The 47,110-nt window shown below is 67.8% G+C and carries 43 protein-coding genes; 23 read left to right on the forward strand and 20 right to left on the reverse strand.

Annotation, left to right across the window (positions count from 1 at the left end):
- The 3 genes from TVH25_RS05720 to TVH25_RS05730 form a co-directional block, all read left to right on the forward strand.
- On the forward strand, nt 1-568 hold a 568-nt coding region (locus TVH25_RS05720; protein WP_422423552.1), incomplete at its 5' end, for a dienelactone hydrolase family protein.
- A gap of 138 nt (nt 569-706) precedes the next feature.
- A complete protein-coding gene (locus TVH25_RS05725; RefSeq protein ID WP_422423553.1) occupies nt 707-2,614 on the forward strand; it encodes a 2-oxoacid:acceptor oxidoreductase subunit alpha in 1,908 nt (635 codons plus the stop codon).
- 29 nt (nt 2,615-2,643) lie between these two features.
- Nucleotides 2,644-3,735: a 2-oxoacid:ferredoxin oxidoreductase subunit beta gene (locus TVH25_RS05730; protein ID WP_422423554.1), complete on the forward strand. Its 1,092-nt coding sequence runs from the start codon at nt 2,644-2,646 to the stop codon at nt 3,733-3,735.
- A 30-nt stretch (nt 3,736-3,765) separates the two neighbouring features.
- Here TVH25_RS05730 and TVH25_RS05735 read toward each other — a convergent pair whose 3' ends face one another.
- Entirely contained in the window at nt 3,766-5,157 is a 1,392-nt protein-coding gene (locus TVH25_RS05735; RefSeq protein WP_422423555.1) for an amidohydrolase family protein, read from the reverse strand.
- The gene (locus tag TVH25_RS05740; protein WP_422423556.1) at nt 5,154-6,377 is read right to left on the reverse strand and encodes a CoA transferase; all 1,224 of its coding nucleotides are present in this window, start codon (nt 6,375-6,377) and stop codon (nt 5,154-5,156) included. The genes TVH25_RS05735 and TVH25_RS05740 overlap by 4 nt, the downstream gene beginning before the upstream one ends.
- Before the next feature lie 58 nt (nt 6,378-6,435).
- On the opposite strand from TVH25_RS05740, the gene TVH25_RS05745 reads away from it, so the two are divergent.
- Entirely contained in the window at nt 6,436-7,500 is a 1,065-nt protein-coding gene (locus tag TVH25_RS05745; RefSeq protein ID WP_169622195.1) for an enoyl-CoA hydratase/isomerase family protein, read from the forward strand.
- A gap of 15 nt (nt 7,501-7,515) precedes the next feature.
- Here TVH25_RS05745 and TVH25_RS05750 read toward each other — a convergent pair whose 3' ends face one another.
- A complete protein-coding gene (locus tag TVH25_RS05750) occupies nt 7,516-8,517 on the reverse strand; it encodes a MaoC family dehydratase (RefSeq protein ID WP_169622104.1) in 1,002 nt (333 codons plus the stop codon).
- A 295-nt stretch (nt 8,518-8,812) separates the two neighbouring features.
- On the opposite strand from TVH25_RS05750, the gene TVH25_RS05755 reads away from it, so the two are divergent.
- The 3 genes from TVH25_RS05755 to TVH25_RS05765 are packed head-to-tail and all read left to right on the forward strand — an operon-like array spanning nt 8,813 to nt 11,217.
- The gene (locus TVH25_RS05755; RefSeq protein WP_169622105.1) at nt 8,813-9,964 is read left to right on the forward strand and encodes an acyl-CoA dehydrogenase family protein; all 1,152 of its coding nucleotides are present in this window, start codon (nt 8,813-8,815) and stop codon (nt 9,962-9,964) included.
- Between the two features lie 24 nt (nt 9,965-9,988).
- Nucleotides 9,989-10,735 (forward strand): GntR family transcriptional regulator, encoded by a 747-nt coding sequence (locus tag TVH25_RS05760; protein WP_296550727.1) that lies wholly within the window; start codon nt 9,989-9,991, stop codon nt 10,733-10,735.
- A 29-nt stretch (nt 10,736-10,764) separates the two neighbouring features.
- The gene (locus tag TVH25_RS05765) at nt 10,765-11,217 is read left to right on the forward strand and encodes a MaoC family dehydratase (protein ID WP_422423557.1); all 453 of its coding nucleotides are present in this window, start codon (nt 10,765-10,767) and stop codon (nt 11,215-11,217) included.
- Nucleotides 11,218-11,223: 6 nt separating this feature from the next.
- Here the strand turns inward: TVH25_RS05765 and TVH25_RS05770 are convergent, their stop codons facing one another.
- Genes TVH25_RS05770 through TVH25_RS05785 form a run of 4 tightly spaced genes read right to left on the reverse strand, consistent with a single transcriptional unit; the run spans nt 11,224 to nt 14,363 of the window.
- Entirely contained in the window at nt 11,224-12,336 is a 1,113-nt protein-coding gene (locus TVH25_RS05770; protein ID WP_422423558.1) for a PQQ-dependent sugar dehydrogenase, read from the reverse strand.
- Between the two features lie 38 nt (nt 12,337-12,374).
- Nucleotides 12,375-12,812 carry a MaoC/PaaZ C-terminal domain-containing protein gene (locus TVH25_RS05775; RefSeq protein ID WP_169651492.1) on the reverse strand — a complete coding sequence of 146 codons (438 nt, stop codon included), beginning with the start codon at nt 12,810-12,812 and terminating at the stop codon, nt 12,375-12,377.
- Nucleotides 12,809-13,258 carry an FAS1-like dehydratase domain-containing protein gene (locus TVH25_RS05780; RefSeq protein WP_296550730.1) on the reverse strand — a complete coding sequence of 150 codons (450 nt, stop codon included), beginning with the start codon at nt 13,256-13,258 and terminating at the stop codon, nt 12,809-12,811. The genes TVH25_RS05775 and TVH25_RS05780 overlap by 4 nt, the downstream gene beginning before the upstream one ends.
- 31 nt (nt 13,259-13,289) lie before the next feature.
- Entirely contained in the window at nt 13,290-14,363 is a 1,074-nt protein-coding gene (locus TVH25_RS05785) for an alanine racemase (protein WP_422423560.1), read from the reverse strand.
- Nucleotides 14,364-14,455: 92 nt separating this feature from the next.
- Here TVH25_RS05785 and TVH25_RS05790 point away from each other — a divergent pair, with 92 nt between their 5' ends.
- Genes TVH25_RS05790 through TVH25_RS05805 form a run of 4 tightly spaced genes read left to right on the forward strand, consistent with a single transcriptional unit; the run spans nt 14,456 to nt 18,284 of the window.
- Entirely contained in the window at nt 14,456-16,273 is a 1,818-nt protein-coding gene (locus TVH25_RS05790) for an N-acyl-D-amino-acid deacylase family protein (RefSeq protein ID WP_169622112.1), read from the forward strand.
- A 2-nt stretch (nt 16,274-16,275) separates the two neighbouring features.
- Nucleotides 16,276-16,944 (forward strand): TetR/AcrR family transcriptional regulator, encoded by a 669-nt coding sequence (locus TVH25_RS05795; RefSeq protein ID WP_296550731.1) that lies wholly within the window; start codon nt 16,276-16,278, stop codon nt 16,942-16,944.
- Nucleotides 16,934-17,806: an alpha/beta fold hydrolase gene (locus tag TVH25_RS05800; protein ID WP_378528201.1), complete on the forward strand. Its 873-nt coding sequence runs from the start codon at nt 16,934-16,936 to the stop codon at nt 17,804-17,806. Before TVH25_RS05795 ends, TVH25_RS05800 begins: the two co-directional genes overlap by 11 nt.
- Before the next feature lie 4 nt (nt 17,807-17,810).
- Nucleotides 17,811-18,284: a nitroreductase family deazaflavin-dependent oxidoreductase gene (locus TVH25_RS05805; protein ID WP_422423561.1), complete on the forward strand. Its 474-nt coding sequence runs from the start codon at nt 17,811-17,813 to the stop codon at nt 18,282-18,284.
- A gap of 10 nt (nt 18,285-18,294) precedes the next feature.
- Here the strand turns inward: TVH25_RS05805 and TVH25_RS05810 are convergent, their stop codons facing one another.
- Nucleotides 18,295-19,311, reverse strand: a complete 1,017-nt coding sequence (locus TVH25_RS05810; RefSeq protein WP_422423562.1) for an energy-coupling factor ABC transporter permease — start codon at nt 19,309-19,311, stop codon at nt 18,295-18,297.
- 153 nt (nt 19,312-19,464) lie between these two features.
- On the opposite strand from TVH25_RS05810, the gene TVH25_RS05815 reads away from it, so the two are divergent.
- Both TVH25_RS05815 and TVH25_RS05820 read left to right on the forward strand, forming a co-directional pair.
- Nucleotides 19,465-20,688, forward strand: coding sequence for an acyl-CoA dehydrogenase family protein (locus TVH25_RS05815; RefSeq protein WP_169622116.1), 1,224 nt, complete (start codon nt 19,465-19,467; stop codon nt 20,686-20,688).
- 138 nt (nt 20,689-20,826) lie between these two features.
- Nucleotides 20,827-21,480 (forward strand): TetR/AcrR family transcriptional regulator, encoded by a 654-nt coding sequence (locus tag TVH25_RS05820; protein ID WP_422423564.1) that lies wholly within the window; start codon nt 20,827-20,829, stop codon nt 21,478-21,480.
- A gap of 13 nt (nt 21,481-21,493) precedes the next feature.
- On the opposite strand, the gene TVH25_RS05825 is transcribed toward TVH25_RS05820, so the two are convergent.
- The gene (locus TVH25_RS05825) at nt 21,494-22,303 is read right to left on the reverse strand and encodes an alpha/beta fold hydrolase (protein WP_422423565.1); all 810 of its coding nucleotides are present in this window, start codon (nt 22,301-22,303) and stop codon (nt 21,494-21,496) included.
- A complete protein-coding gene (locus TVH25_RS05830; protein ID WP_422423566.1) occupies nt 22,300-23,838 on the reverse strand; it encodes an ABC-F family ATP-binding cassette domain-containing protein in 1,539 nt (512 codons plus the stop codon). The genes TVH25_RS05825 and TVH25_RS05830 overlap by 4 nt, the downstream gene beginning before the upstream one ends.
- Nucleotides 23,839-24,041: 203 nt before the next feature.
- On the opposite strand from TVH25_RS05830, the gene TVH25_RS05835 reads away from it, so the two are divergent.
- The 3 genes from TVH25_RS05835 (at nt 24,042) to TVH25_RS05845 (ending at nt 28,389) form a co-directional block, all read left to right on the forward strand.
- Nucleotides 24,042-25,814 (forward strand): penicillin-binding transpeptidase domain-containing protein, encoded by a 1,773-nt coding sequence (locus TVH25_RS05835; protein WP_422423567.1) that lies wholly within the window; start codon nt 24,042-24,044, stop codon nt 25,812-25,814.
- 114 nt (nt 25,815-25,928) lie between these two features.
- The gene (locus TVH25_RS05840) at nt 25,929-27,578 is read left to right on the forward strand and encodes an NTF2-like N-terminal transpeptidase domain-containing protein (RefSeq protein WP_422423575.1); all 1,650 of its coding nucleotides are present in this window, start codon (nt 25,929-25,931) and stop codon (nt 27,576-27,578) included.
- A gap of 73 nt (nt 27,579-27,651) precedes the next feature.
- Entirely contained in the window at nt 27,652-28,389 is a 738-nt protein-coding gene (locus TVH25_RS05845) for a sulfite exporter TauE/SafE family protein (protein WP_296550737.1), read from the forward strand.
- A gap of 40 nt (nt 28,390-28,429) precedes the next feature.
- Here the strand turns inward: TVH25_RS05845 and TVH25_RS05850 are convergent, their stop codons facing one another.
- The 5 genes from TVH25_RS05850 to TVH25_RS05870 form a co-directional block, all read right to left on the reverse strand.
- A complete protein-coding gene (locus TVH25_RS05850; RefSeq protein WP_169651483.1) occupies nt 28,430-29,896 on the reverse strand; it encodes a peptide MFS transporter in 1,467 nt (488 codons plus the stop codon).
- Between the two features lie 68 nt (nt 29,897-29,964).
- Entirely contained in the window at nt 29,965-30,345 is a 381-nt protein-coding gene (locus tag TVH25_RS05855; protein WP_169622122.1) for a DUF3054 family protein, read from the reverse strand.
- Nucleotides 30,346-30,448: 103 nt separating this feature from the next.
- Nucleotides 30,449-31,003 carry a YceI family protein gene (locus TVH25_RS05860; RefSeq protein ID WP_169622123.1) on the reverse strand — a complete coding sequence of 185 codons (555 nt, stop codon included), beginning with the start codon at nt 31,001-31,003 and terminating at the stop codon, nt 30,449-30,451.
- A gap of 92 nt (nt 31,004-31,095) precedes the next feature.
- On the reverse strand, nt 31,096-32,229 hold the full coding sequence (locus TVH25_RS05865) for a lysylphosphatidylglycerol synthase transmembrane domain-containing protein (RefSeq protein WP_378528207.1): 1,134 nt from the start codon (nt 32,227-32,229) through the stop codon (nt 31,096-31,098).
- Nucleotides 32,230-32,300: 71 nt separating this feature from the next.
- Entirely contained in the window at nt 32,301-33,797 is a 1,497-nt protein-coding gene (locus TVH25_RS05870; RefSeq protein WP_169622199.1) for an adenylate/guanylate cyclase domain-containing protein, read from the reverse strand.
- Between the two features lie 228 nt (nt 33,798-34,025).
- Between TVH25_RS05870 and TVH25_RS05875 the strand changes: the two genes are divergently transcribed.
- The gene (locus tag TVH25_RS05875) at nt 34,026-34,676 is read left to right on the forward strand and encodes a DUF1707 SHOCT-like domain-containing protein (protein ID WP_169622125.1); all 651 of its coding nucleotides are present in this window, start codon (nt 34,026-34,028) and stop codon (nt 34,674-34,676) included.
- A 34-nt stretch (nt 34,677-34,710) separates the two neighbouring features.
- On the opposite strand, the gene TVH25_RS05880 is transcribed toward TVH25_RS05875, so the two are convergent.
- The 3 genes from TVH25_RS05880 to trmB are packed head-to-tail and all read right to left on the reverse strand — an operon-like array spanning nt 34,711 to nt 39,631.
- Nucleotides 34,711-38,136, reverse strand: a complete 3,426-nt coding sequence (locus TVH25_RS05880; protein WP_422423569.1) for an MMPL family transporter — start codon at nt 38,134-38,136, stop codon at nt 34,711-34,713.
- An 8-nt stretch (nt 38,137-38,144) separates the two neighbouring features.
- Nucleotides 38,145-38,852: an NYN domain-containing protein gene (locus TVH25_RS05885; RefSeq protein WP_296550741.1), complete on the reverse strand. Its 708-nt coding sequence runs from the start codon at nt 38,850-38,852 to the stop codon at nt 38,145-38,147.
- Nucleotides 38,849-39,631 carry a tRNA (guanosine(46)-N7)-methyltransferase TrmB gene (gene trmB, locus TVH25_RS05890; RefSeq protein WP_206037209.1) on the reverse strand — a complete coding sequence of 261 codons (783 nt, stop codon included), beginning with the start codon at nt 39,629-39,631 and terminating at the stop codon, nt 38,849-38,851. The genes TVH25_RS05885 and trmB overlap by 4 nt, the downstream gene beginning before the upstream one ends.
- Before the next feature lie 207 nt (nt 39,632-39,838).
- Here trmB and TVH25_RS05895 point away from each other — a divergent pair, with 207 nt between their 5' ends.
- From TVH25_RS05895 to TVH25_RS05910, 4 genes are all read left to right on the forward strand, one after another.
- Nucleotides 39,839-40,435 carry a hypothetical protein gene (locus tag TVH25_RS05895; RefSeq protein WP_422423570.1) on the forward strand — a complete coding sequence of 199 codons (597 nt, stop codon included), beginning with the start codon at nt 39,839-39,841 and terminating at the stop codon, nt 40,433-40,435.
- A complete protein-coding gene (locus tag TVH25_RS05900; protein WP_422423571.1) occupies nt 40,432-41,880 on the forward strand; it encodes a hypothetical protein in 1,449 nt (482 codons plus the stop codon). The genes TVH25_RS05895 and TVH25_RS05900 overlap by 4 nt, the downstream gene beginning before the upstream one ends.
- A 28-nt stretch (nt 41,881-41,908) precedes the next feature.
- On the forward strand, nt 41,909-42,223 hold the full coding sequence (locus TVH25_RS05905) for a DUF6802 family protein (protein ID WP_422423573.1): 315 nt from the start codon (nt 41,909-41,911) through the stop codon (nt 42,221-42,223).
- Nucleotides 42,224-42,498: 275 nt separating this feature from the next.
- Entirely contained in the window at nt 42,499-44,331 is a 1,833-nt protein-coding gene (locus TVH25_RS05910) for a phosphoenolpyruvate carboxykinase (GTP) (protein WP_296550743.1), read from the forward strand.
- Between the two features lie 89 nt (nt 44,332-44,420).
- On the opposite strand, the gene TVH25_RS05915 is transcribed toward TVH25_RS05910, so the two are convergent.
- Nucleotides 44,421-44,897: a VOC family protein gene (locus tag TVH25_RS05915; protein ID WP_169622132.1), complete on the reverse strand. Its 477-nt coding sequence runs from the start codon at nt 44,895-44,897 to the stop codon at nt 44,421-44,423.
- 78 nt (nt 44,898-44,975) lie between these two features.
- Nucleotides 44,976-45,308 carry a hypothetical protein gene (locus TVH25_RS05920; RefSeq protein ID WP_169622133.1) on the reverse strand — a complete coding sequence of 111 codons (333 nt, stop codon included), beginning with the start codon at nt 45,306-45,308 and terminating at the stop codon, nt 44,976-44,978.
- Nucleotides 45,309-45,528: 220 nt separating this feature from the next.
- On the opposite strand from TVH25_RS05920, the gene cysK reads away from it, so the two are divergent.
- Nucleotides 45,529-46,461, forward strand: a complete 933-nt coding sequence (gene cysK / locus TVH25_RS05925; protein WP_169622134.1) for a cysteine synthase A — start codon at nt 45,529-45,531, stop codon at nt 46,459-46,461.
- Nucleotides 46,462-46,465: 4 nt separating this feature from the next.
- Nucleotides 46,466-47,047: a serine O-acetyltransferase EpsC gene (gene epsC / locus TVH25_RS05930; RefSeq protein ID WP_169622135.1), complete on the forward strand. Its 582-nt coding sequence runs from the start codon at nt 46,466-46,468 to the stop codon at nt 47,045-47,047.
- Nucleotides 47,048-47,110: the final 63 nt, after the last annotated feature.

A 47,110-nucleotide genomic window follows, 5' to 3' on the forward strand; every position in this document is an offset into this window, starting at 1 on the left:
GGGGGGGGGGGGGCCCCGGGGGGGGGGGGGGGCCCGGGGGCGGGGCCGGGGGCCGGACGACACCCCGCACGACCGGCTCGCCGAGATGATGGGCCGACTCGACGACGAGGCGTCCCTCGCCGAGATGGGAACGCTGCTGGACTATGCCGTCGACGAGTTGGGCGTGTCGAAGATCGGCGTGATCGGGTGGTGCCTCGGGGGACGCCTCGCGCTGCTCCTCGCCGCACGCGACGAGCGGCCCGCCGCTGTGGTCGCGTACCACCCGTCCATCTGGGACTCGGCTCCGCCGACCCACACCCTCGACGCGGTCGACCAGGCCTCGACGATCACCGCGCCGGTCATGGTGCTGCACGCCGGCGCCGACACCGTGATGTCCGCAGAGACCTTCCGCGACCTGCAGCAGGCGCTCCAGCAGCGCCGAACCGGGGCAACCATCATCCATGTCTATCCCGGTGCCGAACACGGCTTCAGCGTGCGGTCACGGCACGGCAATCAGGTCAATGCGGACGCCTACGCGCTCTCCTGGCCGCAGGCCCTGCGCTTCGTCGCCGATACCACGCTCGGCTGAGCCGCGCGGTCGGCCGACGGCGGTTCGGGGCGGCACGGACGAGAAAGTTCCGGGAACGGGTTGCGGAAATGCGCCGGAGGACGACCATGGAGCACACCCGACCCCCAGCGCACGCCGGGGGAAGAAGGAGCCGACCGTATGACGTCGAGACCGACCGCCAGGAAGCTGGAACAAGTCGTCATCCGCATAGCGGGTGACTCCGGCGACGGGATGCAACTCGCCGGTGACAGATTCACCGCCGAGGCCGCCGCGTTCGGCAACGACCTCGCCACCCAGCCCAACTTCCCCGCCGAGATTCGCGCACCCCAGGGCACACTGCACGGCGTCTCGAGCTTCCAGATCCAGATCGCCGACTACGACGTCCTCACCGCGGGGGACCGGCCCGACGTGCTCGTCGCGATGAATCCGGCTGCCCTGAAGTCCAACCTCGGCGACCTGCCTGCGGGTGGGATCCTCATCGTCAACAGCGACGAGTTCACCAAGCGCAATCTGAGCAAGGTCGGCTACGACGCCAACCCGCTCGAGACCGACCTCGTCGAGCCGTTCGTGGTTCACGCGATCCCCATGAGCACCCTCACCGCGGGCGCGGTCGAGCCGTCCGGTGTGGGGAAGAAGGACGCCCACCGCGCCAAGAACATGTTCGCGCTCGGAGTGTTGTCGTGGATGTACGGGCGTCCACTGGCCCCCGTCGAGGACTTCCTCGAGCGCAAGTTCGCCGCGAAGCCGGACATCGCGCAGGCCAATGTCCTGGCGCTGCGCGCGGGATGGAACTACGGCGAGACCACCGAGGCGTTCGCCACCACCTACGAGGTGGGCAAAGCCGCGTTACCGCCCGGGCGATACCGGCAGATCACCGGAAACACCGCGCTTGCGTACGGCCTCGTCTCGGCCGGACGGTCCGCGGGGATGGACGTGTTCCTCGGGACCTATCCGATCACCCCGGCGTCCGACATCCTGCACGAACTGAGCAAACTCAAGCGGTTCGGTGTGCACACCTTCCAGGCCGAGGACGAGATCGCGGGGATCGGTGCTGCGATCGGCGCGTCGTACGGCGGTTCTCTCGGGGCGACGAGTACGTCGGGACCGGGTCTTGCTCTGAAGTCGGAAGCCATCGGACTGGCCGTGATGACCGAACTGCCGTTGATCGTCATCGACGTGCAGCGCGGTGGGCCCTCGACGGGCCTGCCCACCAAGACCGAGCAGGCCGACCTGCTCCAGGCGATCTTCGGCCGCAACGGGGAATCTCCGGTCGCCGTCGTCGCGCCGCAGTCCCCGTCCGACTGCTTCGAGGCGGCACGGGAAGCAGCGCGCATCGCCGTCACCTACCGGACACCGGTGCTGCTGCTGTCCGACGGCGCCATCGCGAACGGGTCCGAGCCGTGGCGCATTCCCGACGCCGCGGACCTCCCCGCGATCGAACCCGGATTTGCGACACCGCCGGGGGAGGAAGGCCCCGGTCATCTGCCCTACGCGCGGGATCCGGAGACGCTTGCCCGAGACTGGGCGATCCCGGGTACCCCGGGGCGGGAACACCGCATCGGCGGTCTCGAGAAGGCCAACGGCACCGGCGACATCTCGTACCACCACACCAATCACGAACTGATGACCCGGGTTCGGGTCGCCCGCATCGCGGGTATCGCCGTACCCGATCTCGAGGTCGACGATCCTGGTGACGACGCGGACATCCTGGTCCTCGGCTGGGGTTCGTCGTACGGACCTATCGGGGAGGCCGTCCGCCGGGCACGTCGCGGGGGCCGTCCGGTCGCGCGGGCACACCTTCGTCATCTCAACCCGATGCCCGCGAACCTCGGTGACGTGCTCGCCCGGTACCGGCGGGTACTGGTACCGGAGATGAACCTCGGTCAGCTGTCCATGTTGCTTCGGGCACGGTACGACGCGGACATCCAGCCGGTGACCAAAGTTGCCGGCATGGCGTTCCTCGCCGACGAACTCCACGAGGCGCTGCTCGACGAGTTCGAGGACGGACTGCGCAGCGCCGAATCCGCAAAGACCCCAGCCGCGGTGGCGGCAGCCGTGACACGCTGACGCGCCACCGAAGATCGGAGATCCGACAGATGACGGGAACGATGCACAACGGCACGGCCCACGAGACCAGCGCGGTCGGCAGGGATCTGGGTCTCAGTGGCCTCGCCCATGTACCCCGCACCGACGTGCCACAGAAGGCGAAGGACTTCACCACCGACCAGGAGGTCCGGTGGTGTCCCGGATGCGGCGACTACGTCATCCTCGCGACCGTGCGCAGCATGCTGCCGCAGTTGGGGCTCGCGAGGGAGAACATCGTCTTCGTGTCGGGTATCGGATGTTCGTCGAGGTTCCCGTACTACCTCGACACCTACGGCGTGCATTCCATCCACGGCCGCGCGCCGACACTGGCCACCGGACTGGCCGTCACCCGGCCCGACCTGTCGGTGTGGGTGGTCACCGGTGACGGCGACGCGCTGTCGATCGGCGGCAACCACCTGATCCACGCGCTACGCCGCAATGTGAACATGCGGATCCTGTTGTTCAACAACAGGATCTACGGACTGACCAAGGGGCAGTACTCACCGACCTCCGAGGTCGGCAAGGTCACCAAGTCCACACCGATGGGCTCGGTCGACGCCCCGTTCAACACGATGTCGCTGGCACTCGGAGCGGACGCGAGTTTCGTTGCCCGCGCGCTGGATTCGGACCGGGAGGGATTGACGGAGGTGCTGCGCGCCGCGGCGCATCACCGGGGCGCGGCGTTCGTCGAGATTTTGCAGGACTGCCCGATCTTCAACGACGGTTCGTTCGACGTGCTCCGGAAGGACGGCGCCGGCTCCCGGTTGATCCACGTGCGGCACGGCGAACCGATCATCTTCGGAACCGACGACGAACTGTGCGTCGTGCGCCGCGGTTTCGGTCTGCGGGTGGCGCAGCGCGCCGAGGTGGACCCCGGCGACATCGTGGTCCACGATGCGCACACCGAGGACCTCGAGTACGCCTACGCCCTGTCGCGACTGTCGGACCAGAACCTCGAGTACACGGTCACCGGAATAGTGCGAGCAGGACAGCGGCCGGCATACGACGACGGTGCGCGCGACCAGGTGGCGCGGGCGAAAGCCGAAGCGCCGGCAGACCTCCAGCAACTCCTCGACGGTCCCCACACCTGGACCGTGTCCTGACGACCTGACGACTCCCCGCGCCTTCCGGCGTCATCCGTGCACGACACGGCCGCCGATGACGGTGGTGCGCACCGCTGATGACGACGGCGCCGAGAGAACGTCGGCGAGAGGAGCGTGGAGGAGCACTACATCTCCGGGTTGCCCGATCCGGATCGTCCTCGGATTCCCGCCCGGATCGTCTGCGGCCGAGAGGAACCCGGCGAGCGCCTGGGAAGGATCGAGAATCTCGGAGTGGCTGAGGACCGCACCCGACTCCGTCGTCCGTGTCGTGGCGGCTGCGATGATGGCCCACGGGTCGAGCGGCCCGTACGGGGCATCGCTCGACAGCGCGAGAGGTACGCCCCCGTCGAGCAGGCTGCGGCATCGATACAGGTCGCCGCGGTCCCGGGGATCCACGTCGCGCAGGTAGCTGTCGCCACGATCGGAGAGGAACCCGGGCTGCGACACGACCCGCAGGCCGAGCCGGCGCAGATCGTCGATCGATTCGGGGGGTATGAGAGCACCGTGCTCGATCCGGTCGCCGGGACGGGCACCCACCTCGGCGAAGGCGGCGAGCAGGATTGCGAACGCTTCTCTGCTCACACAGTGCACCGCGACCGCGCGCCCGGCGGCGTGCACGTCCCGGATCGTCTCGGCGAGCACGTCGAGGTCGGGGAGCCCGGAGTCGGCGAGCACGATCTTGTAGGGACCGGAGCTCAGAGTGCCGCTGGGGGAGACGAATCCGGCCGGTGCACCGAGAAGATGCAGGCGCTGGGGGAGCGCACCGCCTCCGTGCGCGTCCACCAGAGCCGCGAGCGAACTCGGTGACAGGTCCGGTGTCGCGTCGGTGAGACCGGTGATCCCGTACGCCGCGAGCTGAGCGCCGATCGCGTCGAGCGGGGGCGGCGCGGTCGGCGGCAACCGGTCGCGTAGCCACGTATCGGCCCGCCACACGCGTCCCGTCGGGCGCCCGTCGCCGTACCGTTCGACGCCGGGATGGTCGGCGGCGTCGAGTCCGGCGAGCGCCGCGGCCGCGGAGTTCAGGACCCAGAGCGCGCCGCTGCGATGCTGCACCCGCACAGGGCGCCGCGCGTGCATCCGGTCGAGAGCCTCGGAATCGAGCTCCCCCGCTACGGATTCGAAGTATCCGACTCCACGGACCGAGTCACCCGGTGCCGTCCGCAGCACTCGTGCGAGGTCGTCGGGGGTACGAACATGCGGGGGTCCGCAGCGCACCGACGACCGTTCGGCAGCTGTTGCGTGCAGGTGGATGTGGTGGTCGTGCAGGCCCGGTACGAGTGCTCCGCCGGCGCCGTCGATCACGTCGATGTTCCCGGTCGGTTCGAGTCCGACCCCCACCTCGGCGATCACCCCGTCCCGGATCACCACTGCCGAACCGGGAACGCCGCCGAGTTCGACATCGCGCAGCATCAGCGGCGTCATCGCCGGATCCCCAGTTCGCCCAGTAGCTGTGCGGTGTCCCGTCCCGAGCGAGCGGCTTCCCCGTGCGGTTCGCGTGGGCGCGGCGGGACGATCTCCACGGGGGCCGGACCCGTGTCCACCCACCACCGGCCGCCGCGCCGATATGCCTGCGGTGCAGGAGAATGCGATGCGTTCAGAGTCGCCGCGACGACGGCCGACATCGACACGTCCCACAGCACACCGGACCCGTCTGCGGGGGCCGACAGTGCAAGGGTTGCGGCGGTCAGGCCGGTGAGGGGATCGGCCAGCGCATCGCCCACGAAGACCGGACCGTGCGCGTCGTGGGCGAGCAATCCGGCGCTTCCGGCGACATCGTCACCGAAGCCGACGCGCATCGACCCGCGACCGTGCGCGGTGATCGACACCCACGTGCCGCCGCGCGCCACCACTGTTTCGGCGTCGAGCCCGAAACCGGCGAGGGCGCGGGGACGCGACGCCTCGACGACGATGTCCGCAGCATCGACCAGGGCGGCCAGTTCCCGGCGTTGCCGGTCGTCGGACGGGTCCAGCACCACCGACTCGTGGCCGCCGTGCAGCAAGCGATAGAACTCGGAGTTGCCGCGTCGTGCTCCGTCGGGCCGGTCGGGCGTCTCGACCTTCACGACGCGCGCCCCCGCCAGTCCCAGCACGTGAGCGCACAGCGGACCGGCCCACAGAGCGCTGAAATCGACGACGAGCAGTCCGTCGACCTGCCGTGGTTCCAGTGGTACGGGCGGCGTACCGGTGGGCGGCGTCACCGGTCCGGCGGCGATGCCGAGCAGTTCCGCGCGGTCGGCGAGTTCGGCGCCGGTGTGGCCGGCGACCCAGGCCGTGACGGCGGGCCACGGGTCGTCGGCCACGTCGGCGCCGCCGAGGGCGCCCAGGAGCAGGGGGTCGCCGGGACGTGCGCACGACACCGCTGCCCACCCGTCTGCGGTGGGCAACAGTCGGCACGCGCCGCCCACCGACGTGGCGCCGGCCCTGCGGGCGCCGGTGAATGCGGCACGCTCGGACAGCAGGTGGGCGCCGTCGAGTTGTACCGAACCGGCGGTCGCGGACGCGATCCGTGCCGTCAGTTCCCTCGCCGTGGTTGCCGCCCGGCCCGGTGGGATCAAAGGAGGGCCGTCGACTCTCCCCGTGAGAGAAGCAATTCCGCTCTCCGCCCAGTCCCTGACCGGGTCGCCGGCGGAAGAGGAGGACATGAGCGTGATGCTACATTCCAACGCGAGGGGGCCGGAGTCGAGCGTGAAGGCACAACATATGGACCCGACGACAGCCGTCACGATTTCCGTTGCCGATCTCGCGGACGGGGCAGCCGACGAGCCTTTCTTCGCGGACGGGGGCGCGGCCGACCGTCCGATGCTGATCGTCGACCTCGACGATGTCCCCGCGTCGGTGCTCGAGCGGGCGGCTCACCGGGCCGCGATGTCCGATCGACTGCTGGTCGGCCGGGCGACGGTGCCGCTCGATTCCGGCGCCTTGTCCCCATTGCTCGGCGCGCTCGACCTCACATATGCCACCGGCCCCGATCCGGTCACGACGACGGTGGTCGGCACGCCCGATCCCGGCGCGAGCGCCGCAACCGTGCTCGACGCCGTGACAGACAATCCGCTCGCGGCGCTGGTGTTGCGGCAGGTGTTGCGCACCGCCGACACCCTTGCGGTATCCGGCGCGCTCGATGTCGAGTCACTGGGATATTCCACGCTGCAGAGCGGACCCGAGTTCGCCCGGTGGCTCGACGACCGGGGACTCCGCCCGCTGCCCCCGCCCGCGTCCGGGGATCCCGTGCTCCTCGTGCGCGACGGCGTGACGCTGCACGTGACGCTCAATCGCCCGGAACGGCGCAACGCGTACGGGACGCAGTTGCGCGACGCATTGGTCGACGCGCTCCGGTTGCCGCTGATGGACGAGAGCATCGAGCGTGTCGTCCTCGACGGCGCGGGACCGTCGTTCTGCGCGGGCGGAGACCTCGACGAGTTCGGGCGCACCCCTGACGCGGCGACCGCGCACCTGATCCGTACCCGCGGGGGCGCGGGACGAGTCGTCGCGCAGCTCGCAGACCGGATCGAGGTGCGTCTGCACGGTCACTGCGTCGGTGCCGGCATCGAGATTCCGGCGTTCGCGGGCAGAGTGGTGGCCCATCCGGCGACGGTGTTCCGGCTTCCCGAAGTGTCGATGGGGCTGATCCCTGGAGCAGGCGGCACGGTGAGCATTCCCCGTCGCATCGGGCGGTGGCGCGCGATGCATCTGTTCGTCACGGCGCTGCCGCTGGACGCGGATCGCGCGTTGGCGTGGGGCTTGATCGACGAGATCCGCGCCGACTGACCCCTCCGTGACCGGTCAGGCCATAAGGACGGTGAAACGCCAATCCAGGACGGGCGCCGGCTCGGTGGTCGCACGTTGTGCGTACACGAGAGACCGCAGTGCGAGCACACCTCCGCCCTGTGGGAGCGGTTCGGCGGACTCGACGTGCAGGTCGCTGGTGAGGGTGTCGCCCTCGTGCACGGGACCGGTGTGGTCGCACGACCGCCACCCGAGCACGGTCACCATATTCGGCAGTGCACGCGTCGCCTGGGACAGTGCGATCCCGATCGTGTGCCCGCCGTACACCAGTCGCCCCGCCGACCCGACACGCTCGTCATGGTGTGTCGCAGCGATATTCAGGCTCAGGCGCGCGAGTTCGGGTGCACCGGACACGACGTCTCCACTCGATCGCAGCACGGCGCCGGCGAGCGCGGGATCGAAATGGGTTCCGGGAACTCGACTCCGATACAGATCGAGGTCCCAGTTGCCGGGTGAGGACCAGATCGGCTGGTCCCGAGGTCCGATTACGGACAGGTCTTCCGCGTGGACGATCCGGCCGGGATCTGGAGTCTCGCTCAACGGCAGCATCGCACATCGGTAGAAATCGAGCACTGTCCTGCCGTCCTGGTCCACGGTGTTCACGCGCAGCGCCGCCAGGCCGGTGGGTCGACGACCCGGCTTCGCCGAATTCTCTTTCAGGCCCACTACTTCGGTGGTCGTGTAGAGCGTGTCGCCGATGAAGGGGAATCGGTGGAAACGCAATCCTCGGTAGAACAGGTTGGCCTTGACGTGGTGCGTCACCAGCGTCGACTGGCCGATCGCGATGTCGGTGACGAAACCGGCGTGTGCGAGAGCGCCGCCCGCGACCGCGGTCGAGAGGTGCCGGTCGAGGGGAAGACGGAACCGGTCGCCGAGGATCGCTTGGTGGGTCGCCGCGAGTCCGTCGGTGAGGGTGACTGCGGGTGCGGTGTCGAAGACGCGGCCGACGGTGAGTTCGTCGAAATATGGGCCGCCGACAGAAACGGGATTCGTGGTCATGTCAGGCTCCGGCTTTCGACAGGGTGCGACGGGCGCTGCTCGCCGCCGGAAGAGTGTGGCTCGGACGTCACGGAGAACCTCGTGGATTTCGGGACAGCGGGGAACGCGGTGAATGTACGGCCATTGTGGGGTGCTGCGCCAGAGTTATAGGCAGATGCAGCCACACGTATTGCTGAAAACTCTGGAATTTCGGGCGGATTCGAAGGGGCAGGCATTGACACGGCTACGCGTGGTCAACAAAATGGCCGTACAAAGTTTGGTCGGGTCGCCACCCGGCACCGATCGAAGGATCCGCGTGAGCACTCTGAACGACGAAGAGACTTTTCTGATCGAGACGGTCCGCGACTTCGTCGACCGCGAGGTCAAGCCCACCGTGCAGGAAGTCGAGCACGCCAACGAGTACCCGGAACGCTGGATCGAGCAGATGAAGCAGATCGGCATCTACGGCCTCGCGGTACCCGAGGAGTACGGCGGATCCCCGGTGTCGATGCCCTGCTACGTGCAGGTGACCGAGGAACTCTCGCGCGGCTGGATGAGTCTTGCGGGCGCGATGGGCGGCCACACGGTCGTGGCGAAACTGCTTGCGCTGTACGGCACCGAGGAGCAGAAGCGCAGGTACCTGCCCAAGCTTGCCACCGGAGAGATCCGCGCGACGATGGCGCTCACCGAACCGGGCGGTGGCTCCGACCTCCAGGCGATGACGACCACCGCGAAGCGCGACGGCGACGATCTGGTGATCAACGGCGCGAAGACCTGGATCACCAATGCGCGACGTGCGGGGCTGATCGCGCTGTTGTGCAAGACCGATCCGCAGGCCACCCCGCGGCACAAGGGCATCTCCGTCGTTCTCGTCGAACACGGCCCCGGCCTGACGGTCTCACGGGATCTGCCGAAACTCGGCTACAAGGGCGTCGAGTCGTGCGAACTGAGCTTCGACAACTACCGGATTCCGGCCGAGGCGATCCTCGGAGGCGACCCGGGCAAAGGTTTCGGACACATGATGAAGGGCCTCGAGACCGGCCGTCTGCAGGTCGCCTCCCGCGCGCTCGGTGTTGCGGCCGCGGCACTCGAGGATTCGCTGGCCTATGCGCAACATCGCGAGAGCTTCGGGGTGCCCATCTGGAAACACCAGTCGATCGGCAACTACCTCGCCGACATGGCCACCAAACTGACCGCAGCTCGGCAACTCACCCGCTATGCGGCGGAAAAGTACGACAGCGGCGAACGATGCGACATGGAAGCAGGCATGGCGAAGCTGTACTGCTCGGAGATTGCGATGGAGATCGCCCTGAACGCGGTGCGCATCCACGGGGGTTACGGGTACTCGACCGAGTACGACGTCGAACGCTACTTCCGTGACGCACCCCTGATGATCGTCGGTGAGGGGACCAACGAGATCCAGCGCAACGTGATCGCGAGCCAACTCGTGGCCCGCGGCGGAATCTGACCGGTACCACCGGGATCGGCGGTCATGGACGGCAGAGCACGAGAGACGGAACCGGCCTACGCGCAGCTCGCCCGTCGGCTACGGGACGAGGTGGAAGCCGGCCGGTACAGCAACGGGACGCGCCTGCCTACCGAAGCCGAATTGGCCGAGCAGCACCGGGTGAGCAGGCAGACGGTTCGGCGTGCGTTCCAGGATCTCGTGGCGGACGGCATCGTCTACCGCGTCCCGGGGCGTGGCACGTTCGCGGACGAGTCGGGCAGGCGTTACCGGCGGCAACTCGGGTCGATCGAGGACCTCCTCGCGTTGTCCGCCGACACCGTCATGGAGATCGTCACCCCGCTACACAGGGGAGTCGACATCGATGCGGCGAGCCGGTTGCGGCTCGACACCGATCTGCTCTACTCGGTCGTGCTCCGGCGGGTGCACGGGTCCACCCCTTTCGTGCTCACCACCATTCATCTCCCCGACGAGATCGCGGCGCACGTGCTGGACGCACCGGCGTTGCGGGCGGGCGCGTCGAGCCGTAACACCGTGATCGGCCTGCTCGAGCCTCATCTCGACAGCCCGATCGTCGAAGCCGCACAGTCGATCACCGTGGCATCGGCATCCGAGCAGGTCGCGGCCGAGTTGAACTGTGCGGTAGGGCATCCGCTGCTGAGAGTGGACCGCCTGTACTCGAACGCCGAGGGACTACCGGCGGAGCTGTCGGTGAGTTACTTTCTGCCGGAGCACTACACGTATCGCGTCACCCTCAGGCGGACCGGGCATTGACCGCCACAACTACCCGAACAGGAGCACAAATGCGAGTTTTCCACGGAATCGACGAGGTCGAGAAGGCAGTCGGGGAGGACCTCGGCCGCAGCGAGTGGATGGAGATCACCCAGGAGCGCGTGAACCTGTTCGCCGACGCCACCGGTGATCACCAGTGGATCCACGTCGATCCGGACAAGGCGAAGAACGGCCCGTACGGCACGACGATTGCACACGGGTATCTGACCTTGTCGCTGCTGCCGGTTCTCGGGGCGAAGATCTTCTCCCTCGACGGCGTGACGATGAAGATCAATTACGGTGCGAACAAGGTGCGTTTCCCCGCGCCGGTGCCCGTCGGTTCGAGGATCCGTGCCGGCGCCGAGTTCACGTCGCTCGAACGCACCGCGAAAGGCGCGAATCTGGTGGTGAACTACACCGTCGAGGTCGAGGGCGGAACCAAGCCGGCGCTGGTCGCCGAAACGGTCGTCGTACTCGTTCCCTGATCCGTCTCAGGATATTTCGACGCGCAGGATGCGATCGTCGTCGTCGCCGGGCTGCCCGCGGCCGTCGCGGTTCGAGGTGGTCAACCACAGCGAACCGTCCGGCGCGGCGGCGACGGTCCTGAGCCGTCCGTACTCGCCGACGAAGAATTCCCGCGCGTCCACCGTGTCGTCCGGCCGGATCGTGATGCTCCACAGTCTTTCTCCGCGGAGGGCTGCCATCCAGAGCCGGTCGTCGGCGAAGGCGAGCCCGGACGGGGAGGCGTCGGATACCGGCCAGGTCGTGACGGGGTCGACGAACTCCGGAGCGCCGCCGGTCCCTTCCACGTCGGGCCAGCCGTAGTTCGCTCCGGGCGTGACGAGATTCAGCTCGTCGACGTCGTTCTGGCCGAACTCCGACGCCCACAGGCGGCCCTGTCCGTCGAACGCCAGTCCTTGCACGTTGCGGTGGCCGAGCGAATAGACCGGCGATGCGGGATCGGGATTGCCCGGAGCGGGCGCGCCGTCCGGCGTGATCCTGAGGATCTTGCCGCCGAGCGACGCGGGGTCCTGAGCGAGTTCGGCGTCACCGGCTTCACCCGTCGCGGCGTACAACATGCCGTCCGGCCCGAAGACCAGCCGTCCGCCGTCGTGGATCCGCGCCGCGGGAATGCCGTCGACGATCACGGACGGTTCCGACAGGGCCGTGCCGTCGTAGACGGCGCGCAGGATGCGGTTGTCCGCGCCGGTCGTCGCGTACAGGAAGACGAGGCCGTCGGCGTCGAAGGTTGGGGAGACCGCGATGCCGAGCAACCCCGATTCACCCTGCGCGACCACATCGCCGATGCGGCCCACCTCGCGGACGGTGCCGTCGGGGGCGATATCGAGTACCCGCCCCGAGTCCCGTTCGGTCACCAGCGCGGAACCGCCGGGCAGGAACGCGATCCCCCACGGAGTCTCGAGCCCGGATGCGACGGTTCCGGTGACACGCGGGTCGCCCGCGTCGGGTGCCGGCGACTCGGCCGTGGCGGTGCTCGCCCGGGTGGGTTCCTCGTCGATCGCGGGAGTGGACGGCGACGCGCACGCCACGAGGGGCACCGCCACAGCGGTGACGGCGAGCCGAGCCAGGAGAGTTCTGGTCACGTCGTACATCCTCTCGCGGCGCGCGCGATTCTGCCGGGTCAGGACGAGAAACGGATGCGGGCTTGCGTCTTCCCGAGGACCGTCCGGCCCGCTGCCGACACGGTGATGTCGACGCGTGCCACACGCTCCACGTCGTCGAGGCGGGCGACCTTCGCGGAGATCGACAGGTCGGCCCCGTCCAGTGGGTCGACGACGACCGGCCGCGTGAAGCGCGCTTCGTACGAGATCACCGAGGTCGGATCCCCGGCCCAGTCGACGACGGCCTGCAGTCCCAGTGCCGCTGTCAGCATTCCCTGGCACAGCACGCCGGGCAGGCCTTCCCCGGCGGCGACCGCGTCGTCGAAGTGGATCGGGTTGAAGTCGCCCGACGCGCCCGCGTAGCGAACCAGATCCGCCCGAGTCACCTTCAGGTCCGACTTCGCGACGATCGCCCCGAGTTCGAGATCGTCGAAACGTGGTGCCGTGCTCCGCGTCATGCGTCGTCTCCCCGGTGCAGCAGTGTCGATGTGATCGTGGCGACCGGATCCCCGGCGGTATCCCGGATCTCGCACACCGTGGCGAGGATGGAACTGCCGGCGCGTTCGGTGACGTCGGTGATGGTGAGTGTGGTGGCCAACTCGTCGCCGGCGACGATCGGGCGGTGATACTCGATCTTCTCCGAGCCGTGCACCGTCCGATGTAGCTCGAGGCCGGTGCCCGGAGTTTCCAGAAGCTGCACAACCGCCGGGCTCTGGACGACGGTGGTGAAGGTGGTCGGTGCGACGACGTCCGCGAAACCTGCGGCACGAGCGGCATCGACATCGTGGTGGATCGGGTTCTTCGATCGCACGGCACGAGCGAACTCGCGGATTTTCTCGCGTCCGACGAGATACGACGTCGCAGGGAAGACCCGTCCGCTCAGGTCGGGATTCAGTGGTGGCATCCACGGAGCGTAACGGTGAACGGCGGACGGGTCAGGTGGTGCATCCCCGCGCTGCGACCGGCCACCTGCCGACCACCGCGCCGCCGGAGACCGCCACCAACTCGTCGACCAGGTTCACGGCGTTGCACGCGTGGTTCGGCACCACTCGCACCCGCTCACCGAGCGCGGGCGGGGAGGTGTGACCCGGCCACTGCACGGTGGCGTGGTGTTCGGACAGCGCGACGATCCGGGCATCGGGCGTCCCCAGAATACGGCCGTATCCGGTTGCCCACGACGCCCGGTCGGCACCGAGAATCTTGCTCCCGGCGTCGAGGACCACGACATCGCCGCGTGCCGAGACCACCGTCGCGAGCGCGGTGAGCGCGAGGTCTTGCTCGGTGATCGCGTCGAGTTCGAGTTGCTGCGCATCGCCGAAGACGTATACGCCCGGCCGCAATTCCGTGGCTTCGGTCGGAGCCTCGATCATCACCGTGGGCGAGGAGCCGCCGCTGATCACCGCCGGTTCGATGCCCACTGCGCGCAGCGAGGCGGCCGCGGCCGCGAGCGCAACCGATTCTTCGGCAGCGGCCACCGGCGGAACGCCCGGACCATACGAGTGACCGGGAAAGGTGAAGACGCCGTGTACCTCGAGGCCTTCGTCGCGGGCGGCCGCGGCGACGGCGCCGGCCCGCTCGGGAGGAACTCCGGTGCGGTGATGTCCGCTGTCGATCTCGACGAGCACGCCGACGCCGGTGCCGGCATGCGCCGCGAGTGCCCGGACGCCGGCGGTGGACTCGACCCCGACCGTGAGCCGGACGCGTGCGGCGAGTGCCCGAAGCCGCGCGCCGCGGGCGGCGTCCACCCACAAGGGGTACGCCACGAAGAGGTCGTCGGCACCCGCGTCCGCGAATACCTCGGCCTCGGACACCGTCGCCACCGTCAGCCCACAGGCACCCGCGGCGAGCTGACGCCGAGCGATCTCGACGCACTTGTGTGTCTTGACGTGCGGTCGCAGGTGAAGCCCGCGCGCGTCGGCCGACTGCGCCATCCGCGTGACGTTGCGGTCGAGGACATCGGTATCGACGACGAGAACCGGAGTCGCGTCGAGGTCGGGGAACGAGGTCATTTCCGCAGCCTATCGGGGGTGAGTGGGGTCCCGGGGGAGCACATCGGGATTTGGAGAGTGCGCAACCTCTATTTGGGGTTACACTCGGCCGCATGAGTGGTGTGGATCACAAGAACGAGGATTTCGATGTCGTCGTGCGCGGCGGCCTGTGGTTCGACGGAACGGGTTCGCCCGGAGCCGTCCGCAACCTCGGTATCCGAGATGGTGTCGTCGCTGCGGTGACGTCGGACGACCTGCCCGTCGGGGCCGGCACCGAGGTGGTCGAGGCGGCCGGCCGCTGGGTCATGCCGGGCTTCGTCGACACGCACACGCACTACGACGCCGAGGTGCTCGTCGGCCCGGGTCTGCCCGAGTCGGTGCGACACGGCGTCACCACGGTGCTGATGGGAAACTGCTCGATCTCCACGGTGTACGTTCCGCCCGTCGACGCCGCCGACCTGTTCAGCCGCGTGGAGGCGCTGCCCCGCGAACACGTGCTCGCGGCACTCGAGCGCTCCAAGACGTGGAACTCGCCGCGTGAGTACATCGATACCCTCAACGAACTGCCGCTCGGCCCCAACATCACCGCATTCGTCGGACACTCGGACATCCGTGCCTCGGTGATGGGTCTGGGGCGTTCGACGGACGGTGCCAATCGGCCGACCCGCGACGAACTCGCCGCGATCGACGCGCGGGTATCGGAGGCTCTGGACGCGGGTTTCCTCGGCGTCTCCACGATGACGAATCCGTGGGACAAGATGGACGGCGACCGCTACCGCTCCCGCACATTGCCCTCGACGCATGCCTCGTGGTCGGAATTCCGTCGCCTGCACAGGATCCTGCGCAGGCGTGGACGTGTGCTGCAGGCCGTCCCCAATCTCAACACGAAGTACGACGTGGCGTTCTTCGCGGCGGCGAGCACCGGACTCGGGCGCAAGCCGATGAAGACCTCCGTCCTCGCAGCGGCCGACACCAAGGCGGAGCGGTGGGTCAATCGAATCTTCGGCCCGATCGCGTACGCGGCCAACAAGATCGGTAAGGGCGCGTTCCGCTGGCAGCACCTGCCGACGACCTTCGAGGTCTATTCCGACGGGATCGATCTCGTCGTATTCGAGGAGTTCGGTTCGGGGCGGGCGGCACTGCATCTCCAGGAGGAGATGGGGCGCAACGACCTGCTGCGCGACGAGGCCTATCGCCGCTGGTTCCGTCGTGATTTCGAGAAGAAGTTCTCGCCGAGGGTCTGGCACCGGGACTTCGACGACACCCGCATCGTGGAATGCCCCGACGAGTCGCTCGTCGGCCGGTCCATCGGTGACGTCGCGCGGGAACGGAAGCTCCACCCGGTGGACACGTTCCTCGACCTCGTCGTGGAATACGGCCGGGAATTCCGCTGGCACACCGTGATCGCCAACGATCGACCCGCGGTGGCCGACCGGCTCATCCGGACGGAAGGCATCACCCTCGGTTTCTCCGACGCCGGTGCACACCTGCGCAACATGGCGTTCTACAACTTCGGCATCTGCCTGCTGCGACGAATCCACGAAGGTGAGCAACGCGGAAAGCCGGTGTTGCCCTTGCACACCGCTGTCCACAAGCTCACCGGAGAACTCGCGGACTTCTACGGGATCGACGCCGGACATCTGCGGATCGGCGACCGTGCCGACTTCGTCGTCATCGATCCCGCCGGCCTCGACGAGGACACGGACCGGTATCACGAAGCGCCGCTGGAACAATTCGGCGGACTGCGGCGGATGGTCAACCGCAACGACCGGGCGGTCACCGCGACCGCTGTGGCGGGCAAGGTCGTCTTCCGTGACGGGCAGTTCGTGGACGGATACGGGCGCACCGTCGGCACCGGCCGCTTCCTGAAGGCGGGTGTGGAGGAGCGCGGTCCCGCACCGGTACGGACGACGGAGGCGTCGGTGGGGTAGGAGTGCCCGTCCTGCACGGTGAGCGTCTGCCCCGGCGCACCCAGAAGGAACGACGCGAGGAAACGATCGGCCGGATCCTCGACGCGACGATCGCCTCACTCGCCGAACGCGGTTACACCTCCACGACCATCGGGGAGGTGTGCCGTCGTTCGGGAGTGTCGTCGGGCGGGGTTTTCCGGCACTTCCCCACGCGCCTCGACCTGATGGTCGCGGCTGCCGAAGAGGTGAGCGAACGCCAGTTCGTGAACTTCCGGGCGGGACTCGCGGTGCTCGGCCGCCTCGAGGAACGCAGCGGTGCCGATACCACCGTCGACGTGGTGCGTACCTGCCTGCTGTTGTTGCGCCGCGCATGCCGGGCGCCGATGAATTCCGCGTGGTACGAACTTCTCGGCGCGGCCCGCACCGATCCGGCACTGCGTGATCACCTCTCTCCGATGGCCGCCCGCTACCACGCGCAGATCGCCGACTTCGGCAGGTCGCTGCCGGTCGCAGATCGGTTGCCGCCTGCGCAGTTCGATCTGGTCCTCTTCTCGCTCGTGCACATGTTCGACGGCGAGGCGGTGTCGTCGATCGTGCATCCCCAGCCCGAACTGGAGGATCCGCGAATCGAAATGCTGGCCCGAATGCTCACCGGCGTCACATCTCGCATAAGTTCGGACGATGATCGATAACGAAGCTGCTCCCGGTTGGTTTGTCGACGCTCTCGCGACACCCGTCGACAAGGGCACCGTCGATGTCGACGGTGCGACCATCGCCTATCGCGCGTGGGGTGAAGCGGGGGGCCCCGGTGTGGTGCTCGTGCACGGCGGCATGGCGCATTCCGGCTGGTGGGACCACATCGGACCGCAACTGGCCCGGGGACGCCGAGTGGTCGCGCTCGATCTCAGCGGACACGGGGACAGCACCCACCGTGAGCACTACTCTCTGGAGGCGTGGTCCGCAGAGGTGCTTGCCGCAGCGGCAGCAGGGGGGATAACCGGACGCCCGGTGCTGCTCGGGCACAGCATGGGCGGGATCGTGTCCTTCGCGACCGCGCATTTCCACGGCGACCGGCTCGGGGGTGTGATCATCCTCGATTCCCCGATCCGCGACATGACTCCCGAAGAACTCGAGATGCGAGCCAAGATCGCCGCGAATGCCGGTCCGCCGAAGGTGTATCCGTCGGTGGAGGCGGCGGTGGCGCGGTTCCGCCTCGTCCCACCGCAGGACACAGCCGAGCCTTTCGTCCTGGAACACATCGCTCGCGAATCCTTGAAGCAGGTCGAAGGCGGGTGGTCGTGGAAGTTCGACAATCTCCGGATGGGTCGCGAGGGACGCGGCAGCCTCGAGAACATGACGCCCCGATCGCGGCTGGCCTATTTCCGGAGCGAGCACGGCATCGTCGACGACGCGCTCGCTGCGAAGATCCGCCGGCAACTCGGCCCGGACACTCTCATGGTCGAACTTCCTGCGGCAGGCCACCATCCCATGATCGATCAGCCACTGGCCGTCGTCACCGCCGCACGTACCGTGCTGGCCGGCTGGGAAGGGTAGCGCCGTGAATCCCTTCCGTCCGGTCGCCATCCGGATCGGTGCGCTGCCCTGGCTCCCGAACTACTCACGCCCGATCATTGCCGTGGACAAGACGATTCAGCGCGTCACCCGTGGAAAGTTCACGCTCCTGAAGATCGCGGACTTGCCGTCGCTGGCGCTGACGGTGCGGGGACGGAAAACCGGTGAGCCACACACCACTCCGCTGCTGTGCGTGCCGCACGACGGCGGCTGGCTCGTCGTCGGCTCGAACTGGGGCCACCCCAAGCCTCCGGTCTGGGCACTGAATCTGAGCGAGGCAGACGAGGCGGTCGTGCTGTTCGAGGGTCACCGGACTCCGGTGTCGGTGCGGGTCGCCGAAGGTGAAGAGCGCGAACGGTTGTGGCCCGAGTTGCTGAAGACGTGGCCCAACTACGACCTGTACGCGCGCCGGACCGACCGGACGCTGCCCGTGTTCGTGCTGACCCCGGAAACCGGGTAGGGGCAGTCGCTCACGCAGCACTTGCCATGGTGCGCTTTTCCTCCCGCGGTGCGAGGACCCGGAAACAGACACCCGCGACGACGAAGGTGCCCAGAGTCCCGATCAGTGCCGCGACGCCGGCGGATCCGGGCCGATCGCCGACCGTGTACCCGGCGAGCGCACTCCCGGCGAAGCGGTGTTCTTCGACCCGGCGTGCCATGCATTCGCCGGTATCGGTGTCCGGGCCCCGTGTGCACCCCCGCAGAGTCGCCGCTTCCAGTGCATCGGGCCCGGACGCACCGAGCGGGGAGACGAGGCCCGCGATCACCAGTGCTGCGAATGCCAGCCCGGCGAGCAACACCCCGCGCGGATGTGCGGCGGGGCGGGCCGCTAGGGACTGGTCTCGCAACAGGAAGACGGACGCCGGGTGGACCAGGGTCACGGCGACGACCACGAGGGCAGTCACCAACCCGTCGACGAGCGCGACCGGGATGTGCACCGCGAACAGGTACGCCACGTTCTCCACGGGCGTGGCGGTGGCTCCTCCCAGCGCGTATTCGACGACGAAACTTGCGGTCGCGGCGAACACGGAGACGAATCCTGCGGCGAGGGACACGAGCGCCGGCGTCAGGAGCGGCGAGCGAACCTCGCGACGCACAAGAAGTGCCCGCGCGGCCACCGCGACCACGAATCCGGCGGCGACCGCGGCGAGCGCCATGTTGGTGACGTTCGCACCGAGTGCGGAAAGCCCACCGTCCGCGAAGACGAACGCCTGCACGGTGAGCACGATGGCCATACTCAGGGCGCCGACGAAGGGGCCGAGCAGGATGGCGGCGATCGCCGCCCCGACGACGTACCCGCTCACGCCGGGCAGGATCGGGACGGCAACCGTGTGCAGACCGAAGATCAGCGCCGTGACCAGCGCGGCGAAGGGCACTGTCCGCACGTGGAGATCGCTGCGTGCGCACCAGGCGGCAAGGCACACACCGATCGCTGCCACGACATAGAACAAGACGGAGGCGCGCGGATCGATCAATCCGTCGCTCATGTGAAGTGCCACGACATCCACTTCGAGACCTCCCCGGCAGCGTGTTCGGGACGAAACAGTAACCCCGGCTACCCGCCGTCCGGGTGGGTTTCGGAGAGGCTGCCGACGATGCGGAGCATATACAGAAACCGGAACGTGTTCTATATTTCGGAGATGTACGAGTGGTCAGATACAGACCTCATGTTCCGCGATGCACTGCGCGGATTCATCGAGAAGGAACTCCGTCCGCATGTCGACAGGCTCGAGTCGGGTGAGTTGCCGCCCTACGACATCATTCGCAAGTTGTACTCGACGTTCGGCATCGACGAGATGGCTCGGGAATCGCTCGAACGGGCACTCGCGAAGGAAGAATCGGGTGAGAAGTCGTCCGGATCGGGCGGCATGGGCGGTTCTCCCGGAATGGCGGCATTGCTCAACATCGAGATCGCGGGGGTCAGTCTCGGTCTCGTGGCGTCTCTCGGTGTCAGCCTGGGTCTTACCGCCGGTACGATTCGCAGCCGCGGAACGCTCGCACAGAAGAAGCGGTGGCTGCCCGAACTCGTGACCTTCGAGAAGGTCGGCGCGTGGGCGATCACCGAACCCGATTCCGGCTCGGACGCCTTCGGCGGAATGAAGACCACGGTCCGCCGGGACGGTGACGACTACATCCTCAACGGACAGAAGACGTTCATCACCAACGGGCCGTACGCCGACGTCATCATCGTCTACGCGAAGCTCGACGAAGGAAACGCCTCCGTCGACCGGCGCGATCGCAAAGTACTCGCGTTCGTGCTCGACAAGGGAATGGAGGGGCTCACCCAGAGCCCGCCGTTCAAGAAGATGGGCATGAACTCCTCGCCCACCGGCGAATTGTTCTTCGACAATGTGCGCATCACCCGGGACCGACTCCTCGGGGAGACCGAGGACAGCGGCAAGAGCGACGGCAAGGACAGCGCGAAGGAATCGTTCGCGGCAGAACGCATCGGGATCGCGTACCTGTCGCTGGGCATCATCGAGCAGTGCCTGAAGCTATGTGTCGAGTACTCCAAGTCGCGCAAGCTCTGGGGCAGCGAAATCGGCCGGTTCCAGCTGATCCAGCTCAAGCTCGCGGAGATGGAGATCGCGCGGGTGAACGTGCAGAACATGGTGTTCAGTGCCATCGAACGCGCAGAGGCCGGGAAGCCTGTGAGCCTGTCCGAGGCATCGGCGATGAAGCTCTACTCGTCGCGCGCCGCGACCGATGTCGCGATGGAGGCGGTGCAGTTGTTCGGCGGAAACGGCTATATGGCCGAGTACCGCGTGGAGCAGCTCGCCCGCGATGCGAAATCACTGATGATCTACGCGGGGAGCAACGAGATTCAGGTGACGCACATCGCGAAGGGATTGCTGTCCAGGTAATTTCGCTGGTTTCGATAACGACACGTCGGGCATTCTCAAATTCGCCCGGCGTGTCGTCTATTCTCGGCACTACAACAATCCGGCCACCGACGAGGGGAGTGGCCGGTACATAGTTATCGAGCGGAAATCGGGGGAGCGATGTACGCGTACGATATGGACACCGGAATCAGGCCACCAGGCCATGTCGACGGGCGGTCGGCGCGTGCCGAACGCACGCGGCAGGCCGTGATCGACGCGCATATTGCGTTGATCCGTGCCGGTGAACTCAAACCCACAGGAGCGCAGATCGCGGCGCGCGCAGGTGTGTCTTTGCGGTCCCTGTGGGGTCATTTCGGAGATCTCGAGAAGCTGTTCGAGGCGACCGGCGCCGAACTCTTACGGCGCCAGGACGACGCGTACGAGCCCGTGGATCCGTCGTTGCCACTCTCCGAGCGGATCGATGCGTATTGCCGCCAGCGGGCCGAACTGCTCGAATTCATTGCGCCGTTCGCCCGATCGTCGGAGATTCGGGCGCCGTTCTCGCGGGAACTCCAGCACAATCGTCTGCGCTACTTCGAGCGGGCGGCGTTCGAAGCGCAAGTGTTGTTCGCGCGGGAACTCGACGGTGTGGGAAGCGAAGTGCGCTGCCAGATCGAGAGTTCGATCGCGATCAGCACGACGTGGCCGATGTGGGTTTCGCTCCGCGACGTGCTGCGTCTACCCGTGCCGGACGCCGTCGAAGTGATGAAACGCGCGGTCAAGGCGCTCGTCTGCGAAGCGATGGCTGCCCGTCGTCCCGCAGCCGTGAGCTGAGCGCGAGGCCCGGTCAGCGCACGGTCCGGGCCTCGAGAAACGGCTCGATGACGGAGAGAACCTCCGGTAGCGCCGCCACCGTCGTCGCGTGGTCGAACCCACGCAGCACGGCCAGACGCGCGCCCGGGATCGAGCGCGATATCGCGCGGGTGTCGTCCACGCGCATGTGGTCCTCGGACCCGGCGACCGCGATCGTCGGAACATCGAGTGCCGCGAGGGCCTCGTCGTCGATCCCGGGCTCGAGGTCGGAGCGCCGGAAGTACGCGGCCAGCGCGAGTGGGTCGTTCGCGAGGAACGCCGCCCGCGTGGCCGCGTCCACCGGTTCCTGCCGCTGTCGTTCCCACTCGCGGACGAAACCCTCCATGCCGTCGCGCTCGAGCACGTCGACGCAGCCGCGAAAGAACATCGCGTCCATCGCCCCGCGCTGTGGTCGTGCGCTGCCGCCGAGCAGGACCAGGCCGGCGACCCGGTCCGGAGCGGCCAGGGCCAGCGCCAGCCCCGCCCTCGCGCCGAACGAGTACCCGACGTAGTCCACGCGCTCGACGTCCGCGGCGTCGAGCACGGCCAGCAGATCACCGACGATGCGATCCATCGCGTACGCGTCGGGCTCGTGCGGGGTGTCGCTGCGGCCGTGTCCACGCAGGTCCGGAAGGATCAGGCGGTACCGGTCGCCGAGCGCGCGCACGTAGCCGAAACCTCGCCACACCGAGGAGGACAGCGCGCTCCCGTGCACGAGCATCACGTCGGGAGCGTTCTTCTCGTCCGAGCCGGCAATGGAGTACGAGAGACGGATTCCGTCGGCGGGGTTGGTCGTGACACTCATGTGCCCAGTGTGACCGACCGGGTGATCCCGATGTCGTCGAGGAACCGCTTGTCGTGCGAGACGACCACGAGTGCGCCCGCGAATCCGTGCAGCGCCTGCGTCAGATGATCGAGGCTCGGCAGATCCAGGTTGTTGGTCGGCTCGTCGAGCAGCAGCAGGCGGGGCGGCGGATCTGCCGCGAGGACGATCGCGAATGCGGCCCGCAGCCGTTCTCCGCCCGACAGCGCACCGACCGGCACGTCGCCGTCGCTGCCCCGGAACAGGAACCGGGCCAGTCGCGCCCTGATCTCCTGTGGCGGCAGATGAGGCGCCCGCTGTTCTGCGTTCTCCACCACCGACAGCGTGTCGTCGAAGATGTCGAGTCGCTGGGGGAGCAGCGCGAACGGCACAAGAGGGCCGGCCTCGACGATGCGGTCGAGCAGTGTCGTCTTGCCGGAACCGTTGGGGCCGCCGAGAGCGATACGTTCCGGTCCGACGATCTCGAGTGGCCCTTCCGCCACGCGACTACCCGGATGCACGGTGGTTTCCGGAAGGTCGACACGAATCTCCCGGTCGTCGCGCACGGCGTCCTGCGCGTGTGCGAGGTGCGCTCGCGCGGAGTCGAGATTCGCCTCGTGTTCACGGCGGTACCGTCCCGCCGATTCCTGAGCCTGCCGTTTACGCGCACCCATGACGATCTTCGGTTCGCGTTTCTGCTCGAACATCTTGCGTCCGTACCGTTGTCGTTGCGCGAGGGTCGCCTGCGCGGTTGCGAGATCTCGGGTTTGACGCCGGACGTCGTTGCGCGCGTCGCGCACGGCGGCACGTGCCGCCTCCTGTTCCGCAGCGACGATCTGCTCGTATTCGCTGTATCCGCAACCGAACAGCCGGAGTTGCCCGTCGCGGAGTTCGGCGATCGTGTCCATCCGGTCGAGGAGGTCGCGGTCGTGACCGGCGACGACGACGGTGCCGGCGAAACGGTCGAGGGCCTCGTGCAGTCGCGCGCGTCCCTCCGCGTCGAGATTGTTGGTGGGTTCGTCGAGCAACAGCACGTCCGGTTCGTCGAGCAACCGTGCAGTGAAGGCGAGCAGCATCGTTTCTCCCCCGGAGAGGCCACCCACGGTGCGGTCGAAGTCGCCTTCGTCGTGCACGATTCGTTCCAGACCGAGCCGGTGCACGAGTGCGAGGGCGCGCTCCTCGATGTCCCAGCGGTCGCCCACGATGCCGAAATCGCCGGCGTCTCCGACGCCGGATTCGATTCGCCGCAGGGCCCTTCGAATCTCGTCCAACCCGAGTACCGCCGCGACGGTTACCGACGGATCGAGCGTGACGTCCTGCTGGAGAAAGGCGACTCGGCCCCGGACGGTCAGCGCACCGCTCCGCGGCCGGAGGTGCCCGGCGACGAGACGGAGAAGTGTGCTTTTCCCGGTTCCGTTGCGCCCGACGAGACCGGTGCGCCCGAGTGTGAAAGCCGCGTCGAGTTTCTCGAAGACGCGGGTGCCGTCGGGATGGTCGTACGTGAGGCCGGACAGCGTGATGCCCGAGAGGGAAGACATGAGTGCTCCTGAAAGGTGGATCGATCGCGGGTGTGCCGCGTGGTCGACAACCACTACCGGAGCAACGCAGTTCTCCACTCGTTCGGTGACAGGGCCGAGTACCACAGTAGGTCGTGTGACGACGGTCGTGCAACCGAATATCGACACCCACCCCGACGCTCCCGGCGGCGCGCACTGTCCGGCACATCGTCGAGAATTTGGGCATGATCGACGTCGTGCGTATTCGACGGCAGTGGGTTTCTGCAGGCGTGGCACCGGTCCTCGTGCTCGTGACAGCCGGATGCGGCTTGTTGGGGCCGGACCAGCCCGAGACGGTGGCCGCGGAGTTCGCATCCGCGCTCGACGCGGGCGATGTGCAGGCAGCGGCCGCGCTCACCACCGACCCGCAGGCCGCGGCCGCCGCGATCACCGGCATGTTCGACGGCCTCGGCACCAGCGATCCGGTGGTCGGCGTTGCGGGCACGGGCGACGGCAACACCTTCGACCTCGATGTCTCGTGGAATTTCGGGGAGGGACGCGACTGGGCGTACCGGACGACGGGGTCGGCTGTGGAGGACTCCGACTCGTGGAGAGTGCGCTGGGATCCGGCTGTGCTCTCCCCGGAACTCGCGGACGGGGCAGCAGTGCGTCTGGTGACCACCGCGGGTGCGCCGCCGACGATCTACGACCGGGCGGGCGGCACCCTGTTCAGCGAGCAGGTCGTCACGCTGGTAAATCTCGATGCGAACGCCGACCCCGCGGCGGTCGCACCGCTGCTCGCGCCCGTTGCCCCGACGATCACCGCAGAGTCTCTCGCCGCCGATCGGGCGAAAGCGCCCGGACAGTCGCTGACCGCGATCTCGCTGCGCGAGGACGACCTGGTTCCGATCGAACAGCAGCTGACCGCCCTGCCCGGCGTCACGCTCGTTCCGCAATCGAGATTGCTGGTCGCAGACCGGGCGCTGGCCTCGCCGGTGTGGTCCGGCCTCGTGGAGTTGTGGGAACAGGGACAGGCCGAATCCGCGGGGTGGGTGGTCCAGCGGGTCGAGCCGGACGGGACCGCGCAGCAGGTGGCCGGCGAGACAGGGCCCGAGGCGCCCGACCTGTCCACCACGATCGATCCGCAATTGCAGATCGGGGCGGAAGCTGCGCTCGCCTCCCTCGACACTCCCGCGGTGATCGTCGGCATCGAGCCCTCGACGGGCGCCGTGCGCACGATCGCGCAGAACGCCGCCGCCGACCGCGAAGGTCCGGTCGCGCTCACCGGCCTGTATCCGCCGGGCTCGACCTTCAAGGTCGTCACCACCTCGGCCGCGCTTCAGGCCGGCCTCGCGGATCCGGACACGGTCCTGCCGTGTCCCGGAGTGGCGACGATCGAGGACCGCACGATCCCGAACGACGAGAGCTTCGATCTGGGGGCGGTGCCGTTGCACACAGCGTTCGCGTTCTCGTGCAACACCACGATGGGACAGCTCGCCGTGAACCTGCCTCCGACCGCACTGACGGACGCGGCTCGCCAGTTCGGGCTCGGCGCCGACTATGTCACGCCCGGACTTGTGACCGTCACCGGATCGGTACCGGAAACGGACACTCCCGCAGCCCTCGTCGAATCGGCGATCGGACAGGGACAGGTCACCGCGACACCCTTCGGTATGGCCCTCGTCGCGGCGGCCGTGGCGAACGGGAGCGCTCCGCTGCCGGTACTCGTCGAGGGGCGTGCGACGACCGTGGATGAGGAAATCGCTCCGGCACCGGCCGAAGTGACCGCTGCGCTGCGAACCATGATGCGCGAGACGATAACCGGCGGTACAGCGAGTATGTTGCGAGACATCCCCGATCTGACGGGTAAGACCGGGACCGCAGAGTACGGTGAAAACGACGGGGCGCACGGATGGTTCATCGGATCACGCGATAATCTGGCCTTCGCAGTGTTCGTGGCAGGGGCGAACGGTTCGGCTCCCGCAGTCGAAGCCGCCGGCAGGTGGTTGAGGGGGTAATCGGACGTGTGGCGTAATTGTGATTCGTTCGTAGGCACGCCGTGCTTGTTCCTCCTGTGGCTGAAGTGAAGGTTGGTTGTCATGGGATTTCGTGAGTGGCGGCGCAGGGGGCGGATGCGCGTGCTCGCCCTCACAGCGGTCGTCGTTCTGGTTGTCGCCGTGGCGGTCACTGCCTTCGTGGTCAACGGCTCACGGACCGACGCGCGTGGCCTGGTCGACGATTTCGTCGCCGCTCTCGACGCCCGTGACCCTGCCTCAGCGGCCTCGCTCACGTCGTACCCGAGCGCAGCAGAAAGCACCATCGGGCAGATGTTCGACGGCCTGTCCGACGGCACGGTCGACTACGAGGTCTCGCAGTTCGTCGAACTGAACAGTGAGTCCGGGTATTTCACGCTCTCCGCCGCCTGGAATTTCGGCGAGGGCATGGACTGGGGCTACCAGGTCGACGGTGCGGTCAGGAAACTCGGCGTGGGCTGGCGAGTGTCGTGGGACCCGGACATCATCGTGCCCGACCTCGGCGGCGGACGAACCGTTCACCACGTCCGCACCGACGCCGCGCCCCCGAAGATCTTCGACCGCACGGGCCGCCTCCTCATGGAGGAACAGACGATCAACGCCGTCGTGCTCGATCCCGCCGCCATGCCCGACCCCGGCGCGACCACGACCCGGCTGGCCGAGGTGCTCGCACCTGTCGCGCCGGTCATCACCGCGCAACTGATGCAGGACCGGCTCGCGAACGACCCCGGCAACCGGATCACCGCCGTCAAACTGCGGGACCAGGACTATCAGTTCCTCGGGAGCGACATCGAGTCGATCCCCGGTGTCGAAGTGATCCAGACTCCCACGCTGATCAGTGCCGATCGACGGATCTCCACGCCGTTGCTCGATACGCTGCGCTCGGCGTGGCAACTCGAACGCGACCGTACCGCGGGTTGGGCGGTCACGCTCGAAGATCCCGAGGAAGGTCCGATCCAGGTTGCGGGCTTCCAGGGGCCGCCGCCCCCGGACCTCAATGCCATGGTGGACTCGAAGGTGCAGCTTGCCGCGAAGGAAGCGGTGGTCACCACGGGAACGCCCACCGCGCTCGTCGCGATCCAGCCGTCCACGGGCGGCGTCCTCGCCGCCGACGTGAACAACTGGGCGATGGAACTCGGTCCGGTCGCGACCCACGGCATGTACCCGGCCGGAGGCACGCTCGACCCGGTCCGGTTGGCCGCCGGACTCGACAAGGGCATCGACGGCGCCGATGTGAGCTCGGAAGATCTCGCAGAGACGGCCCGCCGGCTGGGACTCGGCCTCGACGTCACCGTGCCCGGCTTCGATTTCGAGACCAGCCAGATCGGCAATACGCGATCCGGAGTGGTGCAGTTCGCCGGATCCGGCAACGACGACGCGCTGATCAGCCCCCTCGGGGCAGCTGTTCTGGCCGCATCCGTTGCGCGCGGCGAGGCTGTGGCGCCGTCGATCGTGCAGGGTCAGCCCGCGACGATCAACGACCCGGTCGACGCGTTGCCCCCGCACGTCGTCGACGCGCTGCGCGGCATGATGGCCGACAACGTACAGAAGGGACCAGCGTCCTTCCTGCGTAAGCACGCGGGACTGTCGGGAGTCGCCGCCGCGAGCGGGGACGACCGGTGGTTCTACGGCTACAGCGGCGATATCGCGTTCGCGGTATTCGTCGCCGACGCCGACGGGGGAGACCGGGCGATCAAGGTCGCGGATACATTCCTCAGCAAACTCGCGCAGCCGGACGAGGCTTTCTGACCTCGCCCGGCGACCGTCCCGGCGGAACGCCCGTCCGGGCGACCGGGGGCGGCAGGCGGTAGGTTCGGCGATCGTGACGGTTCTGGAACTGCTGCTGCTCGTGGTTGCGGGTTTCTTCGCGGGAGTGGTCGGATTCGTCACGGGGCTCGCATCATTGGTGTCGTATCCGGCACTGCTCGCCGTCGGGTTGCCGCCGGTCGCGGCGAACGTGACGAACACGGTCGCGATGGTCGGCGTCGGCGTCGGAGCGCTCACCAACTCCGTTCGTGAAGTCGTCGATACCGGGCCGCGGGTGTGGAGGTGGACGGCCTACGCCGCGTTGGGCGGCGCCATCGGAGCCGGGGTGCTGCTCGTCGCACCGGCCGGTTCGTTCGAGGCGGTCGTGCCGTATCTGGTGGCACTCGCCTCTCTCGCATTGCTGCTTCAGCCCCGTATCCGCGCTTTGGCGCGCGGCCGCGACCTGCCGCGTGCGTACGCCGCTGCGTTGTTCGTCGTGGCCGTGTACGGCGGCTACTTCGGTGCGGGCGCCGGCGTCATGATTCTGGCCGTGACCTTGATCTGCACGTCCGAGAGCATATGGCGGGCCAGCATCCTCAAGAGTTATCTGCTGGGTACCGCGAACCTCGTCGCCGCGATCGGATTCGCCGTGTTCGGGCCGGTGCACTGGCCGGCGGCCCTCGCGATGGCTCTCGGCGCGTTCGCCGGCGGCTGGTGCGGACCCCCACTGGTCGCGCGGATCCCGCCGACCGCGCTTCGCGTAGGTGTCGCGACGGCAGGATTCGGTCTCGCCGCGTGGCTCGCGCTCACGTGAACCGCGTCCGTGGCAACGCGGCGAGACCTCCGGGCGGCACTCAGTTCACGCCGTGCATCAGCTTCTTGATCCAGGGCGAACCCACGGCAAGGGCAACGCCGACCGCGATCGAGGCGCCGCCGATCCACAGGTAGTACGGCACTTCGTTGGTCTCGTCGTAGAAACCCGCCAGCGTGCCGGCCATCGCGCTGCCGAGGGCGACCGACAGATAGAACAACGCGACCATCTGTGTATGGAAGCTCTTCGGGGCGAGCTTCGTGGTCAGCGACAGGCCGACCGGCGACAGCAGCAACTCGGCAAAGGTGAAGAGCAGCAGGATGCCGACCAGGCCGAGCAGCGGGGCGCTGTTGGCACCGCCACCCGCCATCGGGATGAAGCACAGGAACGCGATGCCCATGATGATCGTGCCGGCAGCGAACTTGATCGGCGACGACGGCTGGCGCGGCCCGAGCTTGGTCCACACAGCCGCGAAGACACCGGCGAACGCGATGATGAACACCGGGTTGATGGACTGCACCCACGAGGGCGGGAACTCCCACCCGAACAGGTCGCGGTTCAGGCGGGTATCGGCGTACACCGCGACCATCGTGAACTGCTGCTGGAACAGCGACCAGAACACGGCGCTCGCCACGAACATCGGGATGAAGGACAGCACCCGGCTGCGTTCGACCGAGGTGATGTTCTTGCTCGAGAGGATGACCACGAAGTAGGTGATTGCCGCGATGACCGTCAGGGTGACGACGATGTCGGACAGACTGTTCGCGGAGATGATGCCGGTGGAGGCGAGGATCACGACCAGAACGAGCGCGGCCAGTGCGATTCCGCCGACACGCATCCGGCTTTCCGCCGGCAACGGGTTCGGCGGAACCTTGCCGATGTCACCGAGGTGCTTGCGGTAGAGCGTGTACTGCAACAGGCCGAGGAACATGCCGATCGCGGCGAGTCCGAATCCCCAGTGGAACCCGTACCGGACCTGCAGGAACCCCGTGAGCAGCGGACCGACGAGGGCGCCGATGTTGATGCCCATGTAGAAGATGGAGAATCCGGCGTCGCGGCGCTGGTCCTTCTCGTCGTAGAGGTCACCGACGATCGAGGTTGCGGTCGCTTTGAGTCCGCCACTGCCCACGGCCACGAGGATGAGGCCCACGCCGACACCGATGAAGCCCGGCAGCAGCGCGAGCGCGATGTGGCCGAACATGATCAGGATCGCGCTGTAGAACAGTGTCCGTTCGGAGCCGAGGAGACGGTCGGCGATCCATCCCCCGAGGATCGTCGACAGATAGACCGTGCCGCCGTACGCGCCGACGATCGAGGTTGCGGCGGCATTGCTGATCCCCAGACCACCCTCGGCAACCGAGTAGTACAGGTAGTAGATGAGGATGCCCTGCATGCCGTAGAAGGAGAATCGCTCCCACATCTCGACGCCGAACAGGTTGGCCAGCGCCAGAGGCTGGCCGAAAAACCTCGTATCGGATCGCGACTCCGGCACTGAAGCGGTGTCAGTCATATATCCACTGTTTCACCGTGGGACACCCTCGAGCCAATCGATCTCGAAAAATCACACAGTGGTTGTTCTCACGCGACCCGAGAATCGGACCGTCGGACCACACGGGCGAGAAGTCGCCAGCCGATCAGAGTCACGCCGAGGAAGCCGGTGGCGACGAGAATGAAGGCGGTGGCGGTTCCCTGACCGGTCGCCGCGCGGAGCAGCATGCCGCCGACAAGCGTGCTCACCCAGACGAGAAGGCCGGTGGGTGCTGCGGCGAACGCGTCGAACTTGTCGCGGTAGAGCCACGCGACGAGGAACCAGCCGACGGTCAGCCCGCCGAGGAACGGCCACGCGGTGCGTGCCAGGCCGACGAGATCGAGGACTTCTTCGTGGCTGGATCGGCCGAGGGCTGCGAACACGAGGATCAGGACCACGTCGGCAACCAGCGCGGGGGCGTACTTTTTCACGGCTTCAGGGTAGCGCCGTGGCGAACGTGTCCGAATGCACCGACGGGCGCCCCACCGTGCGGCGGGGCGCCCCTGGGCGTTGGCGCGGGAGATGTCGGGGGGATCAGGCCTGCAGGCCGGCCTCGATCTCGAGGTGGAGAGTGATCTTGTCGCCGACGACGGCGCCGCCGCCCTCGAGCGGCATGTCGATGGAGATGCCGAAGTCCTTGCGGTTGATCACGGTCGTGGCGTCGAACCCGGCGACCGGGCCGTTGCCCATTCCGGCGTTGACGCCGTTGTACTCGAGGCGCAGCTCGACCGGCTTGGTGACGCCGCGGAGCGTGAAGTCGCCGTCGACGATGTAGTCGTCGCCGTCCGCGCGGACACCGGTGGAGACGAAGGTCGCGACGGGGAACTGCTCGGCGTCGAAGAAGTCGGCCGACCGGATGTGGGCGTCGCGATCGGCGTTCTTGGTGCTGATCGACGCGACGTCGATGTCGGCGCGAACCGATGCGGTGCCGTCCTCGGCGACGGTGATCGCGCCGGAGAAGCTCTCGAAGCTTCCGCGCACCTTGCTCACCATGAGGTGCCGGACGGTGAAGCCGACGTTGGAGTGGACCGGATCGAGGGCCCAGATCCCTGTGGTGAGGCCGGGAAAGGTGGTGGTGGCGGTCGTCATCGCGTTGTCTCCTCGTAGATTATTGAAACTTCAACTTGATGCGACAACCATGACACGACTTTGTTGCGCGCGCAACTACTTGGTGGCGCAGATCACAGAAGGTCGGTGTTGTCCGAGGTGTCTGCGGGCTTACGCCGCCGCGCGACGGCGCTGCGATCCTGTTCCTCACGTTCGGCGGCAGGGTCGATGTCCTCACCCGCGTTGCCCCCGCGGTACATCGCCGCGATCGTGCCCCAGCCGGTGAGCGCGACGAAACCGAAACTCACCGCGCGGTACACGAACACCGCGGCCAGCGACTGGGGAGCGGTCAGACCCGCCGCGGTGAGCGTGGCGATCAGAGTTCCGTCGACGAACCCCAGCCCGCCGGGCGCCAACGGCACGCTGCCCACCGCCTTGGCAGCGGCGAACGCGATGCACAGACCTGCGAGCGACGGGGAACCTCCCACCGCCCAGCACGCGAGACCGAGGCATGCGACATCGAAGACCCGGTGCACGGCCGACCACGCGATCGCCGCGACTGCGTCGCGTCGCGCGAGTTCGACGGCCTCGAGTTGGGCGAGCACCCGATCGAAGAGGCCGAAGCCGGTATCCGCGGGCTTTCCGGACACCCTGTTGACACGGGTGAGCACCCAGGTGCCGGCTGCCTCGATCGACGACGGGTTACGGGCGACATACCGCAGCCCGTAGAACATGGCGATGAGGCCCGCCAGCGACAGGACCAGCGTCACCGGACTGATCCGCGTGCCCACCGCGAACGCTCCCGCGACCCCGACGGAGGCCAGCGTGGCCGCCGCGATGACGCCGGATACCGCGAGCTGCCAGGACGCCACCACGGGGGTCGCGCCCCACTTGCGGGTCTGCCTGTAGGTGAACGCGGTCGAGAACACCGGGCCTGCCGGCAGCGTGACCGCCATGGCGGTACTGCCGTAGATCACCGATGCCGAGCGGAAGTGACCTACTCGCACACCGCCGGCGTGCAACAGCTGCTGCTGGACTCCCGCGAAACCGCTCAGGGAGATCATCTGAGCGGCGACACACGCTGCGAACCAGCCCCAGTGGATGCCGGTGAGCGCTTTCCAGGAATCGCTCATCGTGGGCCACAGGTAGATGGCTTCGGCGGTGAGCAACGCGATCAGAGCCGCCGCGACCAGCCATTTGATCCACAGGAAACGGCCCCGGCGCGGTGTGGCGTCGGGGCCAGAGAGGTCGTCCTGCGGCTGCGCCACGCCATTCACCGTAACCGACGCAGGTATGTAGGTGCCGCAATTAGCGTCCGCCCGTGACGTACCTCCCTGTGCTAACCCACCCGATCCGCGGAGTCGTCACCCGGACGCGGCCCGCTCGGATAATGGACGGGCGAGGCGAGCTGCGTGACCCTGCGCCGCCCGCGAAGCTGCACCTCGTCGCCGAGTTCCCAGTGCCCACGCTCGTCGTCGTCGGCGAAATAGAGTGCGCTCGACGACGCAAGAACGCGGCTCGGACGGAGCTTGGCCAGTTCCGTCAGGCGCGACGCCTCGTTGACCGGGTCGCCGATGACGGTGTATTCGAAGCGTTCGGCCGCGCCGATGTTTCCTGCCACCGCGAGTCCGGCCGAGACACCGATACCGACGTCGAGACCGGTGATGTCGTCGAGCGCGAAGCGCAGTTCGCGTGCTGCACCCAGCGCAGCGGTGGGTGCATCGGGCCGGTCGAGCGGCGCCCCGAAAATCACCAGGGCGGCGTCGCCCATGAACTTGTTGACGAAGCCGTGGTGCCGATCGACGACCTCCACCACGACGCGGAAGAACTCGTTGAGGAGATCGACGACCTCGTTGGGAGGACGCTCGGCCGCGGTGGCGGTCGACCCCACCATGTCCACGAACAGCACGGCCACGTAGCGGGTCTCACCGCCGAGTTCGGTGCCGTACTGCAGTGCCCGCCGGGCCACGTCTTCACCGACGTGCTGACCGAACAACTCGCGGAGCCGGCGGCGCTCGTCGGCCTCCGCCATCATCCGGTTGAAGCCCACTTGCAGGCGTCCGATCTCGCTGCCGTCGAACACCTCCACCTGCACGGCCGACGCGCCGCGCTGCACGCGTTCGATCGCCCAGCGCAACTGCTTGATCGGGTCGGAGATCTGCGCCGAGGTCAGCAACGACAGCACGAGGGCCAGCAGGATGGACGTGACCGCAAGCGCGAGTACCGCGTAGGCGAGTGCGTCGGACGAGAACGCGGAGTCGGTGGTGATCTGGGTGACGCACAGCAGGACGATCCCCGCGACGGGCATCAAGGTGCCCAGTCCCCACGTCATCGCGAGACGGGTGCCGACGCCCGGAGCCATGGTGCGATCGAAGTTGCCTTCGCTCAGTGCACGGGCCGCGACGGGGCGCAGAATCCGCTCGCCGAGCATGTAGGTGAACCCGAACGTGCTCGTCGCGGCCATCGCCACGGTGATCGCGACCGCGACGGCGAGGGAAGGCGTCTCCCCGGCGGTGAGGAACACGAACAAGACGCCGCCGAGCAACCACAGTCCGAGGTGCACGATCGCCTGACGCAACGGCGCGTGCAGTGCCGCCATCTGCTCGGACCGGGTGGGCGGGCCACCGCGGAGTTGCCAGCGCACCACCGAACGAAGCATCAGCGCCGCAGCGGTGAGACTCACGATGCCGGCGAAGACGAGGTACACCGCGAACACGGTGAAGTTCTGAACCCGGTCGACGGTGTCGAAGTCGTCGTCCGCGAACGGAACGCCGTACCGCACGAACGCGAACACCAGCATGGCGCCGAACAGGTTGGAGGCGCCCATCGAGGCCATATAGAGCGGCCAGCGACTACGCAGTGTCGCGGCGACGGCTCGATAGGACCTCAGCACGACTTCAGATCAAACCACTGTATGGACGGTCACAGCGCGTCGTGGTCACCTTCGGCACCACGGAGAGGTGAGAAGTCGCTCGGCGCGGCGGCACTTGCGGTTCCGCGATCCGGCAGGAGGCCGCGCGCTTCCGGTCGGGACGAAGAGTGTCACAGATCCTATTCTGTACGTATGGACCCGAAGGATCTGCGCGTTTCGGACGCCGAACGCGAACATGTGGGCGAGCTTCTCCAGCGAGCCGTAGGACAGGGAATGCTCTCGCTCGGCGAGTTCACCGAACGGATGGACACCGTCCTGGCAGCGAAAACGCGTGGTGATCTCAATCAGGTTCTCGTGGACCTGCCCGGCATCCAGATGCGGCCCGAGTACCTCCCGCAGGCCGCACCGGCGTTCCTGCCCCAGCAGCAGGCGACCGCCGCCGCCCCCGCGTACCCGGCGACCGGGCCCGGTGGTCCGCTCGTGCTCAAGGGACGTTTGTCGTCCCTGACCCGCAAGGGCCGGTGGGAGGTCGCGCCGGTTCTCCGGCTCGATACGTTCGCGTCGTCGGTCAACCTGGACTTCACCGAGGCGGTGATGCAGACGCAGGTCGTGCGAATCGAGGTGAACGACTCGTTCAGTTCGATTTCGATCCTGCTGCCCGCCGAAGCCACCGCCGATATCAACGGTGTCGAAACCGTCGCGTCGAGCGCCACCACGAAAGTGCGCGGCGGCGCGCCGTTCGGCCCGTTGCACGTCGTCGTGGTCGGGAAGATCTTCTGCGGCAACCTCAACGTCACGCACCCGTTCGGCATGCGGCTGCGCAAGTTCATCAACGGCGCGTAGGACCCGCGCGCACCCGCCGTTCCGTCCGTCCGGCTCAGGGCTGCTGCCGGCGCGCGATCAGTTCACTCACACTGATCGACCCGCCGGTGTCGGTGCCGTGCCGCCGACGGTGCGGATCGTTCGGATCGTCCGCGTGGTCGGGCTCCGAATCGGTGGGCGCCTCGGGCGACCGTTCCGTGGCACCGTTCCGTGGCACCGGCCGCTGAGGTGACTGCTGCGAATACTGGCCGGGTTGCGGGCGCTGCTGCGGGTTCGGCGGCTGCTGCGGGTACTGCCCCGCCTGCGGACGCGGTCGGGGCTGCGGGTGCTGTCCCGCCGGTGGGCGCGGTCCGCCCTGCGGCTGCTGTCCCGCCGGTGGGCGCGGTTCGGCCTGCGGAAACAGCCCCGCCGGTGGGCGCGGTTCGGCCTGCGGGAACAACCCCGCCGGGGGGCGGGAACCCGGCTCCGGCCGCGGACCGGCTTGCGGCCGCGGTCCGGTTTCCGGCGGGCGATGCGCGTGCTGCCCCGACCCGGGAGCAGCTCGGCGCAGCTGCGACAGCCAGCTCTCGATCGCCTGCGGATCGCGTGCCCGCCCGGCACCCGTCGACGGCTCTCCCTCCTGTCGCGTTCCCTCGGTACCACCGTTCACCGGCGGGTTGCCGGCCGGGTCCGGGTTCGTGGCGGACGGCCGCACGAAGTTCTGCGGCAGCGGCGGGGGAACGTCGCCCCGTCGGCGTCTGGGGAGCGGGGGCATGGCCGCCGTGGGCGGCTGGGACGCTGCCGTAGGCCGGCCCTGCGGCGGCTGTGCCTGCGCCGGATCGGCGGGTGGCGCGTCTGCGCCCCGTCGCTGCGGCATCGGCGGAAGCTGATCCGGAACCTGGCCCTGGGGCGCCCCGGGGCGCCGGGGGGGCCGCGGCGGACCCCGGCGTTCGTCGCCCGCACCGGCCGGACCCTGCGGCCGACGCTGCGGCGGCAGTTGCTGCGGGGAGCCGTGGCCCGGAGCCGCCGGCTCACCTGCGCGCGGCATCGGACGGCCGTCGACAGCCCGGTGACGTGGGTCGCCTGCCCGCTGCTGATCCGGACGTGGCCGCTGGGCCGGGGGACGGGGAACCGGACGCCCGGGACCCTGGCGACGCGGCTGCGGCGTGAGATCGCGGAACTTGCGCTGCTCGGACGCCGGTCGCGGCGCCGCGATCTTGGGCAGCGGCTGAGTGAGGTCGGTTGCGTCGCCGAACATCCCTGCCGGGAAACGATGTGAACCGGTGGCCGAGACGGTCGCGGGACCGAACATGCCGACCGTGATGAGTTCGGGCACGTCCTCGGGCATCAGTTCGTCGGCGAGAATCGGTTCGGCGAGGCCGGCCTTCTCCTGGATCCGCTTCATCCACGCAGGTGCCCACCAGCAGTCGTCGCCGAGCAACTTCATCACTGCCGGTACGAGGAACATACGGATGACCGTCGCGTCGATGACGAGAGCGGCGATCATGCCGTAGGCGATGTACTTCATCATCACCAGTTCCGAGAACGCGAACGCACCGGTGACCACGATCAGGATCAGCGCGGCGGCGGTGATGATGCGGCCGGTGTGCGACGTGCCCACGCGAATGGATTCGGTGGTGCTCGCGCCCTGTGCCCGGGCTTCGACCATCCGGGAGAGCAAGAAGACTTCGTAGTCGGTCGACAGCCCGTACACGATCGCGATGATCAGCACGAGCACCGGAGACATGATCGGTCCCGGCGTGAAATTGAGTAGCTCTGCGCCGTTGCCGTTGATGAAGATCCAGGTGAGGATGCCCAGCGTCGAGCCGAGACCCAACGCGCTCATGAGGACGGCCTTGATCGGCAACACCAGCGATCCGAAGGCGAGGAACATGAGAATGATCGTCAGCGACACCACGACCAGCACCATCAACGGCAGCGTGTCGAGGAGCGCGGCGATCGAATCCTGCTCGATGGCCGGCGTACCGCCGACGAGCACTTCGACGCCCTCTGGCCACTCCGCGGAATGCAGGTAGTCGATGGTCGGAGCGGTCTCGTTGCGGTCCGTCAGACCGGCCTTCAAGACGCGCACGCCGTCCTTGGCCGGGCCCGTGATCGTGAAGTCCTCGACGAGACCCGGCGCGGCGTTCGCCGTCTCCATGATCTTGTTCAGGTCGCCGCCCTGGGCACCCTGGATCACCAGTCGCACGGGTTCGGCACGCTGTCCCGGGAACAACTCGTCGAACTGTTCCTGCGCGACGCGGGTCGGGTGGTCGGGCGGCAGGTAGGTCTCGTTGATGCCGCCGAACTTGATGCCGGTCAGCGGCGTGATGAGCAGCAACAGGCCGATGACCGTCGGGATGGTCACCTTCATCGGATTGAGCATGACCCAGCGGGTGAGCCGCCCGATGTAACTGTTCTCGACCTGTTCGTTCGACTGGATCTGGCCGAACTTCTTCATGCCGAACTTGTCGATGCGCTTGCCGAGGATGCCGAGAATGGCGGGCAGCACCGTCACCGACAGCAAGGCGGCGAGAGAAATCGCAGCGATCGCGCCGTAGGAGACGGATTTGAGGAAGCCCTGCGGGAAGAGGAGCAGGCCGCCGAGGCTGGTGACCACCATCGTCGCGGAGAAGATAACGGTGCGCCCGGCCGTCATGACGGTGCGCCGGACGGCCGCGGGGGTGTCGTAGCCCTCGGCCAGTTCTTCTCGGAAACGGGACACCATGAACAGGCCGTAGTCGATCGCCAGACCCAGTCCGATCAGCGAGACGACGGGCGCGACGAACGAGTTGACCTCGGTGAAATTGGTGATCAGCCGCACGACGCCGTTTGCGGCGACGATCGTCAGACCACCGGTGATCAGCGGCAGCGCTGCCGCGATGACGCCACCGAACACGAAGAACAGGAGGATGCCGACGGCCGGGATCGCCAGGATCTCCATGCGCTTGATGTCGTTGGCCATCGTGTCGTTGAGCGCGCCGGAGATGGGCTGCAGACCGGCGAGCTGGACGTCGACACCGTCGATGTAGAACTTGTCCTTGATGTCGCGGAAGTTCCCGGTCAGCTCCGTGTCGTTCGCGCCGGCGATGGCGACCGACGCGAGGGCGTGCTGACGTGACTCGTCGGCCAGGCTCGGCAGCGACGGCGCGGTCTCGGTGGGCCAGTACGCACCGTTGATCTTGAGAATGTGTTCGGGATTTTCGGAAACCAGAGCGTTGAGGTTGTCGGTGACCTTCGCGGCGAACTCCGGGTCGTCGACGGTCTTGCCCTCGGGCGCCGTGTACAGAACCAGCACGTCACCGTTGGTGTCGCGGCCGAACGTGCCGTCTGCCAGCTTCGCCGCGGCGACGGACTGTGAGCCGGGATCGTCCCAGCCGCTCTGGCTGAGATGGTCGTTCAGGCTCAGTCCGTACCCGGCGAGCCCGAGCAGCGCCGCCACCATCACCGCAATGACGGTGAAGCGCGCGCGATAGACGAGCGTTCCCCAACGGTCGAACACTAGATCTCCTATTCGGCGACGCTCTTGCGCCCCACGAGGAGGGCGGACAGCGGTCGGAACGGCTGCAGCCAGGCTCCTTCGTCGGGCAGCGATTCCAGGCTGACGCGGGGCAGCGGTTCACGGAACACCCCGGGGATGTCCTCGAGATCGACGAAGTCGAGGATCTCGGACGTGACCGCCCAGCTGGCGTGCTCGCGGAAACCCAGCACCTGCACCGCGATGCCCGCAGCTGCGAGCTCTTCGAGAGGTTCGCGGAACGCCTGCCCGTCCGCCGACGCCACCATGACGCCGGCAAGGCCGCCACGCCGACGCAACTCGATGTGCTCGAGCATATCGGAGTCGACGTCGCTGTCCTCGTCGATCTTGGGCTTGGCGAACACCGCGAAGCCCACATTGCGCAGGGCTTCCACCCACGGGCGCACCACGTCGGCGCTGCCCGGGGCGATGTTGGTGAAGACCGTCGCCTCGGGTTCGAGCGCAGTACCGGTCCGGCGGGACAGATCGGCGGTGCGGCCGAGAAGCCAGCGGCCGAGTGCGTCGAACCGGGGACGGTATGCGGCGGTGGGCCGGCCGCCGAGGATGGCGCCGAGACCCATATCGAGGTTGGGAGCATCCCACACGAGAAGGACACGACCGGGCTGGTCGCTGCCGCCGACAGGCCCGCTGTCGATGGCGGTGGGGTCGGTCGTATCGGACAGCTCTTCGTGGACGCTCATGCTCCGATCTTCCCCCAGACCATTTCGGCGATGGTGCTGCCCACCTGGTGGGCCTTCCCCTCGAACTTGGTCACGGGTCGCTCGAGGCTGATCGGCGACTCCCCCGACAGGGGCTTCAGCAGCGGCTCGGCGTCTCCGGTTTCCCGGATCGCTTCGGCGTATTCGGCGTGGTCGGTGGCGACATGCAGCACACCGCCGGGCACGAGGCGATCGGCGATCAGGGAGAAGGTGGGGGCCTGCAGCAGCCGGCGCTTGTGGTGCCGGGCCTTGGGCCACGGGTCCGGAAAGAAGACCCGCACCCCGGTCAGCGATCCGGGAGCAACCATCTTCTCGAGCACCTCCACGGCGTCGCCGCGCAGGATGCGCAGGTTCGTGACCGGGGAGTCGGTGTCGAGGGTGCGCTCGATGCGCTGCAGTGTCTGGGCGAGGCCGGGCCGGTAGACCTCGACGGCGATCAGATTCACGTCGGGTTCGGCCCGCGCCATCGAGACGGCGGCGGTTCCCGTTCCGGATCCGATCTCGAGCACCACGGGTGCCGAACGCCCGAACCACGCGTCGATGTCGAGCTGGTCGTCGCCGACGTCCCGGCCGAGCTGGGGCCAGAGCCGGTCCCACGTCAGCTGCTGGGGTTCGGTCAACGCTCCCCGTCGGGACCGGAAGCTCGTCACCCTCGGGTAGAGGCGATTCCCGCGGGTGGGCTGCTCGTCGAGCAGCTCGGTCGTGTCTTGATCGGCGTCGTTCACCCGACCATTGTCACGTATCCGGCGAGTGGGTGGCAGGAGTGACGGAAGGGACCACAGTGTTTTCTCAGGCTTGCACCGGGATTTTCAGGGTCTGAGCCTCGTTTACCCGGGATTTTGCACAGTTTTCCGGCCCGCGGTCGCTTTTCTTCCCACCGAGATCCCCTCACATTCTCAGAATTGCGTCGAGTGTTACCCCTGCACGGCAGGGTGTCTTCTGACACAATCCGCGCCGACGATCGGGGGATGTCGATGACGGAGGACCTCTGGCACCGGCTCGCAGGAGACGTGGAGCGCGTCGACAGCGTCGCCGGCCGCGCTCTGCACGCCGTGGTGCGCGACCGCGCCGCACCGCTACGGATGCAGGTTGCCGGACGAGTCGGCACCGGATTCCGGTCCGTGCGGGACGCCGTCCGGGCCTCGGCCGGTGCCGACGGCACCGTCGAGGTCGAGAGTGTGGCCGTCGACGTGCCGGACACAGCCGATCCCGTGTTCGACGGGGACGTCGTCGTCTACGCCGTGCCGGTCCGGCTCGATCCCGCGTCCGTGCATCCCGCCGACCGGTCCGCTCTGTCTCACATCGACGCACGACGTGTCGTCGTGGTGGTCGTCGGCGGCACGGTCGAACATGTCGATCCGGTCGCCGCGACACTCGGCCTCGGGGCGTTCGCCGTCGGTGATCCCGCGCTCACCGACGCGATTGCCGCACGACTGGCCGCGGCCTCTCGTCTCCGCGACGAGCACCTTGTGCGGATGGTCGCGGGGATCGCCGCCACACCCGCCGCCCGCGACCTGATCGAGGCGGCACTCGACGCGGCGAACCTCTCGCGCCGGGTCTCATGACGACCGGTGCCGACGATGTGGTGCGCCGCTGGAACCCTCGGGGCTGGGCGCGGCTCCACGAACCTTCGTCGCGGGCCGTGCGCGTCGTGGGTCTCGCGGGGTCGGGAGTCGGAGCACTGTGCGGTGAACTCGGCCGGCTCGGCGGTGTGGACGTGGTCCGCGACGGGCCGGCGTCGGTGGTGCTGGTGGTGTTCGACGCGTCGGCGGTGATCGGTCGCACCGAACTGGAGATGATCGCCGACGCCGCCGCCGACGCGACCGAGGTGGTGTGCGCCCTGACCGGTACGGACCGGTATCCGGGGTGGCGCACGGTGCGCGACCGCGATGTCGCCCTGTTGCACCGGCACGCGACGTACCTCCCGCGCGTCACCGTCCTCCCGGTGTCGGCGGAGATGTCGCGCCGCGCACGGGAGGTCGGCGGCGACGCGGGTTCGGTGCTGTTGCTGGAAACCGGAATCGTCGAGCTACGCGATGTGCTCGCCGCAGCGGTCGATTCCGCGAGCGACCCGCGACGTGCGCGCGGAGCTGTCGTGTCGCAGACCCGCCGCATGATCTACGACGAGGTGGACGCGCTGCGTGCCGGTGACGACACAGCCGGTCTCCGCGCCGAGCGGCAACGACTGGCGCTGACACCCATGCCCGCGGCCCCACCGGACCTCCAGCGCGCGCGGGTCGAACTACTCCAGGACGTCGCAAAGGAGATCCGGGGAGTGGCCGCGTCGATCCGTGATGTGCTCGACGACACCGGACGGCCCGCCGACGACGTGGCCGGTGCACTGGACGCACACCTCGAGGGAGTGCGCGCCCGCCTCGCCGCCGCTCTCGCCTCACGGGCCGGCGCGGCGCTGCACGACAGCGACGGAAGACCGCCCGAGTGGACACGTTCACCGCTGCCGGAGCCCGCGCGCACCTTCGAGGACCGGCTGACACTGGTCGTCGGCGCATCGGCCGGTGCGGGCCTCGGGCGGCTGCTCGTCACCCCGTTCGGTGAGATCCCCGGCGTGGCGGTGGTGGCCGTCGCACTCGGCGGTGCAGTCCCGGCGGGATGGTGGCTCGTTCACGCGCGGCGCCGGATCGCGCACCGCGAACGCGTGCGGCGCTGGGTCGGTGAAGAGCTGGCGACCGCCCGTGCCGACCTCGAGGCATGGGTGCGCGCGTGCACTTACGAGGTGGAGTCACGCGTCCTTTCGGCGGCTCGGAGCGCACACGACGCACAGACGAGCCGACGGCGGGAACGCGTCTCCGCGCTCGACGAGGAGATAGGACGGCTCACCGGCGAAAGGCGCGCGCGAATTGCGGCGTGCGAGCGGGACCTCGCGGCGCTCGGGCAGCCCAGGGAACCGGGAGGGCGTCCGGTGCGTCGAACCGATCGAACGGCGAATCGGCCGGGAGCGACCGTGCCAGGGATGGGGGATCGATCGGATGATGGAAACGTTTCCGGGTGACGACAGCCCGAGTGGGCCGAGGACCGACGTGTTCGACCCGGTGGCCGCGTCCGTCTGGGCAGACGGAACTGAACCCGCCGCGGATCTGGACGGGGACGGAATCTACGACACGGTGATCTTCGGCAGCGAGGTGTTCGACAGCGGCCTGTCCGCAGGTGGAGCTCTGATCGTCGCCACCGATACCGACCTCGACGGGCACACCGACAGGCTCACCGCTGTGGAGGACAACGGCGACTACGGCGTGTGGGAGTTACACCGCGACCTCGACGGAACAACACGCTGGACACGCGTCGACCACGGTAATCTGGAACGCGATGTGGATCACGAAAACGGTGGCGAGTGAGCGCCACCGTCTGTACGAGGGGGTAGGTGAAGGTATTCTGCGCGCTCTCTGAATCGTTCATGTGACATTTCCGACCGGCCCCGAGTGTTACCGGTAGGACATCCACAGTTAGCCTCTACGAATAGGACTTCCGGCGCCCGCTTCGCCGTCCGGCCACGGATGAAGCTGGTGGTACCCCTGCCGAGAGGGGAAAAGCCCGGGTCTGCCACTGTCCCTGCGTCATCGGCGCAGGTCGGGGGAGGGATCCGGTTCCGGGCACACCCCAGGAGAGTTTGATGACCTCAGCGACCATTCCCGGTTTGAACGGTACCGACGACAAGCTCCCGACCCAGCATGCCGAGCTGCTTGCCTGGGTCCAGGAGGTTGCCGAGCTCACCCAGCCCGATCGCGTCGTGTGGGCCGACGGATCCGACGAGGAATGGGACCGGCTGACCGCTCAACTGGTCGAGGCGGGAACGTTCACTCGTCTCAACGACGAGAAGAAGCCGAACTCGTTCCTCGCCAACTCCGACCCGTCGGATGTGGCGCGTGTCGAGTCCCGCACCTACATCTGCACCGAGGACGAGATCGGCGCTGGCCCCACGAACAACTGGATGGCGCCGGACGAGATGCGCGGCCTCATGACGGAGCTGTACCGCGGCTGCATGCGCGGACGCACGCTCTTCGTGGTGCCCTTCTGCATGGGTCCGCTCGGTGCCGACGACCCGAAGCTCGGCGTCGAGCTCACGGACTCGGAGTACGTCGTCGTCTCCATGCGGATCATGACCCGCATGGGCACCGCCGCCCTCGAGAAGCTGGGCACCGACCGTCCCTTCGTGAAGGCGCTGCACTCCGTCGGTGCGCCCCTCGAAGCCGGACAGCAGGATGTCGCGTGGCCGTGCAACGACACGAAGTACATCACCCACTTCCCGGAAACCCGCGAGATCTGGAGCTTCGGTTCCGGCTACGGCGGCAATGCGCTCCTCGGTAAGAAGTGCTACTCGCTGCGCATCGCGTCGGCCATGGCCCACGACGAGGGCTGGCTCGCCGAGCACATGCTCATCCTCAAGTTGATCTCCCCCGAGAACAAGCCTTACTACGTGGCCGCGGCCTTCCCGTCGGCATGCGGTAAGACCAACCTCGCGATGATCCAGCCGACCATTCCGGGCTGGCGTGCCGAGACCCTCGGCGACGACATCGCCTGGATGCGCTTCGGCGAAGACGGCCGCCTCTACGCGGTGAACCCCGAGTTCGGTTTCTTCGGTGTCGCACCGGGTACGAGCGCCGACTCCAACCCCAACGCGATGGCCACCATCGAGGCCGGCAACACCATCTACACCAACGTTGCCAAGACCGACGACGGCGACATCTGGTGGGAGGGCATCGGCGGCGAGACCCCGTCGCACCTGACCGACTGGCTCGGCAACGACTGGACCCCCGAGTCCGGCACCAAGGCCGCGCACCCGAACTCGCGGTACTGCACTCCGATGTCGCAGTGCCCGATCCTCGCCCCGGAGTGGGACGACCCGCAGGGTGTGCCGATCTCCGCGATCCTGTTCGGTGGACGTCGCAAGACGACCGTTCCGCTGGTGAGCGAGTCCTTCGACTGGCAGCACGGCACCTTCCTCGGCGCGACCCTGTCGTCGGAGCAGACCGCTGCCGCCGAAGGCACGGTCGGAACCGTCCGCCGCGACCCGATGGCGATGCTGCCGTTCCTCGGCTACAACGCCGGTGATTACCTGAACCACTGGATCAACCTGGGTAAGAACGCCGACGAGACCAAGCTCCCGAAGATCTTCTACGTGAACTGGTTCCGTCGCGGCGAAGACGGCCGCTTCCTGTGGCCCGGTTTCGGCGAGAACTCGCGCGTCCTGAAGTGGATCGTGGACCGTATCGAGCACAAGGCCGACGCGCAGTCCACACCGATCGGGTACGTGCCGACCGCCGCCGACCTGACCCTCGACGGACTCGACGTCGAGACCGCCGATGTCGACGAGGCACTGAAGGTCGACGTCGAAGAGTGGAAGCAGGAACTGCCCCTCATCGAGGAGTGGTTCGAGTTCCTCGGCGAGAAGGTGCCGTCGGGTATCCGTGACGAGTTCGAGGCACTGAAGCAGCGCCTCGGCTGAGTCGCTTCCCCCAGAAGACAGTTCACGCCGGATGCCGCGTGAGATAGGGTGGCCCCCTCTCAAGCGGCCACCCGGGTTGCGGGCCGGGATCAGGCGTCTTGCGTGGCAGACCACTCGTCGAGCCGGCGCTTGGCTTCGGCGGGAGACACGTCTTCCACCCGCGTCATGATCGCCCAGCGGTGGCCGAAAGGATCGAGGATCGACGCGAACCGGTCTCCGGTGACGAACGTCGACGGTTCTTCGAACACGCGGGCGCCGAGTTCGACCGCCCGGGCGAACGTGGCATCGACGTCGGAGCAGTACAGGACGTAGGAGTGGTCGACCTGCTCGGTGCCGTCGGGTGCGCGCAGGCCCATCTCGGGATGCGGGTCGCTCAGTTGCAGCCGCCCGTGGCCGAAGTCGAGCTCCGCATGCAGCACGGTCCCGTCGGGACCGTCCATACGGTCGACGAGCACCGCGCCGAAGGTGTCGCGGTAGTAGTCGATGGCGCGTGCTCCGTCCTCCACGACAAGGAACGGGGTCAGCGTGGTGTAGCCGTCCGGAATCGGTTTCATCGCCTTGGTCATGCACGCCAGTGTCGACTCGAGCGCCACGCGAGTATTGAACGAACCCGACGGGCACTCGTACTGCTCGCCGACTGCGGGTCAGGGCTTGCCGCGTTTCGGCGTCTGCTCGGCGACACCGTGCCGCAGCGGTGTGTTGTCGTCGGGTGAGCTCGACGGGTCCACCGGCGACCCACCCGAGGCGCCGTCGACAGGTGGCGCGTGGGAAGGGTCGCCGCCTGTCGGCTCGGCACCGCCGGCGAGCTCGTCGAGCCGGGCGGTGAGCACCTCGAGGAAGTTCGGACGGTTCTGGTTGCCGCGCTCGTAATCGACGAGTGCCTGCAGTTGATCCTCGGTCAGCGCCCGGATGCGCGGAGCAAGTGTGCCGGGCGCGAGTTGGTCGTAATCGGGGACGGGAAGTTGCTGATCGGTCATGTTGCTGCTGTACCCGTGTGCGGGCGGGCAAACCGTCCGGAACGGCTCACGTCGACGGACAGTGCAGGACGACGTACTTGCCCTTCGGGAATAATGCCGACTAGCGGATACGTTCGTACTTCGATGGGACCTCCGCGTCCGCATGCGGCGACGGAATGGTGCAATAGACCACAAGCTAGATCGATACGGCCGCAGCAGTGGCCACGAGGAGGACTCCACAATGGGGATCTACAACAATGTGACCGAGCTGGTCGGCCGCACGCCGATCGTGCGCCTGAACCGGCTGACCGAGGACGCCGGTGCGACCGTCGCCGCGAAGCTGGAGTTCTACAACCCGGCGAACAGCGTCAAGGACCGCATCGGTGTCGCGATCATCGACGCTGCCGAGCAGTCGGGTGAGCTCGCGCCCGGCGGCACGATCGTCGAGGGTACGTCCGGCAACACGGGTATCGCGCTCGCCATGGTGGGCGCTGCGCGCGGCTACAACGTCATCCTGACGATGCCGGAGACGATGTCGACCGAGCGTCGCGTCATGCTCCGCGCCTACGGAGCGCAGATCGTGCTCACCCCGGGTTCCGAGGGCATGAAGGGTGCGGTCGCCAAGGCCGAGGAGATCGTGGCGAACACGGAGAACGCGATCCTCGCGCGCCAGTTCGGCAACCCCGCCAACCCGGCGATCCACGAGCGCACCACCGGTGAAGAGGTCTGGAACGACACCGACGGCGCCGTCGACATCTTCGTCGCGGGCATCGGTACCGGCGGCACCCTCACGGGCGTCGGCCGCACCCTCAAGGCGCGCAAGCCCGACGTGAAGATCGTCGGTGTCGAGCCCGCCGATTCGCCGATCCTCACCGGCGGTGAGCCCGGACCGCACAAGATCCAGGGCATCGGCGCGAACTTCGTGCCCGACGTTCTCGATCGCGAGATCTACGACGAGATCATCGACGTCAAGTTCAACGACGCCATCGACGTCGCCCGCCGTCTGGGCACCGAGGAAGGCATCCTCGGCGGCATCTCGGCCGGTGCCAACGTGTGGGCTGCACTCGAGATCGCGAAGCGCCCGGAGAACGCCGGCAAGCTGATCGTCGTCGTCGTGCCCGACTTCGGCGAGCGCTACATCTCCACCCCGCTGTTCGAGCACATCCGGGACTGATTCCGTGCTCGGTATTCTCCGCACCGTTCGTGAAGATCTGCAGGCTGCGCGCGGACAGGACCCGGCCGCGCGCAGCAACGCGGAGAACGCAATCGTCTATTCCGGCCTGCACGCGATCTGGTCGCACCGGATCGCCCACAAGATGTGGGCTGTGCCTGCCCTGCGCGGCCCCGCTCGGGTTCTCGCGCAGTTCACCCGGTTTCTCACCGGCATCGAGATCCACCCGGGGGCGACGATCGGGCGACGCTTCTTCATCGATCACGGGATGGGCGTCGTCATCGGTGAGACGGCGGAGATCGGCGACGACGTCATGCTGTACCACGGCGTGACGCTCGGGGGTCGGGCGCTCGTCAAGCGCAAGCGCCACCCAACGCTGGGTAACCGCGTGACTGTCGGAGCCGGGGCGAAGATCCTCGGACCCGTCGTCATCGGGGACGACAGTGCGGTCGGCGCGAACGCCGTCGTCACGCACGACGTGCCGCCCGATTCCGTCGCGACCGGCATTCCGGCGACCGTGCGGTCGCGGCGGCAGCACGAGCCGCTCGTCGATCCGACGACGTTCATCGATCCCGCGATGTACATCTGACTGCTGCTTCGGTTTCCGCTGAAGCGAGAAGGGGGGCACCCGGTCTTCCGACCGAGTGCCACC

It is taken from the genome of Rhodococcus sp. 7Tela_A2 (assembly GCF_049311045.1).
GTDB lineage: Bacteria > Actinomycetota > Actinomycetes > Mycobacteriales > Mycobacteriaceae > Rhodococcus.

Bases quoted from the DNA above. Each gene is read 5' to 3' on its own strand.
- cysK (WP_169622134.1), top strand. From the start codon at position 45,529: ATGGGGATCTACAACAATGTGACCGAGCTGGTCGGCCGCACGCCGATC.
- TVH25_RS05725 (WP_422423553.1), top strand. From the start codon at position 707: ATGACGTCGAGACCGACCGCCAGGAAGCTGGAACAAGTCGTCATCCGC.
- TVH25_RS05825 (WP_422423565.1), bottom strand. From the start codon at position 22,303: ATGAGTGTCACGACCAACCCCGCCGACGGAATCCGTCTCTCGTACTCC.
- TVH25_RS05785 (WP_422423560.1), bottom strand. From the start codon at position 14,363: ATGACCTCGTTCCCCGACCTCGACGCGACTCCGGTTCTCGTCGTCGAT.
- TVH25_RS05765 (WP_422423557.1), top strand. From the start codon at position 10,765: ATGCGAGTTTTCCACGGAATCGACGAGGTCGAGAAGGCAGTCGGGGAG.
- TVH25_RS05830 (WP_422423566.1), bottom strand. From the start codon at position 23,838: ATGTCTTCCCTCTCGGGCATCACGCTGTCCGGCCTCACGTACGACCAT.
- TVH25_RS05900 (WP_422423571.1), top strand. From the start codon at position 40,432: ATGACGACCGGTGCCGACGATGTGGTGCGCCGCTGGAACCCTCGGGGC.
- TVH25_RS05790 (WP_169622112.1), top strand. From the start codon at position 14,456: ATGAGTGGTGTGGATCACAAGAACGAGGATTTCGATGTCGTCGTGCGC.
- TVH25_RS05875 (WP_169622125.1), top strand. From the start codon at position 34,026: ATGGACCCGAAGGATCTGCGCGTTTCGGACGCCGAACGCGAACATGTG.
- TVH25_RS05910 (WP_296550743.1), top strand. From the start codon at position 42,499: ATGACCTCAGCGACCATTCCCGGTTTGAACGGTACCGACGACAAGCTC.
- TVH25_RS05800 (WP_378528201.1), top strand. From the start codon at position 16,934: ATGATCGATAACGAAGCTGCTCCCGGTTGGTTTGTCGACGCTCTCGCG.
- TVH25_RS05850 (WP_169651483.1), bottom strand. From the start codon at position 29,896: ATGACTGACACCGCTTCAGTGCCGGAGTCGCGATCCGATACGAGGTTT.
- TVH25_RS05745 (WP_169622195.1), top strand. From the start codon at position 6,436: ATGGACCCGACGACAGCCGTCACGATTTCCGTTGCCGATCTCGCGGAC.
- TVH25_RS05870 (WP_169622199.1), bottom strand. From the start codon at position 33,797: ATGGCCTCGATGGGCGCCTCCAACCTGTTCGGCGCCATGCTGGTGTTC.
- TVH25_RS05815 (WP_169622116.1), top strand. From the start codon at position 19,465: ATGTACGAGTGGTCAGATACAGACCTCATGTTCCGCGATGCACTGCGC.
- TVH25_RS05760 (WP_296550727.1), top strand. From the start codon at position 9,989: ATGGACGGCAGAGCACGAGAGACGGAACCGGCCTACGCGCAGCTCGCC.
- TVH25_RS05780 (WP_296550730.1), bottom strand. From the start codon at position 13,258: ATGCCACCACTGAATCCCGACCTGAGCGGACGGGTCTTCCCTGCGACG.
- TVH25_RS05740 (WP_422423556.1), bottom strand. From the start codon at position 6,377: ATGTCCTCCTCTTCCGCCGGCGACCCGGTCAGGGACTGGGCGGAGAGC.
- TVH25_RS05860 (WP_169622123.1), bottom strand. From the start codon at position 31,003: ATGACGACCGCCACCACCACCTTTCCCGGCCTCACCACAGGGATCTGG.
- TVH25_RS05915 (WP_169622132.1), bottom strand. From the start codon at position 44,897: ATGACCAAGGCGATGAAACCGATTCCGGACGGCTACACCACGCTGACC.
- TVH25_RS05835 (WP_422423567.1), top strand. From the start codon at position 24,042: ATGATCGACGTCGTGCGTATTCGACGGCAGTGGGTTTCTGCAGGCGTG.
- TVH25_RS05730 (WP_422423554.1), top strand. From the start codon at position 2,644: ATGACGGGAACGATGCACAACGGCACGGCCCACGAGACCAGCGCGGTC.
- TVH25_RS05885 (WP_296550741.1), bottom strand. From the start codon at position 38,852: ATGAGCGTCCACGAAGAGCTGTCCGATACGACCGACCCCACCGCCATC.
- TVH25_RS05820 (WP_422423564.1), top strand. From the start codon at position 20,827: ATGTACGCGTACGATATGGACACCGGAATCAGGCCACCAGGCCATGTC.
- TVH25_RS05735 (WP_422423555.1), bottom strand. From the start codon at position 5,157: ATGACGCCGCTGATGCTGCGCGATGTCGAACTCGGCGGCGTTCCCGGT.
- TVH25_RS05895 (WP_422423570.1), top strand. From the start codon at position 39,839: ATGTCGATGACGGAGGACCTCTGGCACCGGCTCGCAGGAGACGTGGAG.
- TVH25_RS05810 (WP_422423562.1), bottom strand. From the start codon at position 19,311: ATGAGCGACGGATTGATCGATCCGCGCGCCTCCGTCTTGTTCTATGTC.
- TVH25_RS05750 (WP_169622104.1), bottom strand. From the start codon at position 8,517: ATGACCACGAATCCCGTTTCTGTCGGCGGCCCATATTTCGACGAACTC.
- TVH25_RS05840 (WP_422423575.1), top strand. From the start codon at position 25,929: ATGCGCGTGCTCGCCCTCACAGCGGTCGTCGTTCTGGTTGTCGCCGTG.
- TVH25_RS05775 (WP_169651492.1), bottom strand. From the start codon at position 12,812: ATGACGCGGAGCACGGCACCACGTTTCGACGATCTCGAACTCGGGGCG.
- TVH25_RS05920 (WP_169622133.1), bottom strand. From the start codon at position 45,308: ATGACCGATCAGCAACTTCCCGTCCCCGATTACGACCAACTCGCGCCC.